Annotated in this window: 67 protein-coding genes; 62 read left to right on the top strand and 5 right to left on the bottom strand. The window is 34.0% G+C overall.

The annotated features are described in order from the left end of the window. The first annotated feature begins 91 nt into the window (after positions 1-91). From yneA to ACFYKX_RS25590, 6 genes are all read left to right on the top strand, one after another. Positions 92-385, top strand: coding sequence for a cell division suppressor protein YneA (gene yneA, locus ACFYKX_RS25615; RefSeq protein ID WP_389364915.1), 294 nt, complete (start codon positions 92-94; stop codon positions 383-385). A gap of 11 nt (positions 386-396) precedes the next feature. Then, entirely contained in the window at positions 397-822 is a 426-nt protein-coding gene (locus tag ACFYKX_RS25610) for a hypothetical protein (RefSeq protein ID WP_389364913.1), read from the top strand. Positions 823-1,802: 980 nt separating this feature from the next. Next, positions 1,803-2,003, top strand: a complete 201-nt coding sequence (locus ACFYKX_RS25605) for a hypothetical protein (protein ID WP_389364911.1) — start codon at positions 1,803-1,805, stop codon at positions 2,001-2,003. A gap of 59 nt (positions 2,004-2,062) precedes the next feature. Beyond that, positions 2,063-2,200 (top strand): hypothetical protein, encoded by a 138-nt coding sequence (locus ACFYKX_RS25600; RefSeq protein WP_389364909.1) that lies wholly within the window; start codon positions 2,063-2,065, stop codon positions 2,198-2,200. Positions 2,201-2,214: 14 nt separating this feature from the next. After that, a complete protein-coding gene (locus tag ACFYKX_RS25595; RefSeq protein WP_389364907.1) occupies positions 2,215-2,532 on the top strand; it encodes a hypothetical protein in 318 nt (105 codons plus the stop codon). 183 nt (positions 2,533-2,715) lie between these two features. Beyond that, on the top strand, positions 2,716-3,183 hold the full coding sequence (locus ACFYKX_RS25590; protein WP_389364905.1) for a hypothetical protein: 468 nt from the start codon (positions 2,716-2,718) through the stop codon (positions 3,181-3,183). A 108-nt stretch (positions 3,184-3,291) separates the two neighbouring features. Here ACFYKX_RS25590 and ACFYKX_RS25585 read toward each other — a convergent pair whose 3' ends face one another. Then, positions 3,292-3,429 (bottom strand): hypothetical protein, encoded by a 138-nt coding sequence (locus ACFYKX_RS25585; RefSeq protein WP_389364903.1) that lies wholly within the window; start codon positions 3,427-3,429, stop codon positions 3,292-3,294. Between the two features lie 188 nt (positions 3,430-3,617). Here ACFYKX_RS25585 and ACFYKX_RS25580 point away from each other — a divergent pair, with 188 nt between their 5' ends. The 4 genes from ACFYKX_RS25580 to ACFYKX_RS25565 all read left to right on the top strand — a co-directional run bounded on the left by ACFYKX_RS25580 (position 3,618) and on the right by ACFYKX_RS25565 (position 5,799). After that, positions 3,618-4,043 (top strand): hypothetical protein, encoded by a 426-nt coding sequence (locus ACFYKX_RS25580; RefSeq protein ID WP_389364902.1) that lies wholly within the window; start codon positions 3,618-3,620, stop codon positions 4,041-4,043. Further along, entirely contained in the window at positions 4,040-4,627 is a 588-nt protein-coding gene (locus tag ACFYKX_RS25575; RefSeq protein WP_389364900.1) for a hypothetical protein, read from the top strand. Before ACFYKX_RS25580 ends, ACFYKX_RS25575 begins: the two co-directional genes overlap by 4 nt. Positions 4,628-4,731: 104 nt before the next feature. Continuing rightward, the gene (locus tag ACFYKX_RS25570; RefSeq protein ID WP_389364899.1) at positions 4,732-4,926 is read left to right on the top strand and encodes a hypothetical protein; all 195 of its coding nucleotides are present in this window, start codon (positions 4,732-4,734) and stop codon (positions 4,924-4,926) included. Positions 4,927-5,355: 429 nt separating this feature from the next. Further along, positions 5,356-5,799, top strand: coding sequence for a hypothetical protein (locus ACFYKX_RS25565; protein WP_389364897.1), 444 nt, complete (start codon positions 5,356-5,358; stop codon positions 5,797-5,799). 54 nt (positions 5,800-5,853) lie between these two features. On the opposite strand, the gene ACFYKX_RS25560 is transcribed toward ACFYKX_RS25565, so the two are convergent. Continuing rightward, complete coding sequence (locus ACFYKX_RS25560; protein WP_389364943.1) at positions 5,854-6,684, bottom strand: ATP-dependent DNA ligase; 831 nt, start codon at positions 6,682-6,684, stop codon at positions 5,854-5,856. 249 nt (positions 6,685-6,933) lie between these two features. Between ACFYKX_RS25560 and ACFYKX_RS25555 the strand changes: the two genes are divergently transcribed. The 27 genes from ACFYKX_RS25555 to ACFYKX_RS25425 all read left to right on the top strand — a co-directional run bounded on the left by ACFYKX_RS25555 (position 6,934) and on the right by ACFYKX_RS25425 (position 33,976). Then, positions 6,934-7,104 (top strand): aspartyl-phosphate phosphatase Spo0E family protein, encoded by a 171-nt coding sequence (locus tag ACFYKX_RS25555; RefSeq protein ID WP_389364895.1) that lies wholly within the window; start codon positions 6,934-6,936, stop codon positions 7,102-7,104. 3 nt (positions 7,105-7,107) lie between these two features. Continuing rightward, a complete protein-coding gene (locus ACFYKX_RS25550) occupies positions 7,108-7,980 on the top strand; it encodes a DNA cytosine methyltransferase (protein WP_389364893.1) in 873 nt (290 codons plus the stop codon). 306 nt (positions 7,981-8,286) lie between these two features. Next, the gene (locus ACFYKX_RS25545; RefSeq protein ID WP_389364891.1) at positions 8,287-8,445 is read left to right on the top strand and encodes a hypothetical protein; all 159 of its coding nucleotides are present in this window, start codon (positions 8,287-8,289) and stop codon (positions 8,443-8,445) included. 536 nt (positions 8,446-8,981) lie between these two features. Further along, complete coding sequence (locus ACFYKX_RS25540; protein WP_389364889.1) at positions 8,982-9,386, top strand: hypothetical protein; 405 nt, start codon at positions 8,982-8,984, stop codon at positions 9,384-9,386. A gap of 3 nt (positions 9,387-9,389) precedes the next feature. Beyond that, positions 9,390-10,130 (top strand): plasmid recombination protein, encoded by a 741-nt coding sequence (locus ACFYKX_RS25535; RefSeq protein ID WP_389364887.1) that lies wholly within the window; start codon positions 9,390-9,392, stop codon positions 10,128-10,130. A 24-nt stretch (positions 10,131-10,154) separates the two neighbouring features. Continuing rightward, positions 10,155-10,718, top strand: a complete 564-nt coding sequence (locus ACFYKX_RS25530) for a hypothetical protein (protein ID WP_389364885.1) — start codon at positions 10,155-10,157, stop codon at positions 10,716-10,718. 115 nt (positions 10,719-10,833) lie between these two features. Beyond that, the gene (locus tag ACFYKX_RS25525; protein WP_389364883.1) at positions 10,834-13,020 is read left to right on the top strand and encodes a VirD4-like conjugal transfer protein, CD1115 family; all 2,187 of its coding nucleotides are present in this window, start codon (positions 10,834-10,836) and stop codon (positions 13,018-13,020) included. A gap of 239 nt (positions 13,021-13,259) precedes the next feature. Beyond that, positions 13,260-14,417 (top strand): hypothetical protein, encoded by a 1,158-nt coding sequence (locus ACFYKX_RS25520; RefSeq protein ID WP_389364881.1) that lies wholly within the window; start codon positions 13,260-13,262, stop codon positions 14,415-14,417. 120 nt (positions 14,418-14,537) lie between these two features. Beyond that, complete coding sequence (locus ACFYKX_RS25515) at positions 14,538-15,521, top strand: hypothetical protein (RefSeq protein WP_389364879.1); 984 nt, start codon at positions 14,538-14,540, stop codon at positions 15,519-15,521. 15 nt (positions 15,522-15,536) lie between these two features. Next, positions 15,537-16,778 carry an AAA family ATPase gene (locus tag ACFYKX_RS25510; protein ID WP_389364877.1) on the top strand — a complete coding sequence of 414 codons (1,242 nt, stop codon included), beginning with the start codon at positions 15,537-15,539 and terminating at the stop codon, positions 16,776-16,778. Positions 16,779-16,792: 14 nt separating this feature from the next. Beyond that, positions 16,793-18,280: an ATPase, T2SS/T4P/T4SS family gene (locus ACFYKX_RS25505; protein WP_389364875.1), complete on the top strand. Its 1,488-nt coding sequence runs from the start codon at positions 16,793-16,795 to the stop codon at positions 18,278-18,280. Positions 18,281-18,300: 20 nt separating this feature from the next. Further along, a complete protein-coding gene (locus ACFYKX_RS25500; RefSeq protein WP_389364873.1) occupies positions 18,301-19,299 on the top strand; it encodes a hypothetical protein in 999 nt (332 codons plus the stop codon). A gap of 12 nt (positions 19,300-19,311) precedes the next feature. Next, positions 19,312-20,226, top strand: coding sequence for a hypothetical protein (locus tag ACFYKX_RS25495; RefSeq protein ID WP_389364872.1), 915 nt, complete (start codon positions 19,312-19,314; stop codon positions 20,224-20,226). A 14-nt stretch (positions 20,227-20,240) separates the two neighbouring features. Further along, positions 20,241-20,369, top strand: a complete 129-nt coding sequence (locus ACFYKX_RS25490; RefSeq protein WP_389364870.1) for a hypothetical protein — start codon at positions 20,241-20,243, stop codon at positions 20,367-20,369. A gap of 170 nt (positions 20,370-20,539) precedes the next feature. Beyond that, positions 20,540-20,701, top strand: coding sequence for a hypothetical protein (locus ACFYKX_RS25485; protein ID WP_389364868.1), 162 nt, complete (start codon positions 20,540-20,542; stop codon positions 20,699-20,701). Positions 20,702-20,715: 14 nt separating this feature from the next. Further along, positions 20,716-20,865: a hypothetical protein gene (locus ACFYKX_RS25480; RefSeq protein WP_389364867.1), complete on the top strand. Its 150-nt coding sequence runs from the start codon at positions 20,716-20,718 to the stop codon at positions 20,863-20,865. A gap of 130 nt (positions 20,866-20,995) precedes the next feature. Beyond that, complete coding sequence (locus tag ACFYKX_RS25475; RefSeq protein WP_389364865.1) at positions 20,996-21,175, top strand: hypothetical protein; 180 nt, start codon at positions 20,996-20,998, stop codon at positions 21,173-21,175. A gap of 9 nt (positions 21,176-21,184) precedes the next feature. After that, entirely contained in the window at positions 21,185-21,565 is a 381-nt protein-coding gene (locus ACFYKX_RS25470) for a hypothetical protein (protein WP_389364863.1), read from the top strand. Positions 21,566-21,582: 17 nt separating this feature from the next. Then, on the top strand, positions 21,583-22,077 hold the full coding sequence (locus ACFYKX_RS25465; RefSeq protein WP_389364861.1) for a peptidase M23: 495 nt from the start codon (positions 21,583-21,585) through the stop codon (positions 22,075-22,077). A 257-nt stretch (positions 22,078-22,334) separates the two neighbouring features. Beyond that, positions 22,335-22,685, top strand: coding sequence for a hypothetical protein (locus tag ACFYKX_RS25460; protein WP_389364859.1), 351 nt, complete (start codon positions 22,335-22,337; stop codon positions 22,683-22,685). Positions 22,686-22,897: 212 nt separating this feature from the next. Then, the gene (locus tag ACFYKX_RS25455) at positions 22,898-23,734 is read left to right on the top strand and encodes a hypothetical protein (protein WP_389364857.1); all 837 of its coding nucleotides are present in this window, start codon (positions 22,898-22,900) and stop codon (positions 23,732-23,734) included. Continuing rightward, a complete protein-coding gene (locus ACFYKX_RS25450) occupies positions 23,727-31,013 on the top strand; it encodes an Ig-like domain-containing protein (RefSeq protein WP_389364856.1) in 7,287 nt (2,428 codons plus the stop codon). Before ACFYKX_RS25455 ends, ACFYKX_RS25450 begins: the two co-directional genes overlap by 8 nt. 186 nt (positions 31,014-31,199) lie before the next feature. Further along, positions 31,200-31,457, top strand: a complete 258-nt coding sequence (locus ACFYKX_RS25445) for a hypothetical protein (RefSeq protein ID WP_389364854.1) — start codon at positions 31,200-31,202, stop codon at positions 31,455-31,457. A 780-nt stretch (positions 31,458-32,237) separates the two neighbouring features. After that, complete coding sequence (locus tag ACFYKX_RS25440; RefSeq protein ID WP_389364852.1) at positions 32,238-32,693, top strand: JAB domain-containing protein; 456 nt, start codon at positions 32,238-32,240, stop codon at positions 32,691-32,693. A gap of 138 nt (positions 32,694-32,831) precedes the next feature. After that, complete coding sequence (locus tag ACFYKX_RS25435; protein WP_389364850.1) at positions 32,832-32,975, top strand: hypothetical protein; 144 nt, start codon at positions 32,832-32,834, stop codon at positions 32,973-32,975. Positions 32,976-33,308: 333 nt separating this feature from the next. Beyond that, positions 33,309-33,587, top strand: coding sequence for a hypothetical protein (locus tag ACFYKX_RS25430; RefSeq protein ID WP_389364848.1), 279 nt, complete (start codon positions 33,309-33,311; stop codon positions 33,585-33,587). A 32-nt stretch (positions 33,588-33,619) separates the two neighbouring features. Continuing rightward, complete coding sequence (locus ACFYKX_RS25425; protein ID WP_389364846.1) at positions 33,620-33,976, top strand: hypothetical protein; 357 nt, start codon at positions 33,620-33,622, stop codon at positions 33,974-33,976. A gap of 24 nt (positions 33,977-34,000) precedes the next feature. On the opposite strand, the gene ACFYKX_RS25420 is transcribed toward ACFYKX_RS25425, so the two are convergent. After that, positions 34,001-34,351 (bottom strand): YolD-like family protein, encoded by a 351-nt coding sequence (locus ACFYKX_RS25420; protein WP_389364844.1) that lies wholly within the window; start codon positions 34,349-34,351, stop codon positions 34,001-34,003. Positions 34,352-34,537: 186 nt separating this feature from the next. Here ACFYKX_RS25420 and ACFYKX_RS25415 point away from each other — a divergent pair, with 186 nt between their 5' ends. Both ACFYKX_RS25415 and ACFYKX_RS25410 read left to right on the top strand, forming a co-directional pair. Next, on the top strand, positions 34,538-34,981 hold the full coding sequence (locus ACFYKX_RS25415; protein WP_389364842.1) for a hypothetical protein: 444 nt from the start codon (positions 34,538-34,540) through the stop codon (positions 34,979-34,981). 120 nt (positions 34,982-35,101) lie between these two features. Then, complete coding sequence (locus ACFYKX_RS25410; RefSeq protein ID WP_389364840.1) at positions 35,102-35,410, top strand: hypothetical protein; 309 nt, start codon at positions 35,102-35,104, stop codon at positions 35,408-35,410. A 51-nt stretch (positions 35,411-35,461) separates the two neighbouring features. Here the strand turns inward: ACFYKX_RS25410 and ACFYKX_RS25405 are convergent, their stop codons facing one another. Then, the gene (locus ACFYKX_RS25405) at positions 35,462-36,019 is read right to left on the bottom strand and encodes a hypothetical protein (protein WP_389364838.1); all 558 of its coding nucleotides are present in this window, start codon (positions 36,017-36,019) and stop codon (positions 35,462-35,464) included. A gap of 218 nt (positions 36,020-36,237) precedes the next feature. On the opposite strand from ACFYKX_RS25405, the gene ACFYKX_RS25400 reads away from it, so the two are divergent. From ACFYKX_RS25400 to ACFYKX_RS25375, 6 genes are all read left to right on the top strand, one after another. Then, positions 36,238-36,858, top strand: a complete 621-nt coding sequence (locus ACFYKX_RS25400) for a recombinase family protein (RefSeq protein WP_389364837.1) — start codon at positions 36,238-36,240, stop codon at positions 36,856-36,858. 402 nt (positions 36,859-37,260) lie between these two features. Further along, entirely contained in the window at positions 37,261-37,791 is a 531-nt protein-coding gene (locus ACFYKX_RS25395) for a hypothetical protein (protein ID WP_389364835.1), read from the top strand. A gap of 303 nt (positions 37,792-38,094) precedes the next feature. Then, the gene (locus ACFYKX_RS25390; RefSeq protein ID WP_389364833.1) at positions 38,095-38,607 is read left to right on the top strand and encodes a hypothetical protein; all 513 of its coding nucleotides are present in this window, start codon (positions 38,095-38,097) and stop codon (positions 38,605-38,607) included. Further along, on the top strand, positions 38,607-38,933 hold the full coding sequence (locus ACFYKX_RS25385) for a hypothetical protein (protein ID WP_389364831.1): 327 nt from the start codon (positions 38,607-38,609) through the stop codon (positions 38,931-38,933). Before ACFYKX_RS25390 ends, ACFYKX_RS25385 begins: the two co-directional genes overlap by 1 nt. 75 nt (positions 38,934-39,008) lie before the next feature. Continuing rightward, positions 39,009-40,127, top strand: coding sequence for a CHC2 zinc finger domain-containing protein (locus ACFYKX_RS25380; RefSeq protein WP_389364829.1), 1,119 nt, complete (start codon positions 39,009-39,011; stop codon positions 40,125-40,127). A gap of 60 nt (positions 40,128-40,187) precedes the next feature. Further along, positions 40,188-40,400 (top strand): hypothetical protein, encoded by a 213-nt coding sequence (locus ACFYKX_RS25375; RefSeq protein WP_389364827.1) that lies wholly within the window; start codon positions 40,188-40,190, stop codon positions 40,398-40,400. Between the two features lie 46 nt (positions 40,401-40,446). On the opposite strand, the gene ACFYKX_RS25370 is transcribed toward ACFYKX_RS25375, so the two are convergent. Beyond that, positions 40,447-40,632 carry a hypothetical protein gene (locus ACFYKX_RS25370; RefSeq protein ID WP_389364825.1) on the bottom strand — a complete coding sequence of 62 codons (186 nt, stop codon included), beginning with the start codon at positions 40,630-40,632 and terminating at the stop codon, positions 40,447-40,449. Between the two features lie 82 nt (positions 40,633-40,714). Between ACFYKX_RS25370 and ACFYKX_RS25365 the strand changes: the two genes are divergently transcribed. The 17 genes from ACFYKX_RS25365 (at position 40,715) to ACFYKX_RS25280 (ending at position 57,128) form a co-directional block, all read left to right on the top strand. Then, positions 40,715-40,963 (top strand): hypothetical protein, encoded by a 249-nt coding sequence (locus ACFYKX_RS25365; RefSeq protein WP_389364823.1) that lies wholly within the window; start codon positions 40,715-40,717, stop codon positions 40,961-40,963. A gap of 205 nt (positions 40,964-41,168) precedes the next feature. Continuing rightward, a complete protein-coding gene (locus ACFYKX_RS25355) occupies positions 41,169-41,420 on the top strand; it encodes a hypothetical protein (RefSeq protein WP_389364819.1) in 252 nt (83 codons plus the stop codon). A gap of 80 nt (positions 41,421-41,500) precedes the next feature. Next, complete coding sequence (locus tag ACFYKX_RS25350; RefSeq protein WP_389364817.1) at positions 41,501-44,158, top strand: DNA topoisomerase; 2,658 nt, start codon at positions 41,501-41,503, stop codon at positions 44,156-44,158. A 460-nt stretch (positions 44,159-44,618) separates the two neighbouring features. Continuing rightward, positions 44,619-45,935, top strand: a complete 1,317-nt coding sequence (locus ACFYKX_RS25345) for a primase C-terminal domain-containing protein (protein ID WP_389364816.1) — start codon at positions 44,619-44,621, stop codon at positions 45,933-45,935. A 163-nt stretch (positions 45,936-46,098) separates the two neighbouring features. After that, positions 46,099-46,338: a hypothetical protein gene (locus ACFYKX_RS25340; RefSeq protein ID WP_389364815.1), complete on the top strand. Its 240-nt coding sequence runs from the start codon at positions 46,099-46,101 to the stop codon at positions 46,336-46,338. Between the two features lie 14 nt (positions 46,339-46,352). After that, a complete protein-coding gene (locus tag ACFYKX_RS25335) occupies positions 46,353-47,312 on the top strand; it encodes a conjugal transfer protein TrbL family protein (RefSeq protein ID WP_389364814.1) in 960 nt (319 codons plus the stop codon). A gap of 16 nt (positions 47,313-47,328) precedes the next feature. Next, positions 47,329-47,697 (top strand): hypothetical protein, encoded by a 369-nt coding sequence (locus ACFYKX_RS25330; RefSeq protein ID WP_389364813.1) that lies wholly within the window; start codon positions 47,329-47,331, stop codon positions 47,695-47,697. Further along, a complete protein-coding gene (locus ACFYKX_RS25325; RefSeq protein WP_389364812.1) occupies positions 47,621-49,969 on the top strand; it encodes a VirB4 family type IV secretion system protein in 2,349 nt (782 codons plus the stop codon). The genes ACFYKX_RS25330 and ACFYKX_RS25325 overlap by 77 nt, the downstream gene beginning before the upstream one ends. Before the next feature lie 9 nt (positions 49,970-49,978). Continuing rightward, positions 49,979-51,430 carry a lysozyme family protein gene (locus ACFYKX_RS25320; protein ID WP_389364811.1) on the top strand — a complete coding sequence of 484 codons (1,452 nt, stop codon included), beginning with the start codon at positions 49,979-49,981 and terminating at the stop codon, positions 51,428-51,430. A gap of 12 nt (positions 51,431-51,442) precedes the next feature. Further along, the gene (locus ACFYKX_RS25315; protein ID WP_389364810.1) at positions 51,443-51,979 is read left to right on the top strand and encodes a hypothetical protein; all 537 of its coding nucleotides are present in this window, start codon (positions 51,443-51,445) and stop codon (positions 51,977-51,979) included. 107 nt (positions 51,980-52,086) lie between these two features. Further along, positions 52,087-53,109 carry a hypothetical protein gene (locus ACFYKX_RS25310; protein ID WP_389364809.1) on the top strand — a complete coding sequence of 341 codons (1,023 nt, stop codon included), beginning with the start codon at positions 52,087-52,089 and terminating at the stop codon, positions 53,107-53,109. A 203-nt stretch (positions 53,110-53,312) separates the two neighbouring features. After that, positions 53,313-53,600 (top strand): hypothetical protein, encoded by a 288-nt coding sequence (locus ACFYKX_RS25305; RefSeq protein ID WP_389364808.1) that lies wholly within the window; start codon positions 53,313-53,315, stop codon positions 53,598-53,600. Positions 53,601-53,618: 18 nt separating this feature from the next. After that, positions 53,619-54,773: a ParM/StbA family protein gene (locus tag ACFYKX_RS25300; protein ID WP_389364807.1), complete on the top strand. Its 1,155-nt coding sequence runs from the start codon at positions 53,619-53,621 to the stop codon at positions 54,771-54,773. Continuing rightward, complete coding sequence (locus tag ACFYKX_RS25295) at positions 54,766-55,329, top strand: hypothetical protein (RefSeq protein WP_389364805.1); 564 nt, start codon at positions 54,766-54,768, stop codon at positions 55,327-55,329. The genes ACFYKX_RS25300 and ACFYKX_RS25295 overlap by 8 nt, the downstream gene beginning before the upstream one ends. A 104-nt stretch (positions 55,330-55,433) precedes the next feature. Continuing rightward, positions 55,434-56,213, top strand: coding sequence for a hypothetical protein (locus tag ACFYKX_RS25290; protein ID WP_389364803.1), 780 nt, complete (start codon positions 55,434-55,436; stop codon positions 56,211-56,213). Between the two features lie 53 nt (positions 56,214-56,266). Next, entirely contained in the window at positions 56,267-56,494 is a 228-nt protein-coding gene (locus ACFYKX_RS25285; RefSeq protein WP_389364801.1) for an antitoxin VbhA family protein, read from the top strand. Further along, entirely contained in the window at positions 56,487-57,128 is a 642-nt protein-coding gene (locus tag ACFYKX_RS25280) for a Fic/DOC family protein (protein WP_389364800.1), read from the top strand. The genes ACFYKX_RS25285 and ACFYKX_RS25280 overlap by 8 nt, the downstream gene beginning before the upstream one ends. Positions 57,129-57,554 lie beyond the last annotated feature (426 nt).

The following is a 57,554-nucleotide window of genomic DNA, read 5'->3' as shown; positions in this document are numbered from 1 at the left end:
CATCCTTGTCTAATTAAAAACGTACTGCCTGTCAGAAAAACTGACAGGTGGTATATCCAGAGGTTAAGAAAATAATTAGGAGGTTTTCCTTATGAAAATTAAAGATCATCTTTTTACTATACTATTCGTGTTGTCTCTTACGGTTTTTGTCACGACTCTTCAGAATCAATTATCAAAAGAAGAGCCTGAATATGTCCAGATAGAAGTAAAGCCTGGTGATACTATTTGGGATTATGCAGAGCAATTTAAAGACCACCATCGTTTAAGTAAAGCTGATTTTGTGGAGTGGGTAACAGAAAATAATTTCCTTTTTGATGGGAAGCTAAAAGCCGGAGAGACCATTATTTTACCTATTGAATCCCAAGCCGTTGCAATCGCTGAATGAGGTGACAAACTATGAACCAATTAGAAATGATAGAAGCTCCTATTCGTAGCAATCTCATTACACATGTGGCCCCTTATTTCACACAAGAGCTTATTTATCATTATTGCTATTCCATTGATGATAAAGAAGGGAAAGGATTGTGTACCAACGACTTAAAAAGAGACCTATTACGTATCATTTCTTTTAGTGTTGGTGAGGTTGTTACAGCAGACCAAAAGAACGCCATTACTTATATAAGCGAATGCATTACTACATATGACGAGAAGCTTGAACGTTTATGGAAAGAACTACATGATTTTGTGCTAGAAGAAAAAGAACAGGAGGTCATTGAAAAAGATTTTTATTTTTGGAAAAAAGGTACGTCTAAATATGAGATCTGGGGCTGGTTTGATCATCACCATTCTAAAGGTGTTTCGTACCTGATTTATCTACAATAGCAGGATCTAATTTTTAAAGGTTGTCCCTGTTGTTTAAGGACAACCTTTTCGAATTTTAAAAAGCATTTTTTGCTTTCCAACTAAAGTTAGTACTATACGAAACATCCTTCCTCTCTTTAAATACCTCTAGATTGAGCATCTTTCCAATTACTTTCACTGGATGGGGAAGGGCAAAAAACGGACATTTAAACATTTTAGGGGCACAGCCATGTTGAGCCTGTAAGGTCCTTGATCGTTCTCGAACGAACAGGACCAAACAGGCTCATACCTGTTCGCTTCCCTCTAAAATCCAAGCGACCAACAGGGCTGTAAGGCTGCACAGTACGCAACCTAACATCCTGTTTGTTCCATTGCATTTCTTAACGAGTGAACGAGTGCCAAGAGCATAACCCCTTTCTAAAGGAAGCCAGGCTAACGCCTGCCACGGGATATGAACCGAACGGAGAAGTCAAGGGTGTTCTCGAATTATGGCCAACGGGCTTCTAGGCTAAGTGTCGTTTATTTTTGCTTTGTCGTAGGGGACAAGAAAGCGTAAGTTGCTTGTGGGGATGGATGACAACCTAACGCTTTCTAAGTCCCCTACTTCCTAGCAAAACCAACTCCACTAAAGCCAGAATCCGTAGGGCAAATTCTGCGCTGCATCCCTTGACTACTCCTAACCCCCCCTCTCATACGCTTTGCGAAGGCACATCCAACCTAAACTCAAAAGCGAATAAGGAGATATGCCTTCCACTGACTAGTATGAGGGGGGCATACGGTTCAATCCCGATTAAGAACGCGAAGGGCCTCAAGCCAAGCCTACCTCAAAAGCGAATAAAACCGAAAAACCAACCCCTTTTTAACCTTCTTTTAGTGATTGTTTCAAAGTAAGAAAACCCTTGATATAACTGGTTATTTTGTTCAAAAACCTTGACATGTATACATGTATACATTATAATTATAAATGTAGAGAGGTTAAGAAAATCATTGGAGGTTTTAACATGTTAACAGTCAATCAGGCTAAGAGAAAATTGAAACGTAAATTAAATCAAAAGTATTCCAAGCAGGAGCAACAAGAACTCTTATTTTATCCAGATCGTTCCACCTTAGAATTTTACTCCTGGATCTTTGAGGATAAAGTCCAAAAACTTGAGTGGACATGTTGTTTAAGAACCGGAGTTATTTTAACCATCGGAAACTAATTTTAAATGGTTAGGGCTTAATTGCCCTAACCACCAGATAAAAAAGAGAGGTGTTAATCTTGATAGTGAAGAAAATAGGTGCTTTTAAGATTGTTAAGGACGGAACTACTTACTACCGTGTGTTTAAGGGAAGAAAACGAGTAGCATCTTTCTTGTTTTTATATCAAGCTGAGAATTTCGTTGAAAATAACTCTTAATGGAGGTTTTCCTAGTGGAACATGTAGCTAATATTATTCTAAATCAAATTCGTATTACTGATAGATGGGCCTTGCTTGCCTGGGGAGCTAAAAATTATCTTTCAATGGAAAAGGGAGTGATCTTCAGTATCAGTACCCCGTTATATAAAAGTGGTGTAAAAGTCGAGATCACATTGTCCCCTCTAGATACTTATAATATTACTGTGTTTAGAGAAACAGATGGACAAAGACAGGTGTTAGAAACCTTATCCGATGTATATTGTGATACCCTCGTAGAAGCTCTAGATAGCTTAATAGAGAAAGATAAAAAAAAGGAAATGTTTGTGTTGTAGATCCATTATTAAATCTACTGCGTGATTCCATAAGACTCTTGAATCTGAGAGTCTTTTTTTGTTACAGAACAATGAAACATAAGAAAAAAGCTAAAAAGTTGATGTTTTCCTTGACATGTATACATGTATACATTATAATTATAAATGTAGAGAGGTTAAGAAATTACTTAGGGGGTTTTACTAATGGCTAAATGTCCACATTGCGGATCAAACGTAAAAAAGGTAACAGAACAGCAACATTACTGTTCATTTTGTGAAATGCTAGTGATGATTGACACTAAACAAGCTCCTGTTATTATACGTGGATCTGTAGATCATGTGGATGCTGCCAAATCGACAAAAGACCTTATGGGTTATCATACCTTTGATTTATTAATGTTACTTCGTTTCTGTCGTCAAGAAAGACGTACTACTTATGATTTAATGCAAACGATCAATAAAGTAAAACATTTAAGTAAAGATTTTGCTGAGGGATTCCAGGAAGCCTACCAACAGTATGACTACTGGACTAAAAAAACACGTATTGCAGAAAGTTTAGTTAAAGGGCGTATTGGTACTATTCCTAAAGCTGTAACTAATGATTTATTAGAACAATTTTATATTTCATTTCAAGAAGCTACGTTGGCTGCGCCAACTAAAAAGTATGCTTAAGAGGTATAACTAACTACTTTTTCTTTATTACTTGTTCATCATTTTGAATCACCTTTAATCACTTTTACTCACTTTTATTATCATTTCATAAAGTTTATGAAACTTTAATTATTCATATTGTTCTTTATTAACTCTTTTAATACTAGTCTTTGAACCCATTTTCTTAGCAAGTCTAGCTAAATCCTTAGCTTGCTTATCTGTAAGCCCAGACCGGCCTATTTTACTTTTTTTCTTTTTCATAAACATACGATACACTCCTGTCCATTTGTAAATATTCGTCTATTTATCTAGTAATATTTTGGACAAGATTTCTTTTTCTTATACCTGGTCTACTCCCCCCTTCCCTTTCATATCTTATACCAGATGACCTTGTTACCTAGTTACCCAAACCTTTTTGGTAAAAACGGTCCCGAAAAAGTAAAAAGGGGGAGCTTATGAATAGAACCTCAGACAATTTGAATCCAATGTTTAACCGAAAAAAACCACGCAAACCTTCTCTTCCTAATCCTAATAATGTTCGGAAAGAACACAAAACACATTCTAATAAGAAGTTCGATATTAAGATCCCAATGACAGACCGTCAAATCAGAATCTTCAGGGCTCTTGCCTATAAAAATGGTATGACGGACACAGCTTATGGAGCTTATCTGGTTGTAAAAGGCATGGACTACAACTTAGACTTTGAAGAGGTTGATTATAAAAACCTTCCTGTTACGGTCCATGCTAAATTAACAAAGGAAGAGCACGAGAGATTGTTTCAGTATGCTCTTCAGTGGCAGACTAGAAGTATTCGTAAGACAGCTCATAGAGTGCTAATTGGAATGTTAGATTTTCTAAGTGGTGAGGTGCGTATTAAATGACACAATACAGTCAATATGACCTGATTGGAAAGGAGCTCATAAAGCTCAACGAAATGAACCAGCCCAAATCATTGCTTGAGAGATTCGAAGACTTTTTCTTTGATAAGTTATTAGATTCCTATACTTTTAGTTTGAAGATCCCTAATTACTTGTATTTTCGTGGGAAGATTCTTTGTGAAGATGTAACGGAATTGTCAGGTTATCCTTTTAGCATGGAAGACCTGGTTTATTTGTTATATAGACGGTTTCTTACATCAGTTAAAGAAATAGATGACCCTTTGCATGTATATAACTTACTTTTGGTACGTGTACCTGATAAAGCGCAGCTAAAAAAAAGAGGAAGTCTAATAGATGCTTTGTATAAGGACGAGGGGACGATCCAGTACCTTAATCTAAAATTAAAGAAAAGCTATGTACTCCGTGGCGAGGTCTTGCTACGTGATTTAGAAAATATGATACCAGAACATAACCTTACCGTTGAAAAGCTTTTAGAAACAACCATTATAGACTTTCTTAAAGAATACCAAAATGGTAATAACTCAAGGGTGATCAATTCCCTTATTCAACAATTAGAAGAAGAATAACCCTTCTTCCTTTTTTTAATTGACAATGTATACATGTATACATTAAACTAAATTTATAAACATATTTAACATTTATATAATTATTTTGAAGGAGGTAAGATACCTTGATGACTGTAACGATAGTGGATAGCCGTCCAAAATGGATGAAAACAGAAGATGAACGAGCTGCTTGTTTTATAAATTGTAGTATGTATAGTCAATGTCAATCCAGGTTTGGTTGCAAATGTAGTCGCTTAGGTGGGAGTGAAATACCTAAGTTTCAAGTTCAAAAGCGAAATAGTAAGCGTTTCAGCCACTAACCCACTGATAGGTTTAATACATGAAATAGATTCTTTACACTAGTTCAGGGGTTTGAGCTGGTTAAGATCATAAGTGTATAATGCGAGCTACCTTTTCAGACATACCCCTATTATGTAGTATTACTTATTCACTTTTAACCCTTTTTATTAAATTTTATTAATCTTTATTAAGTTTTAATAATCTTTAATAAACTTTCATAAAGTTTATTAACTTTTTTGTTTTTGAGTTTATTAGAGATCATGAGCTAGTCCATGTGAGCTTTAGGTATTAACTGAACGTTTATGGAGGAACAGATGGATAGTGACAAACAGTTGGATAAGGAGCAAACAGATGAATAACAACCAAACAGTTAAGTTCAAAAAAAGATAAAAACGGCATTATATAGGGTGAGGAAAAAATATGTGTACTAATAGGAGGAAAAATTCATTATGATAACACACTTTGAGGATCTAAGTCTTCAGAATTTGTTTGTAAAAAATGAATTGTTAAGACTAGAAAGATTTTTCTATCTTCAAAACACAGGAGATAAAGAGGGGAGTTTTCACGTTTATCAAAATAATGGTGATAGGGCCCGCAAAAATACCCCGTTTCTTCATGTGAGTGTAAAGTCAGGAGAAATTTACGTTTCTAGTTCTATTGTTGCTAATGGTGATACGAAAGCCTTTGACAAATCTTTAATAAGAAAGATTTACGATGTTCACTTAGCTAAAGAAAAAGAATATGCTCTTGATCCGATTAGAAATCGTAAAAGAATTACCGAAGAAAACGTTTCTTTAATTGTAGAAGAGCTTTTAAACGCTAAAACACCTGATAAAAAAGCACTGGAACGATTAAATAATTTAATCCAAGATGATATCTTTATTAAAGATTAATGGCAAGAAATGCTGAGGTCAAAGGATCTCAGCATTCTTTATTAAGCCTCTTTCTTAATGAACTTGCGTTATTATAGGTGTTCTTAAATATCCGGCCCTTGTTTTCCCTCTAGTTTTTACTGTACATGGGATCGCGTGTTTATAATATTCGTTTAGATTATCTTCTCTATCAACCACTCCTTTTTGATATACTTCTACTCTTTGCTCTTTTGTTGCGAATTCAATAACTCCTGCTGGCTTTAAACCTGAATTTGTTACATATGAGCATAAGAAACCGAATTCCTTTTTTCTTTTTCCAGTAATAACTACTTGGTAATGTTCATATCTAATAATTTTTTTCCAGTCATCCGAACGTTTAGAAGGGTAATAAAGGCTGTTTTTCCTTTTGGCCACACATCCCTCTAAAGAAAGTTCCTTAATGGATTCAAAGAAGTTTTCTCCGTATGTATCGAGGTACATCACTTGTTGTACATATTCAGACGGGCTAACTACTTGTTCTAATATATGTTTTCTATCCATTAACGGAAGGTTCATTAAAGGTTTTTTATAATAGAGGATATCAAACACAACGTAGGTACAAGGAAGCTCTGTAGCAGCTATAGCTATTTTTTCAGATGACGTTAGTTTAAAACGTTTCATTACTAATTCCAGGTCTTCTTTTTTTAGTTCTGGATCGTAACAAATTAATTCACCGTCTAATATAAGATCTTCATCAAATTTAAGGTCTTGTAGTTCAATAAACTGCTTAGTACAGTTTGTTTTATGCCTTGTGTAGCATGAGATTCCCTTTGTTTTCTCATGTATTAATTCCATTCTGATTCCATCACTCTTCCATTCGAAAATGAAGTCAGGTGAGGAAAATGGATCAGACTTTGAAAGCAACATAGGGTACAGAAACATTAGTCAGCTCTACTTTCTTTATAATTTACTCTTATTGTTTATGTTCTTAAGGGTTCTATTCTATTTTCTTATCTTTTCTTCATAAATCTAAATGACCCTAGTTGCCTTTTGTTTGGTACAGAACAAGACAAACTATAGAATTTTTCGAAATAAACACCTTTCCCCTTTACATGTATACATGTATACATTATAATTAATATATAGAGGTTAAGAAACTTATGGGAGGTTAATATTATGCATTTTGTTGGTACGCCATGCCTTAAAGAAGAGATCGAATTAAAAAGACAACAGATGTTAGAACTTGCTAAAAGTTATGGTTTTCTTCACCCGAATGTTATAAAAATCAGTCAGGATTTAGACTTACTTATAAATAGGATGCAAAACAATATAAAAAGGGAGGATTAATTTATGATAACTGCCAAAAGTTATTTTAGTGGAGCTGGTGGTATGGATCTAGGAATGTTAGAGGCAGGGATTGATATTCTTGAATCCTTTGAGATTGATAAAACAGCCTGTGAAACTTTAAGGATGAATTTCAACCATAAAGTCAATGAAAGCGACATAACAAAAATAACTGTGTTAGACCAACAAGATGCAGATGTATACATAGGGACATTTCCTTGTACTAAATATAGTCGTATTGCAGATATTCACGGAACTAGAACAGGGGATGACTTATTTTTACACTTCTTCCGACATGTAGCTTTAGCTCAACCAGAAGTTTATATAGTTGAAAACGTTCCTGGGATGAAGAAATTTCAAGTGGTGATGGAATGTTTAACTCGATTACCAAACTATTATGTACGTGTTGAATGCCCTGTAAATGCAAATATGTGGCTTCCCCAAGAGAGAAAACGTTTGATCGTAATAGGAACAAAAAAACCTTTTAATCACTTACGCTATCCCGAATGCAAGCCTGTTAGGATGAAAGATATCATCGATGTAGGGATAGAAGTCTATGCTCCTGATTATGTTCAAAGACGGTTAAATGGTGCATATCGAGATAAGCCTATTATAACTGAATTGGATGGGATTGCTCCTACGTGTGTCGCTCATTACTCTAAAGACCGATCAACACGATTAATAAATGATGGTAAATCTATTCGGCCATATTCCGTTTTAGAGTACGGCCGGTTACAGGGGTTTCCAAAATGGTTTAGGTTTGCTGGTACAGATAACGATGCATACAAGCAAATCGGGAATGCTGTGCCGGTAGATATGGGCATTTGGATAGGAAAGGAAATTCGAAGATATTTTAATCATTATACAAAAACTGCCTAACTGCCCCCTTCTTTTAGTGATAATTACCTTAAGTTCATTCAGTTTTACAAACTTTAATAAACTTTCATAAACTTTAATAAAGTTTATTAAATTATTAATTTATCAGTTGATATAACAATGTTTTTTCTATTTTTTTATTAAACTTTCCTAAAAGTTATGCAATTTTAATAATTATTATTAAATTTGCTAAATAAACACCATTTTTAATTCTTGTGAGGATGTTGTTGAGCGATATTTGAAACGTGTATTATCGAAAATACTGTTTAATTTAATGGGTTGCAGCCCAAAATGCGTAGGAGGTTTTATGTGCGTAAAGAAACTAAGATCGGTAAGAGGAAAAAGAGGAAGAAAGCATTAGCTAAAATGGCTTGGTATAGCGAATACTCTTTTCATTATTATAAAGCCAAAAAGATGTATGATAGTACGTTCAAACAATATTACCCATATACGACAAGTAATTTTTAACGCAACATCCGAGAATTAACCACATTAATATCATATAAATAAATAAGCATTTAAACGACTTTTTACGTAAAAAGATCTGACTTTAGGGGCCTTAGTTTAATCTAAGGCCATTTTGTTTTTTCTAGCTGTATCTATTAATTTACCCCTATACTTCACTTGTTATTCCGTTTGTTTTTGGGTGGAGTGGTTTTGCTTTTTTTAGTGATTCACACCCCCGATTTCCGAACGTTTCTTTTTGCCGGCTGGGGTTGGGGGACGGAAATTAAGAGGGGAGATCCTGCCCTGGATTTCAGGGCCAATTTTCCGCCTGGGGCGAAAAATCTGAAGGAGCTAAGAGCGACGAAAGCTCCCCCGAAAATTCTATTTTCCTTGCCCTTTAGGGGCTGGAAAATGAATTTATCGGGAGGGCGTAGATAAAAGTGGATTCCATCCACTTGAAAACCTTGCTGCGCAAGGTTTGTACTAGATTCCGAATGTAGTGGATTTAGATTCTAATAGGTGTTATTATTGGTATATAGAGGAAAGGAAGGATTCTTATGGCAAAAGAGAAGACTACTATTACATTTGATAGTTCTGTTCTGAAAGAATTAAAAAAGGAAGCAGATAATCGTAATTTACCAGTCTATGAGGTTGTAAATGACGCTTGTAAATACTATCTACAGATGAAAAATTCCAAGGATGTAGACAAGGTGTATGCTCCAATTATCGAACAAACGCTAGACACTACCTTTAAAACGTTCGAAAATCGTCTAGCCTCCTTAATGGCTAAAAATGCTCTTGATTCAGCAACTACTATGTTTATGGTATTACAGCATATAGCTATTTCTGACAATAAGAACCCTGAAGAACTGTACCAACGAAATAGAAAGATGGGCGTTAAGCATGTTCAAAACCGTGATGAGCTTCTCAAACTGTTAGAAAGTAATATAAAAGGATCTTAATAAATGGCTACTAAACCTATTAATCAAAGTTTTATTGGACGAGCTTTTGTAAAAGTCTCATATTCTAGAGATGAAGGAATGCATCAACCAGAGACTAATGCTGATGGAAGTAAAAATCCGAAAGCTAGTAGACGGGTTCTGAGTCACCTAGAATATATTGGTTTCCGATCTCGTGAATTAGACCATGATACGGACACATATGGAATATTTAATAAGAGAGAGGACCATGCATCCATAAAAGAGTTTTATGACTTGATCACTAACGATAAAGCTCTTAGACATTCAAACACAGTTAAAATGCATAAGCTTGTAATTGGATTTCAAAGAGAATGGTTTGAGCGTTATGGTGTAAATTACAAGGATCTTGTACGTCATTTGATGGAACGTTTAGAGGAAAGGAAAGGTATGCAATTGGATTGGGTTGCAGCTGAACATTTAAAAGAAAAAAGCCCACATTCCCATGTTGCAATTAAATCAACTGGTAATGATGAAAATGGAGATACTAAACGTCTTAAAATTACTAAAGAGGATATCCAATGGATTCAAAAGGAGATTGATAGATATACAGGAAGAGAACAGTATTTATCTAGGGATAAAGAATTAGGGCGTGATGACCTAGTAGTTGACCTAATTAAAGAAATTTCTAAAGAGGTAGAAAAACAAGTAAGAGAAGGCGAAAGAAATAATCAACAGGCTAAAGCTAAAGCTCAAAGGGTAAGAGAAAAAGAAGATAGAGAAAGATAATATAACACTGAGGTGAACACTTTCGTGGAATTTTATTGTGCGGATTTAATTAATAGTTATACGTTTCGATGCTCCTATAGTTATAATTACACTTCATATAGTGCTGTGTTTTTAAGACCTTTGTTTAAGGGCGATGATACCTGGTACTTAATCCCTGATGGTGAGGAAACACTTTCTGACGAACATTATAAGGAATTAAAAGACCATGCTATGTACTATATCAATAGTGAATTTCATAGAAAACAACCAAGGATAATTATTAGAGAGGGAATAATACAAGTTGATGAAGCTGAATGGAGTCCTATGTTTAGGAGAATTAATTATGAACTAGACATTTTTGAAGAATATATGGTTAGTTTTTGTTTGTTGTATTTAACGAAGGAGATAAGTACTGAAGTGCCATGTTGTATCAAGTTTGATAAAAAAATTGCGTCGGTGGTGTTTGAAATTCCCTACCTTGCGTTTGCTCCTTCAATTCATATAAATGCTATTCTCTATAATTGGGATAAAGCAGATATCTTCGTTAAGGATACAATAAATTCGTTGAAGAATCTTTTACCTTCAAAGAATAAAAACCTGTTTAAATAACAGAAATGTGAAAAATTTAATTATATGTTCTCTTTTATATTTTATATTGTGCACACGTATACTTATCTAGTATAATTTCCATATTATACAACTTTAAAAAATTGGAGGGTATTTCTTGAAGGTTGGACGTACGGGTTTTGCGTTGAAGAGTCTTATTGTTATTTTTCTAGGTTTCATGGTTAATTATCTATCTGGTTATCTTATAGCCTACTCGCAGTATTTAACTTTTTACAAAATAAAGGGATTGGAGTTAATTAATGATGAATTTATAAAGAAGCCATTGGTAGCTTTTGATGTATTAGTTCTTGGAGGAAATTCTTCTAAAGAAGTGTTTATAGAGATAAACCGAATATATAGTGAACCAATGTTTCATGTAATTTTTCTTTGTTTCTATGGTTATTTCGTTTTTTCTTATTTCTCTAAATCTAAGAGCATGGAAAAGAAAGATGCTTCTGATTATGGAAGTCATGGTAGTTCCAGATGGGCTACCAAAAAAGAAATTAAACCTCTAATGAACGAAGATGAAGGTTTTATTTTAGGTGAGTTAAATGGAAGTACGGTAGTTCATCCAAAAGGTAAAGATACAAAAGGAAATGACAAGACAAAGCTTAATCAGAATGTTGCTACGTTTGGTGGAGCAGGTACAGGTAAAACGGCTGGATATGCAATACCGAATATTTTAAACAATGCAGACAATGTAGGGGAGTCTATGATAATCACGGACCCGAAAGGAGAACTCTATAACAAAACTTCTGGTTATTTAAGACTTAAAGGATATGATATATTGTGTTTTAACTTACTCGATATGACAAGATCTTTACGTTACAATCCGTTAGATTATGTTACTAATACCGAAGAAGCTCTATCCCTAGCCAATATGATTATTTCCAATACGGAAGGAAAAAATAATTCTGGGGATTCTATGTGGAAAAATGCAGAAATGGCTTACTTTGCTGCATTAATGATGTATCTGAAAGAAACAATGCCTAAAGAGCTTCAGACCGTTAAGAGTGTTCTTCAGTTAGGAACACGAATAGGGGCTGATGAAGAAACCTTAGATGATATGTTTTCTGGCCTTCCAGATGATTCTGAAGCTTTGGAAATGTATAATATTTTCCGATTAGCTCAAGACAAAACAAGAGCTGGTATCTTAATTGGTTTCGGTGTTCGCCTGAAGTTGTGGGTTTCTAAAAATGTAGCTAATTTGACTGCTGCTAGTGATTTTAATTTGAATCAATTAGGTGAAAGAAAAACGGCTCTTTACTTACTTATTCCAGATAGTAATTCGACTTTCGATTTAATACCAGCTCTAATGATTGATCAGGCTTTTAATGAGCTTTATAAGCAGGCTGGAAGAAATGATACCGAAAGATTAACAGTAGATGTAAGATGTTTTCTGGATGAGTTGGCAAATATAGCTGCAATTAATGATTTTGAACGAAAAGTATCTACAATGCGTTCTAGGGGGATTTCTGTTGTACCAATCTTTCAGAGTGTTACACAATTTAAAAACAGATATGACCAAGATAGATGGAGTGAAATATTAGCTTCTAGTGATACGATAGTGTTTTTAGGAACACAAGATAAGTTAACAGCTAAATACTTCTCAGAGAAACTAGGTAATACAACTTTATTAATTAATAGTTTGTCTGAAAGTTCGAATGACAGAGGTAATTCAGAAAGCAAAAGTCATAATGTGATTGGGAGAACTTTAATGACTCCTGATGAATTAGAGAGAATGGGCGAAGACAAAGTAATCATATTTCAACGTGGTAGATACCCAATGTTATTAGATAAGCATTTCTATTTTAAGCAAAGCCAATGGGCTAATATACCGAAAGTAAATTGGTACTCCGAAATTGAGCCAAGAAGGGACCCTAAATTACACGTTATTAATCCGTTAGCGATGAAAGTAGTTGCTGCTGGTGAAGAAATAGATGTAGAAGAACAAGCACCAGAAGATAGCGGTGGTTATATATCCGAATTATTAAATGATGAAAAGCCTGTTGAAACAGTTTTAGATAGTCATATTCAAACTTCTACAATTGTAACTGCAAGTATTAATCCAGAATTAGATAATATAGAACATCCAAATCCAATAGAGACTAATAAGCCTGTTATTTCAAATCAAGACTATGAAGAAACTGAACCTTCTTTTAGTGATGGTTTTGATATAGAAACCTCGGAGATTCAATATGAAGAAATAGATATTAACGTAGAACCGAACACTGAAGAAGATAGTCCTTATGATGATAACGACTATTTATCTTCTTTAATGGAAGAGGACGAATATAAACATTAATTACCTGGTTATTTTTAACCAGGTTTTTTTATTTTTTACTTGTAAACATGTATACAAGGATGTTATAATTCCAATATACTACAAAATATTACAAATTAATGAAGAAATGGGTGTTAAATGTGCGAATAGTCGTGATCATGAAGTCACGGTTTTCTTATTCTCATTTGAAAGCTTCACTAGAAAAAAAGAATTATATCATTCATAAACATATTGAAGGTATACAAGACATTCAGGAGTGCTTGACATATTGGCGACCCGACTTGGCCATTCTTGATAGTAAATTCGAGTTTTATGAAGAAACAAGGGACCTATTTTTTCGTTTTAACAAAGATGTAATTGAGTTTACTAGTGATTTTGAAAGTGTATTAGATGAAGTTGCTACTTATTCTGCTTTTTATGAATCAGAAGTTGAAGAAGAGGAACAGGAACAGACAATTGAGAAAGAAGTACCTGATTTTACAGAGTACAAAAACAAACTAAAAGAATTTCCTCCTATGGAAAGAGAGGTAGTCGTAGAAGTTAGAAAGGAGATTATAGAAAAGGAAGTCGAAAGGATCTCCTATACTAATGTTCCCTCTAAATTAATTGTAGTGGCATCGTTGTGGTCTGGCGCAGGTTCAACTTTCATTGGTACTAACTTAGCTAGAGCTGTTTCTAATCGTGGTGTACAAGTCTCATATATTGAATATCCAACTATGACCCCGTACATGTTTGATTATATAAATATCACACTTAGGGAAGAAATAGATAAATTTCAGTACATCGACTTAGCGAAAGCCATTACTACTAAGGGAATTATCCCTAGAGGTAGAGCCTGGATTGACAAGGGTGTTCAATGGGTACTGAATGATCCTCGAACCCCTAGAGTGTCAGAGTGGAACTTTGAGAAAATGTTGAAGCTTATCTATTCTCTTAGTAGTCCTATTGTGATCGTAGATATTTCAACTATTTGGGAAGAAGAACATGTTAAAGGATTACTTCATCAAGCCGATCATATTTTTCTATGTATAGAGCCAGATGTAGCAAAGATAAATTGTCTAGCTGACAAAAGGAAGGAATCTAAATTCTTTGAATACCTACAAAATGTAAAGGAAGAAGAGAATATTCCTTTTGATCTTATTGTTACTAAAATGAACGATGGGGTGAAGCGAAGTGAATGGTGTAGTGCACTACCTATAAAGCCCATTGCTGAATTCGAATATATACCTTATTCGACACTCTGTAAATCTTTATGGAAAAGTGAGTTTTTATATGATGATGAAGGTTTTATAGATGAATTTGAGACCAATTATTCACCTATTCTAAAAGTCCTTCTCCCACCTAAGTTTCACCATTTAGAAAGTAAACCCAAAAAAGGAATTGGATTATCTGCAATTATAAACCGTTTTAAAAAATAGTGATTAATAGTTCAGCAGTACAAACGGGTTTGCGGTTGTTTGGTTACTAATCAATTTTTATAGGGAAGAAAAAATCATTCCCCGTGTAAGGACTATCAATAAAAAGAATGGAGAAAGAACATGAAACCTTGGGTTAAGATCACTTTGGGAGTTCTGTTATCTGTCCTTATAATCGTTTTTATTATTGTGTGGGACACGATAATTAAAGACCGAATAGACAGTGTTGAAGTCGTTATAGTTCGTCCTGGAGTAGTTATAGAAAAACACGAACAAATAACAAATGACAAGATTATGGTAGAAAAGCGTAACCGATCTACTCTTGTAGAGGGAGTAGTTTTTGGAAAAGAGATCAATGACGTAGTGGGCTATGAAGCTAAACAGCAATTGTATGGAAATTCAATTATTTCAAAAAGAAGTATTGAATTTGTATCCTTTTCACCCAACGCACAAGAAGGAGAATCTATCCGACCAATACCAAATGAATGGATATATGCAAGCCCTTCTACACTTCGTAGAAAAGATAAAATTGATTTTTATCTTTTTGCACCCAATCTTATAGATGATAGGAAATCGGTCATGCAGTACCAGGGATTATCACCCGAACAACAGGCTAAATTGGAAAAGTTAAATGATGAATTAGAAAAAGAAAATCAGGAATATGAAAAAGAACGTAATGAAATCGCTACTGATAAAGATGTTGAAGTGAAAGAAGAAGAAACAATTCTTGAAGACGTTAATAAATCGATGGAGAAAGTTGACCAACTCACTGAGGCTGCTGCAACAACAATTAAGGGAGAAAAAATTAAAGGCTCTCACCAAGATGCTGTTAGAAAAAGAGTTATGGAAAACTTAGGTTTAACTGATGCTGAATGGACCTCCTTAACCGAAAATGGGGACATTCCAGTACTAGTAGATATTCCAATTATTTACGTTAAAGACGGGAGTGGTAACGAGATTCTAAATGGTGAAAACAGCTCAGAAGAAAACAGACTTAACTCCACTGGTTTAGTAACTGATTTAGAAGTCATCTTAAATGAAGATGAATATCGACTAATTAAAAAGTATATGGAAAAAGGATATAAGCTATATATTACTTACAATTAAAGGAGGGATGTAATTGTGGCTAAGACTCTATTTGACCAACAAGGTAATAATTTTGAAATCTATCTACTTTCTACTAATCACGCTTTAAAAGAGAAGTTGCAATCTATAGAAAATATTACCTTTGTTGTACACCAACAGAAGTTAGAACAGAATATTTCATGTAAAGCAATGGTTATTGATGGAAATTTAATCCCTTACTCTGACTTAAAAAATATTAGAAGAGATTATCCGAACGTCCCTATATTTTACCAACTTCACCCAGTTACTAGTTCTCAACAAACAAAAAACATAAAATCTTTATGTGATGCACACCAAATAGTGGCTTTATCTGAATATCTATCACCTCAGCAATTGGGCGAAGAGGTAGAAAAACACCTTTTTCAAAGGGAGCATCCTTATAAGAACCGTGTCATTTCTTTCTTTGGCACTCATAGCGGTGCTGGAGTTTCAACTACAGTATTGAATGTTGCTGATTTGTTAGCACGAAGGATTAATGAAAAGGTTTTAGTTTTGTCTTTAAACCCTTGGGACCCTTCCGATTACTTTTTACATTACGAAGGAAAGTATCTGAGCGACCTAAAGATAGAGCTAAAAACAAATGGTCTCAACGCAGAAAAATTAATGGAAGCTGTTTATAAATATCCTTCTTCTTTCTATCATCTGGCTGGAAATCGAGATATAAAACTACAAAGATACTATAAAACTATAGAGATTGAACAATTGATTGAAATCTCTAAAGAAGTATTTGACGTTATTTTAATTGATGCTGGTACTCACTTTGATAATGCAGCCTTCGCACAAAGTTATAAACAATCTGATTTGAAGTTTTTAGTCACTACTCAAGAACCTAAAGGTTTTAGAGGATATTGGCCACATATTTTTCATCAACTCTTGGAACCTATTGGTGGGAAAACTGACGAGTTTTTATTAATTCTGAACCAGTATACAACGGGCTTTTCTCTTGTTTCGGAAAAAAGTTTATCGGACGAGCTAGATATTAGTTTGTTAGCAACGATACCAAATGAAACTGTCTATGGACATACGGCTATTGCCCAAAAGAAATTACTCCATAATGTCACCAACAACAAAGAATATGCGTTTTCGGTAGAAACTATTGTAAACTCGATTATCTCAAGAGCTAACTTAACTAAGAAGATAGATGGTACTCACACACATAGGAGTAAAGGAATATTAGGAAGATGGTTTGGTAAAAAAGACGAAACCCTTGAAGAAGATGAGTTTGAGAGTATCAAATAAAGGAGCTGCGCCTAATGAATGAAATATTAGAAAAGAATCAAGCTGAACAAAAGGATAAACCGTTTGACGTTGCTCAATGGTTAGCTGATGAATCTGCGGATAGAGGAGTTAACAAACAGCTAGTATCTGACTATTCCTATAAAAAGAAAAAACAATTTAAAGATATCTGTAAGATTGTAAAAAACGATCTAGACTCAGTTATAGATGTAGATTCTGAGAAGACTACCAAAAACTCTGAATGGTTAGAAAGACAGCATCAAGCGATTATCGGAGACCCAACAGCAATCAGTTACTTCTTAGCAGAAATTGAAAAAGTTCTTAGGACGAAAAATATAACATCAAATGATTACCCGAACTATTTTAATTCATTAGCTGAAGCTATTTTCCATGAAGTTTGGGGGCTTAGTGTTTTAGCAAAATGGGATAAGTACCCCGAATCAGAGGCTTGTTGTATACGTGGTACGCAATTATGGATTGATCTGGAAGGTGTATTCGTTTGTCAAAAGGAGCAGTTTGAGAGTTCATCGGTGGTAGAACGGATAAAACGGGCATTTGTGATTAGAAAAGAAGATTCCGTGATTAATAGAGAATCTCCCGAGTTAGAAGTTGAGAAAGAGGATGGGAGTCGAATCACTATGATCCAACCTCCCCGTTCGAGAGAGAACTATATTATGCTACGTCGTTTTACCGTCAACAAGTATACCTTATATGACCAAGCTGAGAGAGGAACGATTCCATTTGACGATGTTCCCATTTATAGAGCTATATCTAGAACAATGCCAAATATGATAGTTGCAGGGCGAGTTCGCTCCGCCAAATCTACATTCATGACTACTCTAATTGGTGAGAGACAAGAAAAATATGTAGGAGCTGTGTTAGAGAAACACTTTGAGGTGAATTTAACGAAACATTTCCCAGATCGCTTGTTTTTTGAATTACAAGCAAAGGAGGGAGATTTGCATAAAGCAATTCCCCGTTTGCTACGTATGGAACATGATTATGTAGTAGTTGGAGAGATTCGTTCTCTTGAAATTGAAGCGTATTTGATTTCCACCGAGCGCGGGGAAAGAGGCGCGCTTTCTACTTACCATTTAACGGACGTGGAACAGGTTGTTGACCAGCTTGCTAGACATGCGCTAGATGAGTTTCCTTCACGTCGCTTTGAAGTTGAAGTGGAGCGTATTGCTAGAAACCTTGACATTATCATCACGATGGCTTCAGATCGTGACCGTAGACGAAAAAGAGTACTAGGTGTTACAGAGGTAGTGTGGGATAACGAGCGAAAAAGCCATTATACTCATGACCTTATCCGTTACTCCAAATTACATGACCGTTACTTTTATTCATCTAAAATCACACCAAGATTATTAACCCTCATGGCTGAAGAAAACTTAGAGGAAACCAAAAACCTAATCCGATTACTTCGTGAACGTGAAAAAACTTCGCCAATGAAGTTGCTAGATAATTCATCTTATTTAGAAGAGGTAATTCTTGGGGATTAAAACCGTAAAGGATGTTCGGCATGAAAGCCTTTTTTGCAAGTGGTAAATACTTTATTCTAATTGATTATCTTTTATATGTAGCTCTAATCATCATTACTGGATGGACTGTTTATCAACTAGTAAATGCTCCCGTTAAAGAGCGACTTACACAGATGCGTTATCGAATCAAACTTAAAAGGTCTAGAATTACTAAAAAAGAAGTCCCACTATCTAAACGTTCATCTTTATATAGAAATATTTATTTCTTATTACAATCAATAAAGGTTTCTTCCAACAAGCATGAGCCTGGAAGTGTAAGTGTATATGGGTTTATTACATTTAGTATATGTCTTGGCTTATTAACTTTTGTACTACTACTAGTCAAATTTCAAGATGCGGTTGTGGGATTATTAGTTTCATCCATTGTTTTAGTTATTCCTTATACAGTCTTACTCGTTAGATTGCGAGGAACTCGTAACACCATAGGGAATTCGTTAATTAGTGTACTTGAGATTTTAGTACATGCTTATAATGCTTCCTCCAATGATATGTATCAAGCCTTAAAACTTACTCATGCATCAATTAAAGAACCAGAGTTAAGGAGGTTGTTCATCAAATTAATTAGTGATTTACAGACTTCTAGTAATGAAGAAGAGTTAAGAGAGACAATAGACTTATTCATCTATACCTGCGGAAACCTTTGGGCTATGAGACTAGGTAATATTATTCTGAAATCGTACTTACACCAAGAGAATGTTCTTAATGCATTACTACAATTACAAAATCAAATGATTAATAATGCAAAAATGTTAGAAGAAGAAAAGGCAGAGTCGTTTGATGCATTTACTAATTCACTTCTAGCTCTTGTGTTATTTCCAGTTTCCTTAGTGGGTGGATACTTTGTCGTACGCCCTAGAGATTGGCTTCATTTTCAGTTCGGGGAAAAAACAACCTTATTTGTTTTTATCCTAACTAGCGTTATGGTGGTTGTTGCTTTTCTAGTTGGGTTAATTATTCGTAAACCTAAGAATGATCTATAAGTTGGGGGGGTGATGACAATTTCGGATTCCATATTTTTATTTAAAATTCTTCCAGCATTAGTAAAGGTGTTTGCGGTATTAGGTGCCATATTTGCAGGCTACCTAGTGTATTCGGGACTCTCTAGTCGAATCGAGAAACAACATATACGTCTGCGCCTCAAGGGAGCTTTACAAGAAAAGAATTTACAATATCGAGATAAGGTAGCTAAAGGGAATGTCGAAATACTCTTTAAGGAAGCAGGAAATCCTTTAGGGATTAACGGGATTAGGTGGGAAATTTTTAAATGGGCTTTAATGATCTTAGTATCTTCCAACTACATATTTATTCCCTATTTAATGAAAGGTGATTTTTCTTCTTTCTATATTTTGATCATTCTAGGAGGAATGATATTACTTAGTCCAACCTTTCCTTATTCTCTTACTCGATTTATTTTAAACCGTGTTATTGAGTATAGAAAAGCCAAGAGAAATTCTGAGTTGTTTTCACTGTATGACATGCTCATATCAGAACTTCAAATGATGAACTCCACGAGGGTTAATGCTTATTCTTTACTAAGAACCTTAAAACCCTATTTTAAAGAGTTGGATGGTCCTCTTACACGATTATTAGCAAACTGGACAAAAGATGAAGGGCCAGAAATAGCCTTAGAACTCTTTGCTGACGAAATTGGAACAGGTGAGGCGAAAAGTTTATCCAATGTTCTGAAAAAATTTGATGAAAACACAAAAGATACCATCCTAAAGTCCTTAAAAGGAATGGAAGAGATGTTTATTACCAGTCAAATTGAAAATTACCGAAGAAAAAGGAAACTTTATGTAGATTTAGCTGGGCTTCCTATTCGAGCTGCACATGGACTTATTCTATTAAACTTCGTTCTAGTGATCATTGCGATGGTTGCATTCATCTTACAGGATGCTCGTTTGTAAAGGAGGTTTGAGATATGAAAGAAAGCTTAGTAACTTTTATGAAGTTAGCTGCGGTTGCTATTGTTATCTCTGCACTCCTATGGGGCAAACTGATGGGAGTCATGCATGACATAGCTGATAAAATTGCCGTTATTATGTCCTAATGAAGTTGATTTGAAATAACTTGGTTAAGGAGGTTCCTTATGGATGAACCCTTAGTACCTTTTATAAAAATTGCTAGTTGTGTGATTGTTGTTTCTGATTTCATTTTCCATGTTGTATCTATGTCCTAATGAAGTTGAAATTTAAAATAACTTAATTAAGGAGGTACCTTATGAGAGAATCCTTAGCAACTTTTATGAAAATTGCTAGTTGTGTGATTGCTGTTTCTGCTTTCATTTTCTATGTTAGTTATAAGCTTTTAGAAGATGAGAGCGATAAATACATTACACATTTAGAAGACTCCGAAACGGAAATCCTAAGAAACTTGCCATAGAAGGAGTGAGTTAATTGTCAGAAACACTTGCTACCTATATGAAAATAGCTATGACAATGGTAGTGTTATCTGCATTTGTCATAGGAATGTGCTACCAAGCTCTTAAAACAACCAATGAGGAACACCACGATAAAGTAGACAAATATCAAATACAAACAAAATAGGGGGGAACTGAATAATGGTATGGATGATACAAGCTAGAGGGATTCCTTAGTAAATAAACCGTTTCTTAACATGAATCCATTTAGAAACTATAAAACTACCATTTTTTCAAATTGAGAGGGGAAAAAATCTATGAATAAGAGTTTAGCTACTTTTATGGGAATTGCTGCTACTGTAATTGTTATTTCTGCACTTGTTTTCTATGTGGCCTACGATATGGTGGACAAAGAAGTTACTGGTACAGGGGGTTATAAAACAACGATAGAAGGTGTAACCGTACCAACTACATCAGCACCACGTACTACAAGGTAATCTAAGAAGATGAGTACGGTTCTAGCAAAATGGATGACTCTCTTCTTATCTCTTACTATTATGTTTACCCCTATGTTTGTTTACTTAGATTCTCTACATAGGGAAGCTTTAGATCTTGTTTTACACCAAGGATTAAAAGAAGCGAGCATTCAAGGTTACTTTACACCAACTATCTTAAACGAGATGAAAGATACACTTAAAAATGATTACAAGTTTGATGAAACGTTAATAACCATTAATACAACGGACTCGACCCCTCAAGTTAGGGGTCAGTACATTGAAATTGAAATAAGTGTTCCTAGGGGACCGATCTTTATCTTTAATATATTTAATCAAGGACCATCTACTATTACAAGAAAAGCACAAATCATGAGTGAATATATCCTCTAAGGAAAGGGGGAAGTAAAATGGGTACAACACTTCGAGCATTTTTTTTATGTTTGGTGTGGGCAGGAATTCTTACTATGCAATTAAATTTTGATGCTGACTCAACAGCGACAAGAAGATTGAAGGATGCCCTGGAATTAGCTACGCATGACGCTGCATTGTATCTCAAAACTGATGAATTAGCAAATGGTAGGATCGTATTCGACCAAACTCTTGCCACGCAAACTCTAAAAAAAAGTTTGGAAATGAACTTGTCTCTCGATACTTCCCTAACACCTTTGAGTACATCTTTTTTTAAAGATGAAGGACAAATTAAGTTGTTGCTTGTGGAATTTGTAGATGATTCTAATACGTTAGCTTATCCGACTAATTATTTTAATTCAACTTATGAAATCATAGATACAATTGAAGGACCTGCCATTGTTGCAGTTTTAGAAACTACTGGACCTCGTTGGTTTGGTGGTACGAAAAAAACAATTAGACAGGCAGTAGTCTATGAGTATAAGCATTATTAATCCCACTTTCATTTTATATTCAATTATTTCATTCACTTGGTATTCAAGAGGTCTGTAGAGTTTATCTAGGGTCTCAAGGTAATCCCATCCGTTTTGTTATCCTCAATCAAATGCAACGTATTACGAGAAATCCAATTCAATTCAGCTAGTTAATTAGTGATAATAAAGTCATATAAAAACGATTTTATAAACCCTTGTTTTTTCATTGTTAAGATGCGTTTCTCAAAAATAAAGTTGTTTAAAAGGAGATAAGATAAATGTTTGTTAATTATAAATTAGAAGATATAAAACGTGGAAAGGTGAACTTAAATAAAGAAGTTCCACAAGAAGATGTAATTTTAATTGTTCAGTCGTTCGAAAGTGAATGTATTGATATTAGTAATTGGCATTTGATTGAAATTGCGAGAACTACAACGCACCGAGTATATGGCTTTGATAGTAAAGATAAAGAGTTGTTTTATATGCATATATCTAGTGCTGGGGAAGTCTTACCATGTTACTTTAAAAATCATGATGTAAATGGTTATAGTGCATTTGTGGCTAGTTCAATTAATGAATCAATAAAATTACATGAAAAATCATATGAACCTAAATTACTAACGCTATAGACTTTAATATACTTTTTAAACAACTATTTTATTTTTAAACAACTTTATTATTTCTACACACTAGTTTTGTTGATTTATATTTTTTAGATGTTTGAGTTCTTTAGCCTTTCAATTATCTACATTTAAATCTTGACTTGTATACATGTATACATTATAATAAAATTGTGCTATATAGTACATAAACTAAAGTAATTCTTTGGGAGGAATATAAAATGAAAAAGAGTTTAATCAGTATTAGTTTAGCATTTACTATTCTTGGGACTTCGTTTCTGCAACCACAAATGAAAGTTTCAGCATCCGCAACTACGCCTCTACCTGAAATTTTAGAGACAGAACCTGTTCGTGGAGGCCCAGGCGTTACAGGATTTTTGGTTGATGTAGGGGCAAGAAAAGGGACCTTAGTATTTAAAATTGAAAACGGTAGTCACGAGAATAAACAATGGGCAAATCATCTAATGGAAGAATATGCATTAGATTTTTATATAACCAAAGGTCCTGAAGAACCGGGGGCTGAAAAACAAATTGGGTCATTTAATAATTTCTTTAATGATGATACTCTTTTCTCTTTCGGAAAAGCCCCCACTGGAAAAGGAGATAACTATTTCATTGGTGGAGTGAATTATTTAGATAAAGTTTATGACGTTGATGGAGAATATTTTTTTTACTTAACTAATGCACAACCAGGTTACTTTAAATTAAAAGCCTATTTCTATCCTAATGTAAACGTGAAAGACAAAGTAATTAAAGAACTAGAACGCTATTTCCCATTGCTTGATATGATCCGTTGGGATAAAGCAGAATTAAAAGCTGGACAAATTGGAAGATTAACTATCCTTGAAAAAACAACCTTATGGAAAGAACAAGATGGGCAAGTAGTGAAGGTGCGTAATTTAAATCCAAAAGAGCAATACCGAATTTATAGCTACAGTTCTAAACATGGTGGTGAATACGGTGTAGGTGCAGGTCACTTTATTACAAAAGATCCAAAAGTGAAGTATGAATCGCCAAATAAATACAAAATGGAGTTGCTACGACATATTTATGAGTAGAAAAAAACGGAAAATTATAAGTTTTCTTCTCGTTTTAATTATTTCATTGCTAGCATTAATACCAACAAGCAGTACTCAAGCTGCACCTATGTCTTACTTGGGAGGTCCTGAATCAGCATTACATCCTCATGTAGACGGAGCTGATATCCTATGGGCAGGTCAATTAGATGGAGGAGTTTATCTTTTAAAGTCTGTTAATGATAATAGAGCAAATTGGCATTCGGCAAGAACGGCTAATCAACAGATTGCCGTGGGTTACGATAGTCCAACCGGTTTTACACCACCTTCAGGTTATCAAATTCATTCCATTTTAAGATATCCTGTATACGTACCAAGGCATTATCCAGTATCTATTGAAGATTGTCGGCTTGCAGACGGAGAAGGTCGTGCGGGTGCAGGTGAATGTCACCCTCATACTTTCCAAGATGAATTAGATGAAAATAAATGGGCACAACAAATAGCATTTGAAGATTGGAAATACCACAAGACTGAACAGTCTTGGTTAGGGCAAGAGGGTCCCTTTTATATCTTTAGAGCTGCACAAGTGAGACGTACTGGTGGGGACAACCTAGGGGGTCCTGGATCAACTATTGCTTATAAATACGATTTTAAGTACGAACCAATAAATACTCCCTCTTTACGAATTGATCCAACTACAGCTTCTATTAACGTAGGGGAAGAATATAGTTTCAAAGCTTACTATAAAGAAAATGGAGTAGAAACTGAGATTACAGGATCAACTTATTCTACTTGGACTGTATCTGATACATTAATTGGTAGTGTCGTAACAAAAGGAAGGATTAAAGGGAAAGCCAAAGGCTCAACTAAGGTTACAGTAACTTATAAAGGGTTATCAGCTGAGGCTACGTTATATGTTGGAGAAATACCACCACCCGAACCAGAGCCGGAACCTGAACCCGACCCAAACTTACCTCCTACAGTTACAATTAATGCACCAAGTGAGGTAAAGGCCGGAGATCCATTTTGTATTTCGGCAGCTGCAAGTGACCCTGATGGAACAATTGATGCTTATTATTGGTCAACGACTTTAGAGGGGACACTTACAGGCCCAAGTTCATGTGGAATGTACTCGTTAGAAGAGGGTACTGAATCCGTAGATGTTAGTGTAACAGACGATAAAGGAGCCTCAGCAAGTGATAGCAAGACTATACGTATTCTTCCACCTACACCAAGTGCAGACCTCTCAATAGGAGGAACATTAAAGGAAAATCGGGAAGTTACGCTTGCATCTACTAGCACTAGCCCTCAATATTTTCCTATCGTATGGGAGAAGGTATATTACATTATTGAACCATTAGAAGGGCAAATGATAGATCTGGTAAAGTCACAAGCTACTAATGTAACTGTTACTGGTAATCAATATAAGGTTACAGGAACTACAAACTTTAAATCTCTATTTAAAGTTAAAGGTCAATATAAAGTCACACATTATGTTGAAAATACAGCTGGATTATCTGATACCTACACCCGGACTATTACTATACAAGAAGATTTAAATCCAAATGCAGATTTTTCCACTGTTACAACTATCTATCGTGATAATACCGAGAACGAAAGAGCGATAGCGACTATTAAAGTTACAGATCAATCAACATCTTCAGATGATGTGATTGCTAAACGTTTATGGACCTATAGATATGATAGTGATAATGACGAAAGTTTTGATGATGAAACATTTAGTTCGATTGATAGCAATAATCTAACAGAGGTTTCATTTGATACTACTAAAGTAGGAAAGTATAAAATTGAACTTCTTGTCATTGAAGAATTTGGTCAACCAACTATTGATGAGTTTGTTACTGCTGATGACCGAAGACGAGACGATACTAACGATAAGGTGATAGCAGAGAAAGTTGTAGAGGTTAAGAATCTTGCACCTATAGCTGGGTTTGAGGTAGGCAAAAAGAAAACAGTAGATTTAAAGATAGCACTTGAAGATACAACATTGGATGTAAATACCGTTACTACCAAGATTAATAGTATATTAAAAGAAAAACTAAATTTAGAAAATATAGAATTGAAATTGAATGTTAGTAAGATTTCTTCAATTAAAGAGGAATTAATCGGTTATCCAGAAACATTTACTAAATATGGTTCTGATATTTACTTTAAAAATGGTGGGACATTACAAAAAATAACGTCGAGTAATCAAATAGTAAATGTATCATCATTTACCGGTGCATTTTTCCAATTTGCTCAAAATAAAATTTTTTATAGAGATCAATGGGATTCAAATGGTAACTATGGTTTATTTTCAATGCCGATAACAGGTGGAACGATAAGCAGATTAACAGGTATTGGCTATCTGACCAACGGTCCAATGCGGTATATTTCAGACGATCGTTACATGTTCTTTGACCAGAGAGCCTTCGATGAACATAATCTTTATATTTATGATGCCCAATATAATAATTTTACTGTCCCAAATAACTATCAATATAAAATGGCCACAAATACATATTTTTCAGTAAATGGGTATTTGTTCTATGGGGTTGGTGATAGTAGTGTTGGTTATCCTGATTTTAGAAGGGTTTCTATACAAAATTTTATCAACGGAAGCATGAATTTAAGCGAGACTGTTAGGACTAGTTTTTCTGTATCTGGTCATGATTATGTAAGAGGTAATCTATATCTTTACGGTAGAGGGAACAGCGAATCAGGACTATATAAATATGATTTCGTTTCAAACACCCTATCAAAATTACCTTTTGAATTAGTAACCAATTACGCAACTGTCTTTGGTAGTGGTAACGGAAAGTACTTATTTGTAAATGACAATTCTAATAAGAAACTCTATCGCTATGAAATTAGTACAAATAAGACCGATTTATTAATAGCAGATAGTACCAACATTAGACAGTGGCATCCCTCGTATGATGGGAATAGCATTTATTATCAAGATACTCTATTAGGCAAATTTATAAAACACGATTTTCCATCTGATACGCTTTCTAAAATAACAGGTTCATTTGGCGATGCTGATTTTAATGTTTTATCCGTAATTTCCAATTCAGCTATAAAAGAAATTGAGCAAAATGCTTCCAACCTTTTAAGTCAGATGAAAGATAGTTCAGTAAATTTTGCAGGATTAGGTACAGCTACAAATAAGCAACAAATAGATAGCTTTGTCATTCAAAATAATGGTAGTGGTCTATACCTCGATAACACGAATATTGATCTAGCTATTCAAAAACTTGCAGATCACATAATCGCTGAAGTGACTAAGAGAAAAACCATAGACCTTCAAGTAGCATTAGGAAATACTACTTATACAAAAGACCAAGTGGAAGCCAAACTAAATGAGCTGTTAAAACCTAAGCTACAAAACGAAAAAATTAAGTATAACTTAAATATTAAACCTGTAAACACGTTGGAATCATCATCGAACTGGACTAGATTTGCATCCAATTTCGGATTTCGCTATAACTCTGGTGTTAAAACTGGTATGAACGTTTGGTCAAACGATGGTGTTAATATTTTTCAGTCGAATTATTGGGAGAGTCAACAGATTCCATCTTTAGACTTTAATACTTATAGGTATAGGATTAGTTTTGGAGGTACCTTTAAAGAGATAAGTTCTATGGCTGGATATAACCATTATAGTTATATAGAACAATCAGGAATGCTGGATGTAGATTACTACAGAAAGCCGAAAGATGATTATCAAAATTGGGAAAATGTTAAAACCTTTCTAATTGATGATACAGCTACCAATCCTGTAAAAGTAAACTTTGATACAAGTAAATATGACTATAGGATGTATATACAATATGCATCGAGCATATATACATCTGTCAAAGAAATACACATGATGTATTCAACGAATGGTACCTCTTTCCAAAACTTATTTACTTTATACGGAGAATCGCCTTATATTAATGACCGGAATTCCTATCGCAATATCAACCTTAGTGGAGATATCTATTTTAAATATGGTTCAAAAATAGGCGGAGGAAACCCTATAATCTACATTGATAGACAACTTAAAGTTAAAGAGCCTAATTATGATGTACAATCTTCAGCAAACCCAAATTTCTATGTTTTAATCAACAATAGTATATTTGATGGACAGGATAAGCTAATTACTCAATTAACTAATGCTGAAGCAAGTTTAATCGGGATGGGGACACCTAGTAATGAAAGTCAATTCAATCAAGTAATTACTGGTGCTAATGGTGGTAAATATTTTGATAACAACAACCTAGATCTTGCAGTTCAACAAATGGCAGATTACATCATAGCTGAGACAAAGACTTCTAAACCACTGGTTGATTTACAGTTAATGGTAGGGAAAAGTAGTTCTTCTTTGGAGGAAGTTCAAGCGAACGTAAATAACATACTAAAGCCATTACTTAACGATAATCAAATAGATGCAACTATATCAGTGAAGCAAGCCTTAGAGCCTTATACAACAAATAGTGAGGTTTTAAAACAAAAATCTGTAGTGGCTACATTAGATGATGGAAGTATTTTAGTAAAAGACCATACAGGTTATAACGATGATCGCTCTCTATATTTTGGAATGAGGAAACCTGATGGAACTTATCAACTTGGTGCAAGAAGTCCAGTACTATTGAAAACGATGTACCCATCCTACACTTATTCTAAAATGTTGTATACAACTGATACTGGATATTCAACTTCTGCTCATTTCATTAATTTAAAGTCACTTACCGATGTAAATTTAGGAACGCGAATTACAGCTGCTAACGGTGAATATTTCTTTAAAAGTAGCAAAATGTCGTCTGACGGAAAACATTTTTATGCTATAGATGAAAGTTTAAGTAATTTGTGGAAAGTTGATGTTCAAACAGGAAACACTATTCAAGTCGCTAATACTCAGATGGTTAACTATTACACACTTTCACAAATATTACTTGTAACCCCAAACCGAGTTTATTTCGATGCTGTTTCATACTCAGGGACAAGAGTTGTTTATTCAATGGCTCACAATGGTTCAGGATTACGTGTAGAAAGTAATTTTCCTACTTTCCCGATTGCAAACATATCATATGATGGAAAATATATTTTAGCCAATTCACTATTCAATCCAAGTACTATTCATAGCATTAATGAGAGTGGTAGCCAATTGACAATAGGATTAGTCGCTACACTACAACATGCTGTAGATATTAGTAAAAACAATCCCAAGGATAATTACTTATATTATACAAATTGGACCAACGGAGGTACCTGGGGTGGGCCAACCAATGAAACAAAAGCAAGTCTATATCGAGTTAATTGGGATGGTACTGGATTAACTAGATTACTAGGACAAGGAACTCCATATATGGACTTCGACCTAAATGGAAGTACTATTGTTTATGGTACTAATGGTTATAACGGAACTCTCTATATGCAAAGTAGTGGTACACGGTTAAAAACAGATATTACTCCAAATTCAAAAAGAACTGTTTTTGCTTCACTTATTACGAATGAATCTATTACTAGTAGTGAACAAACAAATTTAATTAAGAGCTTACTTTTAACAGATGGATATTTTGCAGGATTAGGGACAGCTGTTGCAAAAACCTCTATAGATAATGTAATAGCGCAAAACATGAGTAGAGGAACCTTTATTGACAATACCAATTTAGCTACCTCGATGAATCAGTTAGGCACTTACATTATTAATACCATGAAAGAAAATCAAGGTAAGAATGAGATTTATTTAACACTGGAAGATGAAGCTCAATATTTTACTTACTATGAAGATGCAGAAAACGATCCTAAGTTTGCAGAACGTTGGAGATATAATCACAATCCAAGCGTATTTGAAAATAACATGGGACTAGCTTCCTTTAATCTTCAAAATTTGGGAACACCAGTAACAAAGTTTAGCAATGTAGGACGTTACCAAACGATTCATGCTGCTAGAGATAATCCTGTATGGTGGGATGATAATAAATTTGACCCTTACCGATTATGGTCTAAAGAAGTGGATAATTGGTACATCTATATTCACCGCAAACCAATTGCTGATTTTGGATTTACGATCAATGCTAGTACTGGTCAATATACGATTACTAACAAGGCTTATGATCTTGACAAGAGAAGTATTGATATTGGTTACGGTGGGGGAATAAAAGCTATGTCCTACCAGTGGAGAGAACAAGGTACGTTTACCTGGACAAATGGGTTACCTCCTAATCCACTCGCAAGAAAAGTATACGAGGTAAAACAAGAGGTAGAGGACTTCCAGAAGAAGAAAGCTTCGGTCATTAAATTATTGGATGCTACAGGGGTAAACAAACCACCAATTGCAGACTTTGACCCAATTCCGACTACAATCATTGCTGGTGAGACTGTTACCTTACAAAACAAATCTTATGATCCAAATGGAGATCCATTGAAATACAATTGGTATATCTCTACGGATAACAAGGCAACATGGACTGAGTTTTCACAACTAGAACATCCTACTAGACAGCTAAATGCTGTTGGGGATGTGTGGTTTAAGGTAAAAGCTACGGATCAACCATTTGGATTATCTGATGAATCAGAACCTAAATTGGTTAAAGTGCTGCCTGATAATCAGCCACCTACTGCTGGTTTTGAGGTAGACTCACCTAAATACATTGGTGATATCATTGAAATACGTTCAACTGCTACAGACCCTGATGGTGATACCTTGTCTTATGAATATAAACTAACAAAAGACGGAAGAACCTTAAATTATAAGACCGGAGACAGCCAAGTTGATACTAACGGGAATGTTCGACTACGATTTACGGACATACAGGATATTGGGGAATGGACGATAGTTCAAACTGTTTCAGATGGAAATACCACTGATACCTCCCCATCTAAAACGTTAGTTATCCAAGACCTTAGTATTACAGGAAACGTAGGGCATACTGCTAATTGGGAGGATATTCACCGAAACTTAGGAAACGCACCAAATGACTTCTACTCAGGGGAAACGTTTAAACTTTCCGCCGTAGTAGATCCGGTTCCGGTTGAACAAGTAAAAGTTACTTTCCAAGCGTTGTTAAAGGATGGGACAACATTAAATGAGTCTGTTTTACTAGCTAGTAACCCAACGACTCCTACACTTTATGAAGGAGATTACTTGAATCCTATTTTAATAGAACCAACAACTGCTATGGTAAATGGAGAGGTAATCTTCCATTTTGAGGTAACTTACTCAAATGGAGTCGTTAGTACAAGTGATATTAGAATTAAAAGAACAGATGATGTATCTATTAACATTATTGGAACAGTCTTAGAAGCTATGAAACTACACCAAAGATATTAAATAGTATTGATTTCTTATTCACTCTTCATAAGAGGCTTAAGGAACTTTCACACAGCTGAAAAGATTTTAATATGGTTATTGATGAGAACGCATATGACTCTCTAATTTCCATAGAAATTACTAAATAGAAGCAAGGTCTCCTTGCTTCTTTCTTATAATCACGCTTACTTGAAAGGAGTTAATCATTTGATATCACACCACTGTCCTATTTGTTACACAGGGGTTATGGAATTTATTGGGGAACAAGAATCCTTTGGTTCGGAATTAATTCTTGCTCACCGGATTGATGAAAAAGATATTGAAACCAAATCGGAACCTTCCATTTTGGTTCATCGATGTAGCCGTTGTAAAAATCTTTCCTTCACCTTAAATCAAGCATTTGAAGAGTCTCTTAAACATCATAAAAATTGTTATCATAAGGAAAAGCTTAAAATGTTAACATAAAAACCTTGAGGAATGGACTGTAGTTCGTTCCTTTTTGTTTTAAAATCCTTTTATTAGGGGCACAGCCATGTTGACACAGCTCATACCTGTCGCTTCCCTCTAAAATCCAAGCGATCAACAGAGCTGTAAGGCTGCACAAAACGCAACCTAACATCTTGTTTGTTCCATTGCATTTCTTAACGAGTGAACGAGTGCAAATTTCTATTAACCTTTAAACCTCTTAGAATAGATTGGAAGTAATAATAATACATAAATAATATGGAAGCCAGGCTAACCCCTGCCACGGGATATAAACCGAACGGGGAAGTCAAGGGTGTTCTCGAATTATGGCCAACGGGCTTCTAGGCTAAGTGTCGTTTATTTTTGTTTCGTCGTAAAGAAACACTCCTTACAAAACCAACTCCACTATAGCCAGAGTCCGTAGGGCAAATTCTGCGCTGCATTCCTTGACTACCCCTAATCCCCCCTCTTATACGCTTTGCGAAGGCACATCCAACCTAAACTCAAAAGCGAATAAGGAGATATGCCTTCCACTAACTAGTATGAGGGGGGAATACGGTTCAATCCCGATTAAGAACGCGAAGAGCCTCAAGCCAAGCCTACCTCAAAAGCGAATAAAACCGAAATACCAACACTTTTCCCCTTCTTTTAGTGATTGTTTCAAAGAAACTTTTTTTAAATAAAACTAGAGTATTTTACTAGAATCACTTGACTTGTATACATGTATACATTATAATTATAGTTGTAGAGAGGTTAAGAAAATTCTAGGAGGTCTTCAAAATGACATTAGAAAAAATTTATGAAATCACAGCTATTAAACAGGAAAAAAGAAAGACTACAAAAGGTTTTGACCCAGAGCGATTAGTGATACGTAGCCCAGAAGATGCTTACCATATTGCTAATAAATTCATCGGGGATTATGCAAGAGAGGTATTCTTAGTCTTATTACTAAATACTAAGAATAAAGTGATTGCAGCGCATATCGCACATATTGGCTCTTTAAATGCTAGTATCGTTTCTCCAAGAGAGGTTTTCCAATGCGCCATATTAAACAACGCTGCTTCAATTATCGTCTCACATCAGCATCCTTCAGGAGACCCCTTAGAATCGAGAGAAGACCTAGAAGTGACAAAGAGACTCGTTAAGAGTGGTGAGATATTAGGAATTCACGTTTTAGACCATATCATATGTGGGGATAATCGTTTTGTTTCTTTAAAGGAGAAGGGCCATATTTAAGGCCTTTTCTCACCTCCCAGCTTCCTTAATCGTCAGCTGGGAGAGTTTTTCTTGAAGATCCTTTCTAGTAGCTAAATATACTTGCATTCCCTTTAGTATACATGTATACTAAAGATATTAATTACGGAGGTGCTCACTATGTCTAATTTTTCAAAAGGGTACAATACAGAACAGTTAATAATGGAAAAAGAGATTATTCAGGCTCTTAGAAATTATGAAGCTGAGTATGGTACTGATGCCCTAAATGAGCTTATTGAAAAATCAAAAAATGAACAAGCATAAACTTCGAGCGTAAAGAGTATTAGATGTTTATTCTTTTTTAACTAATTAGTAGAGGGTGGCGTGGTATTAATAAAAAGTATTTGGTGGGATCATTGCTTTTTGTGGTTGTGTTTGCGTATTTCTATTTAAACGGCCATACAACTATTTATAAGGTTTTATTTTATCCCTTTATGTTTGGGATGAATATAGCCATATTCAGTAAGGTCTTAGAGTTAGAGAAATTTACACCAAGATGGACACTGGCTTGTTATTCAATGGTTTTCTTTACAGTTGCGCTTGTCTATAATTTTATGAAAGATTTTGTGTATTAAATTATTTACATGGGAGGTAGTTATGAACGAAAAACACATTGTTTTCTCAGAAAATAATGATAGAGCATATGGGAAAGAGAAGGATTTTAATAATGCAGATGAATTTGAAAAAACAGTCCAAGAGCAACATCCTGAGGAATTTTGTCTTATAGAGAATATTAGAATTGAAGCTTGTATTAGTACATTAGAAGGCATTAGTTCCGAAACTCTTATTCCTCTTTCTAATACGGATATCCAGATAGAGAATTATTTTGTCGCAGAAATTAGTGAAATCGGGATTGCCGGAGTTGAAAAACTGTAATTTCCATATGCGTTAAAGAAAGGGCGTTGGTTATGTTTTCTTTTTTAAAGAGAAAGAAAGAAGAGAGTTTTGATAAAGTAAGAATGCCTATTAAGCATGAAGAATTAATGGCGTATCTGGGCTTACCTGAAGATGAATTAATTATGCAATCTCCTGTATTGGAAGTTTTTCTGGACGATCAAGACCTGGTTTCCCCGTTGTATGCTGGAAAAACGAAAACGTTCTTCTTTATTGCAAGGGGAGAAAAAATGTATAAACACGTTAAAGAAAAGGGGTTTGCTCCCCATAATGGCCATGCTGCTTATATGCTTCATTACTTCAATAAGCAGGACCTAGACAAGAAAATTCAGTATCTATTGAAAAATGACCATTCTATGCCTAAAGTATAGAAGTAAAGAGGTGTTAGGGATTTCCTAAACCTCTTCTTCGTATACAAGAAAAACATCTACAACTTCTTCAATAGGAATATCAAAGTAATCACTGAATCTATTTACTATACGAATAGTCCGACTTGACTCTTTAAATAAATGAATTTTTCCGATTGCTAAATTATTTCTGTTATTTTCAAAATAGACAACTTTAACTTCAAGCCCATGTTCCATACTTTCACAAATGATTTGATTAATATGTTCTAATTGTTGTTCATCCAGGCTAGGTTTTGTTTGATAATTCTGTTCTACCTCAATTTGCTTTAACATTGACCTAAGTTCAGGGGGAAGTAGAGCTGGCATAAATTTTATAATTCCTCTATCTCTTATAGACACTTTTTTAACCTCTTTCATAAGAACGTTTGTTCTTATTATATACTTATCCTAAACATGCTTAAAGAAACAATTTGAATGTTTACGTGTATACTATATACGATAAAAAGCAACTTAATCACTAAAAGGGTGTTTTTAAGTGCATTTAACCTTTTAAATAACCTTTACTATAGGAAAAGGAGTATGAAAATGTTTGCTAAATTAAATATGTCTATAGTGAATAATTCGAGGGTATCTAAAGCTTCTGATCAGTTTTTGATTGAAATTGATAATTTTAAAAAGATGCAAGAACGCTCTGAACTAGACTTTAAATATTTTCACAACAAACTAATGAAAAAGTCTGAAACTGAGCTAACTTCTATTGCGAACAAGGTACTACATGAAACTCTAGTAACAATTAGAAGAATAGGGGAAACCACCCCATCGCACTTTAACAACCTAATCATATCAACACTAGCAGACTTAACACATAATATACCGGAACCTATTAACGATAAAAATCTACTATGCTGGGACTTAGCTGTATTCCTTTGTTTTAAACAAAACTTAAATAAAAATCCTGCTTTGTATGACAATAAACATCCATTATTTAACCTGCTGTTCTTAGCAAAATTAGATTTAGACCTTGAATAATAAAAATAGTTGAACTTACTTTTTATTTGAAAAAAAGATGTACAGACTAACGTAAGTTTATGTGCACGCCTTGTGAAATTAATTTTGTACAATGTCGTCCAGGAAAGTGAGGAGTTACTAATGAAAGATGAATCTATTGATCCTATAGAGGGCTTTCTTAATTCTGCTGTAATTTACGGAATGCAAATGACCAAACCAGATACTTATAGTGTGTTAAATAAAAGCGAGCAAGCCTTTGTTCATCATCTATTAGGTTTTTTTAGTGAATACAATGATAATCAGATGGCAGATATGCTGAATAATTTGCTCAAGAGTTCTAGAGATATGATTCTAGATAAGTATGCAAGACGTAAACCAATTACAGAACAAGACGTAACTTTTGCAAACAATCTTGAGACTTTATTAACTAAACTTAAAGAGAATACTTGATAAAGTGATAGAAAAGCATGTTTAAATAAAACATGCTTTTTTACTTTCTATTTATATTTTGTAAGGTGTTTTCACAATCCATTGATCGTTTTTATATTTCTCCTTCAAGTCCTCAATACTAACTCGTAAACGAAGATCCGAACAAGCTCTTTTTACTAAAAACCACACTCCATGACGTAAAGGTGCAGCTGACATGTAATGAGAGAATCCTTTTTTTAATATCAACTTTGTGGGTTCGTCTGGGAGAGTGTGATTTTGGGTTCCGTATATTATATTCTCTATTTTCGCTAAATTATCTAAGAAGTAATCTCCAAAGACAGGGGCTGATACTTTTCTGTTTTCTAAACCCAACGAAATAGCTGAGTCATAAATTTTCCCATCCAACTCAACCCAGGAATGATCAAATCGAAGTGAACCTATTTCTACCTCACCTAAACAGAGTGTTGCTTCATATCCTAATTCTTTAAGAATTATATATAGGATAGATGAAGATAAATGACACGCACCAGGATTGTCCTTGTTTTGTCTGAAGACTGTAAAGTACGCATCTATCAATTTGTTATCATCAGTTACCTTAAAAGCATGTTCTCTATACTGAGAAATATCCATGTTATCACCTCAAATTAAATTATAAAGGTTTTTGTAAGAAAGAAACATTTTGATTTTTTTAGTGTACATAAAGGTACTCCTTTAGAGACGTGGAGAATATAAGTGAAAAACCTGTCTATTTATTTGTTTTTTAGACCTTTTTGAACGTCTCTAAAATATTACACCTTTTTGCACGTATAGTGTATAGTAAAGCTACAATAAGATGAAGGAGTGGCTTTATGGCATCCATAAGTTTTGGTTATATTCGTGTATCAACAAAAGAACAAAAACTAGACAGGCAGTATGAAGCACTTTTACCTTATGTGACAGACGAAAAGTTCATATATAGTGACAAAGCTAGTGGAAAAGACATGGAGAGGGAAGGGTTTCAAAACTTACTTAAAGCAATGAGGGAGGGAGATACACTTTATATTAAGTCTATTGATCGTTTAGGACGGAATAAAGAACAGATCAAAGCATATCTTGAGTATCTTAAAAAAGAAGGGATTCGGTTAAAAATCATTGATATGCCTACAACTATGCAAAATAGACCCCCAGAAGAAGATTGGATTCTAGATATGGTCAATAATATTCTTATTGAGGTTTATACTACTTTGGCCCAGCAGGAAAGAGACCTTATTAAACAACGTCAAAAGGAAGGGATTAAGTCCGCAAAGGGAAAGGGAAAACATCTTGGTAGACCGATACTCGAACTTCCTAAACATTGGGAAAGTCTTTATAAACAATGGAAAGAAGGTAGTATTATGTCCATAGAGTTCATGGCTATGGTGGATATGAAGAAGGCGACTTTTTATAAAAAAGTAAAAGAGTATGAAGCAACATTAAAAAATCTTAACTAGGTATTTTGTCCTAGTGCGAATAGTCTTATTTTTAATTCGTGTACCGAATCATTTTAATAATAAAGTCTCTTTATGTAATATCTATTCTGGTTTAGAGTTAATACTATCCGCATAATAGAAACCCCTTTTTTACATATCTTTCAAGCGAATACCAATTATGTGTTTTCTATCTGGATAATAGTGAATATAAGTTTCCTAAAAAAGTAAAACTGATTAAGAAGGACTTTTAAATGCAAAAATTGAAATATTCTGTAAAGATAAGTTCGAGGATGTGGTGAATTATACTTTTTTATTACTTTTTATAATTTTTTCCCTTCTTGATGTAAACATGTACACAAATTTATGGTAAACTAAATAAGATACGTAAGGGGTGTCTGAGATTAAAAGAGAGGTTGTTAAATCATGAAAAAAGAGAGAGACAATATGGAGATAAACGAAACTAAGAGAAGTCATTTTCAACCTAAAGCATATAGAATTGATGTTATGTATGATATTGCATTTGAAGCGTGTGCAAATATATATGGAAAAGAGAAGACAGAACTTTTATTAACTATAATACAATCTGGAAAACAAGTGGATATAGAGAAGTTAAAAGATCTTCCAGAATACAATAAAAATATTCTTGCTGAAAAGATGTTAGATCACTTAAAAGATAAAAGTATACCTATTCAAGATTTGCGTATGACATTTAATGATCCCAGGATTCAGACTTTAACTAATATAATATCTGAAAAATATAAAACTCTAGAGAATACAAGACCCATAAAACCCTTAAGGATCTTACCTTCCTATCAACAATTTGTGAAAGATTATTCAAAAGAACGTTTAGGGGAAACACTTGAATTGGCTATAGCTTTATTTATTGTTGAAAGTAGCCAATTTGAATATGAATTAATCAGAACTGTTTTTGAGACATTAGTAGAAAAATTATAATAATTAAGTAATGAAAAAAGCTACACCCTTGGTCAGAAGGATGCAGCCTTAATAGAACTAGCTACGAGCATAGCCTAATCAATATTTTATGTCGTTTTCACTTACAAATCAACCTTTTCTCTTTCTCTGTATCAACCCAATAATTTCATAATCATTTTATTCGAAAAGAATGAGGGTGTTTATACACGTAAAGTTTTTTCCTAGATCCCACGCATTCTTTTTTATTATACTTGACATGTATACATGTATACTATATAATTTAGTTAGAGGTTAAGTTAAATTTTTTTTGGAGGTTGTATATCTATGAATATGAAATTGGTTACTCAAAATGAAGTGTTAGGAAATGCAATAAATATAAAATCTTCTATTTTGGATAATCTTGTTAAAATGAAAACGTATATGGATCAACAGTTTGAACAGGATGTAGTTGAATTATTAAAGATATTTTATAACGCAGCACCTTTTGATATTGGTAAAATTAATAAGAAAGCTTCAGCCGTTTTATTTGTATTGGATTTCTTTAATCAAAAAGAGACATTGATCCACCGTGTAATTAAGAGTCTTGAACTAGGGTATGTTCACCATGTTCAACATATCACTACAGGGGAAATGGCTCTAGAATTAGGAATATCTCCGCAAGCTATCCATGCTCATATTTATGATATTAATGACCCAGTAGATGTTGAAAAGGTCAAGAATAGCACTAAGAAAAAGTATATACCTGTAAAAAAATATCCTAAGCTTATATTAGCTGAAAAACAAGACTTTGATGTGTTCAAGGAGTGGTTCTTAGATAAGAAGAAAGGAAGTGAATAATGATGTGGAAAGTTGGGAAAGTTCTAATCTTTGCCTATTTAGGCTTCACACTTTTACCCTATTTTTTTATCTTTTTAATGTATCTGTTCATGAAAAAAATGGCCAAACCAGGTAGTGAGATAGAGGCAAAAGTACATGAGTTGGAAAACGAGTTGATCTCTTTAGGGATTAATCTCCTTCATATGGTAGATCCAAATTTTATCTTAATGAATATCTCTGGATTACTATTGTTTGTTTGTATTGTGTATTTTTTGAGAAAGTACAAATTTATGATTCCGAGAAATAGCGTAAAAAATAAAAAAGCCGACACTAGGCCGACTTTGTAGAGGTTAAGAAAATCTCTTAGAGATCTCTTGCTTTTATTATAGATTATACTCAACAGAGTGTAAAGTGAGGTTACTATGGCGAATTATTACCCACCTAAGTTAATTGATGAATTAATGCAAAAAATACCGTTTGAAACTGTATTAACTTTCTATGGATTTCCAGTAAAAGGCTTTGGTAAAAGCAGAGGATCTAACTGCCCTAAATGCGGAAAAGATCAAGAACATTTTAAAATTAATACTCACAGAAATGTAGCAAGATGTTTTGTGTGTGACTGGTCAGGTAATCCGATCCAATTTATTCAATTGCTTGATAATGTACCATTCTTAGAAGCTGTTAGTAAATTTGCACAAATAGGTAAAGTAGAGCTTCCACAAGGGCAATCTAAGGAAATATCACGCAAAGAAAAGATGCTTTATCATGCAGCGAAATATTATTCTCAGTTCGAATCTAACTATCTAGTTAATCGTGGTATTTCTGAAAGTGTAATTAAAGAAAATATGATAGGTTTTGCAAAAGGTGGAAAAGGATTAAAACACCATTTAAACGACCTTTCTTTTAGTGATGAAGAACTCCTTGAAGTCGGTCTTATTCGAAAGCGTAAAAACAATAACTTAATGGATTATTTTTTTGATTGTGTTATCATTCCTATTTTTCATAATGGGCGTGTAATAGATCTGTATGGTAGATATGTAAAAGATGGCAAGCTTAAGCATTTGTATTTATTTGGAGATTTCTTTATTTACAATTTGGATAATTGCAAACCTAGCTCACCACTTTTAATTGTAGAATCAAAGATTAACGCTCTTACAATATTGACCCATAATAATAAAAACGTTGTTGCTATCGGTGGAACTGAAAAATTTTCTCTTCGACATGCAAGAGTTTTAAAATCTAAGGGCTATAAGAAGATTTATATTGGGTACGATACAGGCGACTTATCGGAAGGTGGACAAAAAGGAGCAATTCATACTGGATATTTATTAGAAGAAGTAGGGATTGAGGCGTATATATTACAAATGCCTACATCTACTGATATAAATGATTTGTACTGTCATCATGATAATTCTCATGAAGAAATGAAGAAAATTGTTCGTGAAGCTAAACCCTTTAAAGAGTACGAGGCGTGTTTTATTTTGGATTCAATGAGCATTTCCTGGATTCAAAATTATGTATACGAAAGACTCTCTCGGTAGTCTTATTGCTAGTATAGAAACTAAGGCAAATAAACCATAACTTTATATTGAGGTGTAAATATGAGTGTTTTCAACGTTAGGTATGAGTCTTTGGAAGGAAGAATACTCCTTGAATTTGATACAAACGATGTTACAGGTATATTAGCAGCATCTAACGAAGTTCTTGAATTTCAAGATTCAGGTACGTGGAAATATGTAAAACATCTTTTATCGTTTTACTATGAACGGGGAATCTTAAAACAGCGTTTAACAATTTATTTAATACCGTCTTAACGATAATAGTTCTACAATTAGAAAAGAAGAAGCTTAATACTCCTTCTTATAAAAATTCTTTCTTGATACTTATTAATTCTAAGACTTTTTTAAATAATTCTTCATCCTCTGATTGGAGTTTGAAAATTTCATTAGGATTACCTAATATGTAAAAAGCCAAGGCTCTTAATTCGATATCCTCAATAGTATTCAAATCTACCAAAGGAGTAACTGTAATTTTACTTCCAGCCAATTATAGTCACCTCTTTTTGATTTAAATTATAACAAAACACAGCATTTTGAGAAGATTGTAAGAAGGAGAATGGAAAAAGAAAATGAAAGCAATGTTATTTGAATTTCTTATAACCGATTTTGATGAAGTTTACGTAGTTATTGATGATGAAAAACAACGATTACATATATCCCCTGTTAATTACAGTTTTAACATTACATTAGATTTAACTAAGGATTTATACGAACAAATTGAAAAAAATACACGTTTTGGAGAAGTTGGTTTTCATAAAAAGGTGCGCCAGGTTGTAGAGACGATTATTAAGGAACTGAAAGGAACTAATGTCATATAAGACACATTTATGCAATAACACCAATAGTCTGAAAGGAACTTTGAATTTATGAAAAATTATGTTGTTAGAAAAGGTGATTCTCTATATAGCATATCGAAAAGATACTACAATATAGGATTTCTGTGGAGGTTTTTGGTACTGATTAATTTAAAATGGAAAAATCCTCACGAATTAAATGAGGGGGAAGAATTAAGAGTGCCATTTATTGGATTATTTCGTAATTGACGTATTAAACGACGTAGAGAAGGGAATGGGTGAATTGAACAAAATTCAAGCTACTATGGCTATCGGTTCTGTTCTATATGATCTAAGGGAATTAGAAATTAAATTAAAAAATCAATTTGAAGAGGAAAAAAAGTATTTTGAAAGTGGAGCAACTGAAAATAAGGAAAGGACAACATATTTTCAAGAACAATGGATAAAGGTTAGAAAGGCGATTTACGAATTGGAAAATTAAGTCGCATTTTTGATTGATATGACGCGTTCAAACTATAATCACTTCGTAAGAGGTGTTTTTTTTACAGGAGGTAAACAATATTGGGGAAAATCCTTTTTATTTCCGAAAAGCCAAAAGTTACTAGAGAGTTGTTAAAATCGCCTAGATTCAAAAATAGCAAAAAGAATGAAGGTAATGAACCCTTTATAGGATATTACGAGAATGAGAAATATGTTCATACATGGGCTGTAGGACATTTGTTAGAGCTCTTTAATCCTGAAGACCATGATCCAGATAGAAAAGACTTTTCTTTTGACGTTCTACCAAATATATTTCCATTGCGCTATAAGCCTAAGCATGAATTACAAGCACAACTTGATACCATTGTTCGCCTGTTGAACCGTAGTGATATAGAAGTGGTGGTTAACGCTTGTGACATTGATAAAGAAGGTGAAATAATATTCCGAGAAATTTATGAGTATTCTGGGTGTACCAAACCAATCCTTAGACTGTTGCTATCTAACTATGAGTCTAGTGAAGTTGAAGCATCACTGAATAAGTTGGAAAAAGGAGAAGATTTTGACACGTTAGCAGCTGCGGGCAAATTAAGACAATACCTGGATCACTTACTAGGAGATACAATTACTCGTGCATCTACTGTTAAACTAGCAAATAAACAGTTTTTATTGTCTGGTGGAAGGATTCAACTATGTTTACTGAACGAGATTCGAAGAAGAGAATTATCAGTAGAACAATATAGACCTCAAACGCTATATACATTGATGGTAGATACAGGCTTCTTGACTAGTTATAAGACAGAAGGCCAGGTTTTAGATCCTCGCCCATTAAAATCCTTAATGGAAAGGTTAAAGGACTCTTCTTTAACTGTTACGTCCTTCGGTAATAAAGAATCCAAAAAACACGCACCGAATTTATATAATTTAACAGACCTTTATCAAGATTGTATCAAAAAGCTAAATGTTCCTTCTCCAAAAGCGAAAAAAGCCATTCAAACGCTGTATGAAGAAGGATATATCTCTTACCCAAGAACAGATTCCAGACACTTGCCTTCTTCAATGGTAGAGTCTGTTCAAACTGTTATACAAGCATTAAAGGAAACATCCACTTTTTCTAATATAGCCAATGCCCTTGAAATGCAAAACGTAACCAAGAATCACCGTTCCTTTAATGATGAATTGGTTACAGCGCACTATGCAATTATTCCTACTAAAAAACCTTTACCACAAGACAAACCCGATATTGAAGTAGCTATATATAATTTAATTGTAGAACGCTTTATTGCAAATTGGATGAAACCGGCTATTTATTCCGTCAGAGAAGTAGTCTTGGTTGATGCTGAAGAAAATGAATTTATCAGTAAGGAAAACGTATTAAAAGAAAAAGGATTCTTATCTGTCTTATCTAACGAAGAAATAGAGGAAGGTAAAAAAGATTCTTTCTCCATTCCTGAACTACATGAAGGACAGATTCTGCCTATCAATAGGATCTTTCTAAAAGAAGGAGAAACTACAAAGCCATCTTACCATACAGAGGGTAGTATTCTTAAATTCATGGAATCTGCTGGAAGAAATCTAATTGAGGACCAGGAATTAAAGGAGTTAATGAAGGGAAAACGTATAGGAACCCCTGCAACTGTAGAAACTTTTATTCCTAAGCTTCTTCAAAGAGGTTACATTATCCTTGAAAAAAGAAATATAAAAACTACGTCATTGGGTGCAACATTTATAGACTCTTTCCCTGTAAACGAAATTAAAGATCCTTCCTTTACAGCTGAAATGGAATATAACATACAGCAAATTCAAAATGGCCAAAAAACCTTTGAAGAAATGACCGAATTAACAAATCGCTTTGCATGTTCAATAGTTGAGCAAATGAGAGCTATTCCAGAAACAACGATGAATCAAATCATTGTGTCTCGTAATAAGGACCTTCATATAGCTACATGTACTTGTGGAGGCACGATCATTGATAAGAAGGCTTTTTATGGTTGTGACCAATTTCCAACCTGTAATGTTACCTTTCCTAAGTCTATCAAGGGAAAACATATACCAGGAAAGCAAATTCAGAGATTACTAAAAGAAGGCAGTACGGAACTGATTAAGGATTTTAAAACAGAGGAAGGAAAAACCTTTGATGCATTTATTGTCTATCACGAAGGGAAACTCCAATTTAGGTTTTTAACATTAGAGGAACAAGCAATAGGTCAATGTCCTAAGTGTAAAGAAGGGTATGTGATAAAGAACAAGCTATCTTTTTATGGGTGTTCTCGGTACAAAGATGGTTGTGAGTTTACGTTACCTGTAAAGATAAAAGGGAAGTCTTTACCTACATCACAGATAAAGAAGCTTTTATCTCAAAAACAAACGGATTTTATATCTGGTTTTGAAGGGGAAAAGGGAGAGTTTACAGCTGCAATTATTCTGAAAGAAGACTATTCATTGGCTTTTCAATTTCCGTCTAAGGAAGATCGTTATATTGGAAAATGTCCGATCTGCAAAGCAAATGTCTTAATCGGAAAATCCTATTATCTGTGTGAGAATTATAAGAAGACATGTGACTTTTTACTAAATCCTATTTTTTGTGAAAAGAAGATCCCTGTTCAACAAATTAAGAAATTACTCGATAAAAATGTAACTGATAAGTTAGATGGTTTTATGTCACAAAAGACAGGTAAAACGTTTCCTGCAAAGCTAACCTATAATAGTAAGGAAAAACGCCTATCTTTTATATTTAAATAGAATTAAATAGAATAATATGATAGTCTTTACTACAACGACATTTTTTTCAAATCTTCATTGCAATTCGACAAAAAATAGAGTATCCTTGTATACAGGTAAAATATTACTAGGAATAAAATAGCAGAAATATAGAAAAGTGTTTTTCACAAACAACAATTTAATATAATTGATTCTTTTAATCATAAAAAAAGAATTATCCGGTGCTTGCAACACCGGATAATTCGAGAGTAGCGACAAAGCCTGGACAGCACCTCGCTACAAGATAACAAAAATTAAATTACTATGTATATAATACAATCTTTTTTAAGATGTGTAAAGGGTTTTTTCTCATTATATACGATAATCTTTTCGTTTTTATTTGTTATCTTGTGTCTTTAATAGCTGTTTCTATGCTAGGTGTTGTTCGTTACTCAAATAACGAGCAACGCCTTTTTTGTTGCTCTAAAAAGGAGGAACATGCATGGAAGCTTATAGAGATTTATTTCAAGAACAACTATCTGATAAGCCTAAAAAAATGCTTCAAAAAACTCATGAAGGTTATGACTCAGAACGTGGATGGGTATTCGTCACGAATGACTTCATTACTCAAAAAGCTGTTCGTACTTATCAAACGCTATTTTCCGTTAAAGATAAATTTACATATTTTACGCCAAACACATTTTACCGAAATGATAAGCGAAATTCAGGCACATTACGATGGCTAAATGCTGTAGTCATTGATATAGATATGAAGAATGGGACATATGAACGTATCTATCTTCCTGACCTTCTGGAAAGGATTGAAGATGCAGGTCTACCTATGCCTTCTTTAGTTGTGAAGACACCTTCAGGGGGGTATCATGTTTATTTTTATTTTAATACGCCTAAACGCGCCCTACCTAAAGTGGTAAACCTATTTGAAAGAATTCAGCAAGAAATAGCTAAAGAAATTGGTGGAGATCCGCAAGCTATTGGAGCTGAACGCTGGTTTCGTATTCCAAATGAAGCCAACATCGTATACCGTACTGATACTCGAACTTCTTTTAGTGATTTATCTGACTGGCTTTACATTCAAACAGAATATGAAGTTGAAGAACGCAAACGACTTTCTGTACAATCAAACTCTTTACTTTTCCATCCGGCAATTATTCAACTTGAGAAAGGTGTTAGCAAAGGTCAAAGAGATCAAACTTGTTATACTCTTGCACTTGCCTATAAAGCTAGTGGATTAACTCAAGGTGAAGCCGAACAACGCTTACATATGGCTAATGCTAATAATGAACCACCTTTACCTCAAATAGATATTAAGCGCAAAATCCGAAGTGCTTTTAAACTTAGATCTCCTAATGGGCCAAGTGCATACTGGATTAGACAATTATCTGGAATGCCTTTTACCTATCGTCCATTTGTGGGAGCAAAACCGAGAAGTGAACGGAAATACAGCCATTTAGAAGAATGGAAGAGTGATATTCTATCTTTCCTTAAAAAGTCAAAAGGGGAAATTACTGGTTCCCAGAGAGAACTAGCTAAATCATTAAACATTCCTTACTCTTCATTTAAAGAGGTTATCCAACTATTAGAAAGTGAACACCTTATTTCAAAAGAAGTAGTAGGCAAGGGAAGAGCTGCGAAAACAACAATCAAACTAACTAATATCGTACCTTTACGTCCGAGAAAGCCCCTTAACTTAAATGGGCCAAATCCGTATACATTTAGGGATACGGTGGTGGGTGGGCTAGCAGGGTTTTCCTCTTCTATGCTTTTATCAGAGATTTCCACTTCTCTTGATACAAGTTAATAGTTTTAAAGAGTTTGACTATCAGGGGATCATTTAGTGTTTCTTTCTATCTAGGATTTTTTGTATTTTTTTATATTTATTGTCGAATATGGAATATTATTCTTGATTTGTTTACATGTATACACTATACTATTAATAGATTACGAGAGAGGGGGGATTTTAGATGCCTACTTTTATTACAGGACTGGATAGTGTATTAGACCAACTTTCTACATGGATGCTTTATTTGGTTCCAGGTCTAATTATTTTAACGTTTGTTATTGGTGGATTAATGTTAACAAAAACAGATGATGCAATGGATGTAAAGAAAATAAAAGATAAGATGAAGTTATCTATAGTTGGTGCTGCAATAGCTGGAAGTGCTACGTGGATTGGTAACTGGCTTTGGGGAATTTTTTATTAATTGAAGGTGAACTTATGGTCTTTATTAGAAAAAGAGGTAAGATGATTCTTACTCTTCTAGGATTCATTTTTTTAATTAATTTATTGTTTTTTTCACCTTCTACATATGCAGCTGGTTGGTTGGATTCTATATTAGATCCTGTAGCTAATTTTAAAAAGGGTTTAAGGGAGTGGTTTAGTGAACTGACCACTTCCTTTGCTACTGCTGCATTTGAATATATGGGAGAATTTATAATAGCTCAGACTAATCTATCTAAGGTTCCTAATTTGAATACGTTTGTTAATTGGGCACAATGGGCTGGTGGTTCTTTAGCTATATTCTTCTTCATTAAGCGTGTGGTGGAAGGGATTAAGGACAATATTACAGGGGAAAATGAACCTAACTTTGCTGAAATGATAGGCTCTTTAGCTATATCAATGGCGTTAATATTTGCTACACCTAAAATTGTATATATGTTTATTAGTATTAATAATCAGGTTGTTAAATCTATTACTGATTTGGGGATTAATGTTAATTTAGGTGGGAATGAGATTTTAGATAAATATACAGCTAATGGAGATCTGGCATTAGTACAATTGCACTTGTTATTTATGACATTAGTATGGGCAATATCGTTTTTAGTATTTGCTATTGTGGGGGCATTACGCTATATAGAGCTTGCTATTGTTCTGATAATGGGACCGATAGTTTCAACGACATATGTGAATCGTTCAGGTGTGCTTCAAACGTACTGGACGGAGGTGGTAGCTATTGTATTTACTCAAGTAGCTCATGTTCTTTTAGCTTACTGGATTGTGCAATGGAGTAGTGCTGGTACGACATGGGGATTAGTTAGTTCTATTGCTTCAGCATTCATTTCACTAAGAGGTCCACAAATATTAAGGCAATTTATTTATAGCTCTGGTGCTGGTGGTGCTGTTTCAGGTGCGTCTCGTTTTGCAGTATATAAAGCTATGATGCCACGTATGCGTTAGAAAAGGAGGAAAATTCATGAAATATAGAGTTCCTCGTAATGTTAAATCAACTATGTCTTTTATGGGATTAGAACTTAAGGGTTGGCTTTTATATTTGCCAACTGTGAGTATATTAGTAGCCTTTTTTCTATTGATAATACCTAAGACTGAAGTGAAATTATTAGGTAGTATTTTTTCAGCTGCAATTGGCCATGTGATGTTTCAAACCGATGAAAAAACGGGTGTATTAAATATTTCTCTTTTCTTAGAAAGAATTAAATGGATCTATTTTAGCGAGAAAATTATTTACCCGACATGGAGTGAGGAAAGTGAAAGGACTTCTGGACTTAAAATTACCGTTCAAAAAGAAAGAACAAGAGATACCGAAACAAGAGATTCCTATTAAGGATATAACGGACATAATTGAGACTAAAGACGGTAAGTATAAAATAATTTTAAAAGTTACAGACCCGATCAATTCGGAATTATTGTCTGATGAAGATATTCAAACAGCTATCCAAGCAATTCAAGATTGTTGTAACGCCTTAGATCATAAAGCACAGATATTAGTATCTTCAGAAAGAATCGATGTTACTAAGTATCTTATGTATTTAAAAGACAAGGCTTCTTCAGCTAAAGATAGTTACACGTTAGATCGTATTGAAGAGAAGATGAAATTTTTAGAAATGCGGTCTAGTACATCTAGAACAGTACATAATTTTTATTTTGTTGTTGAAAGTAAATTTAAGAAATTAAATGATGCTTACGATGAATTAACTGATTTAGGGCAAATGTTTGTTGAGTATTTAGAGTTTGGAGAAATGGGAACAAGACAATTATCTCCTGATGAAATTAAAAAGGTGTTATATGAAAAACTTAACCCTCAAACTTCTTTAACCCAGCCGTACTCAAAAGATATTAATATACAAAGTATTTCTCCGAATGTAATTAAAGACCAAGGTTCTTACTTAATTATGGATGATTGGTATTACAGTTTTTATTCTTTTAGCTATTTCCCTGATGAAGTTCAACCAACTTGGTTGAAAAGGGTTTTAAATACAAGGGCGAACTTAGATTTTTCATTAACAATTTTACCAACAGACAAAACCGAAATTATGAAGTCTACATCTAGAAAAATTACTGCCTTAGAGGAAAAGTTATCCGGCAAAATCCCTCCAATGTTTAAGAAAAAGTATGAAAAAGAATTATCTTCATTAGAAGAACTTTTGGAGGAATTGCAAAATGATAGTGAAAATCTATTTGAATCCATCTTTTTAATAGCTCTTAGAGAATCCTCAAAAGAAGAGTTAGAATCAGCCGAAAAACGATTAGAAACAGCTATAAGCTCTTCTAAACTTCGTTCTAAGAAAATCGTTTTTAAGGGTACTCAATTGATGTGGTATACATTACCTATTTGTTATTCTAATTATGAATTTGAAAGACAGATTTCTTGGCCGATGCAGTCATCTACATTAGCTTCTATACTACCTTTTGATTCTTCTGAATTACAAAATAATGCAGGAATATTAAAAGGATTTCACGCTAAAAAAGATTCTCCTATCATTTATGACCGATACGATAATAATGTGTTTAATAACCCAAATGAAGTTGTATTTGGGGAGTCTGGATCAGGTAAGAGTTTTTATTTGAAACTTGACATGTTACGCGAAAGTACTTCTGGTAAAGCTATGCGTATCTTCGCAATAGACCCTGAAAGAGAGTATTTCTATCCTAATGCAACCAGGATTGTTTTTAAGCTTGGTAGTGAATTTACAACAAATCCGTTTCATATTCGTTCGACCATTATTGACTCTGACGATGAACATGAAGATGGTAAAAATGACGTAGGAAGTTATTTGCGTTTAAAAATTGGGGAGTTAATGTCCTTTTTCAAGTGGATTATTCCTGACATTACGCCTAGAGAAAAGGCTGATTTGCTAAAAGCCATAGTACAGATTTATAAGGATGTTTCAAATCTTACTTATGAATCTACTGTTTTACCTAAAGAGTTCCCAACTTTATCAGACCTTTACAAGAATTTGCAGACAAACTTTAAAGGAACTATGGATAATGTAATCTCTACTTTAAATCCTTATGTAAGTGCAGAAGATGGGGTATATGCTTCAATGTTCGATGGACAAACAAATTGGGACTTAAATAGTAAAATAAACGTTCTCGATATTCATGAACTTAGTGAAGATATTCAAAAGCCGATGTATGACCTTCTTTTAAAGGAAATTTGGGAAGAGATTAAAATTGACCGTGATGAACCTAAAGGCTTTATTGTAGATGAGGCTCATATTTTAGCAGATGAAGATAATTTACAAACTATGAAATTCTTATTCCAGCTGTATAAACGTATTCGTAAATATGGTGGTTTTGCAACTGTAGCTACCCAAAACGTTGCCGACTATTTAAGTATTGGTAAGTACGGTTCGGCTATTTTAAACAATGCAACGATCAAAACCTTTATGCGAATGTCTGAAAAAGATATAGATGAATTAAAGAAGTTTATGAGTTTTTCAGAGAAAGAATTGAAAATCTTAGGAATGAAAAAATCAAAAGGACGTTGTATTCATATTGCTAGTGGTAAGCGCATTGAAATGCAAACCAAATCATCTTTAGATGAACTTAAAATAATCGATCCAAAACAAGCAGCAAAGTTAGAAGTTATTTAGGAGGGAATTATGGCAAATAATCAAAAAGGTTCAAACGGGCCAAAGATCCCTCTTGCTGTTCTATTTAAAAAGAAGGTAATGCTCTATGTATTACCTTTTTTATTAATCTTTTTACTGCCAATGTGTAGTATGATGTCTGATCCAACTGTTCCACCTTACTCTTCAGATAACATTAATCTTTTCATGGAAGTCTCTACTGAGTCAGGTGTTCCGGTAGTAGACCTGATGGTATATCACTTTATTAAACAAGAAGATGAAGTTAATTCTTCAACGGTACGCAAGATAGCCAATAGATTTACTTATACAAGCTCTTACGAGGCTTGTACAAAGGATAAAAAGGGAAAAGAAAAATGTACAACTGTAACGTATACGAGTATTTATTCATTAATGGAACGATTAGAACTTGATGGACTTGATTCTAATACTATTAATTCAGCTTTAGAGTTACAACAAGTATGGTCTATACGCCTTGGTGGAGGTTCTACAATTGGATTAATTCCAGGTGCATGTGTGGGTGAATTGTCACCTAATGGAAAGGCTAAGGTTAATAATCAAGTAGAAAGTTATCATGAAACCATCACAAAGTATGCTAAACAATTTGGCATGGAGCCATATGTTGAAATTATGAAAGCAATGATGATGCAGGAGTCTAAAGGGCAAGGATTAGATCCTATGCAATCCTCTGAATCGTCTGATTTTAATAAAAAATATCCTACACAACCTGGGGGAATTACGGACCCTGAATACTCTATTTTTGTTGGTGTTCAAACATTTCGTAAGGCTCTTGAAATATCAAACTATGACATTTTAACAGCTATTCAAACTTATAATTTTGGTCCTTACTTTGCTACCTGGGTTAAAGCGAATGGGGGAACTTATACGCTAGAATTAGCAGAGAAATATTCGTCTGAATACTTACTTCCGACTTTTGGAATTACCGGAAACCCTCAACATGCCTTAAAGGTATCTGCCTATTATGATGATCCTGGATGTGAAGGTGGGGGGAACTATTCACCTAGTGTAATAGGAGCTCACGGTTGGGCTTGGCCAACACAATCTACTAGGATTACTGATACATTCATATCTACAGCTGCATTTCGTTTTGGTCAAGTGCATGGGGCAGTTGATATAGGAGCAATCAAACCAGGAGTAAAAGGGGACCCTGTTTGGGCAATGGCTGATGGTGTAGTGTCTTATACTGGATTAATAACCGGTGGGGGAAATAGTGTTTTTGTGGATCATGGAAAGGGTGTTGTATCAAGATATATTCATTTGCATTCGATTACAGCTAAAAACGGGCAAATTGTAAAGAAGGGGCAAATGATAGGAACAATGGGTGGATCAGGAGGGACTAGAACTCATTTAGACCCTAACGCATATGCCGTTCATTTAGACTTTCAAATTAAATTGAACGGAAACCCTGTAGATCCTTTAAGATTCTTTACTAATATACGTCCCTAGATGGAGGGTACTTTGAATAAAAAAACTCTTACACTACTGTTTTCTATATTATGTTTATTATTTATCGGTTTCTCCTTTTTTGAAATAAAGCCCCTGGAAACATCAAGAAAAGAAAAACCAGAAGAAGCTGCACAAATTGAAACTATTTCACCGAATGAGCAAGATGACTTGACAGTTTCTATGTTTATTCAAGAATTATTGGGAAGTGACTATACCTTTCTTTTATACTTATTTGAACCAAGCAAACTTACAAAAGATCTTGATGAACTTTCTAGTACTGATACGACTAGTGAAAATTCTCATGATATATCAGAAGCAGCTATATATAACTATGCCCAAGAAGTAGGTAAAAGTATAAAACAGGGAAAAACTTTTGTCCAAGGGAAGATATCTAATAAGACACAACAGAACAATATTTCTGTATATACTTTATTACTAACCTTTAGTGATGGAAGTCAAAAACAATTAAGATTAGAGGTTCAAGAAGGTGTGATAATTACACCATTGGAAAACATCATGGAACTTTCCTTTACAGGTCAAAATGAGTAAGGTACTAGCCAAGCTAGTGCCTTTTTTTATATTGAGGATCTTCACCTGTTTTGAAGACTATAAATATTGGAAATAATGATTCTAAATACTTTATAGGGTGTGAAAAAATGGATGTAAAGACTTTATTAATTCCTCCTAAGATACCAAAAAGGCTATTGAAATACCATTTCATTCAAACATCTAAAGCTAATCTATCTTCAAATAGGGAGAAGGTTTTGTTAAATGGTGTATTAAAAGAGGGTTCATTAGTATCTTTTATGTTTAATAATAAGCGAATTCGAGGATTGTGTGTAAGGGTTTATGACAAAGGGACTATAAATGTGAAGAATAAGTACTTACGCAAAAATAAACGTAAAGATACGTTGGGTAAAAAAGTCACAAATATATTTTATACGAACGAAGTAATATCACCCTGTACAGTTAAAGAACTGTTTGCTATCAAAAGAATTAAAGAAAACGATAATGAGGTCTTGACTGAATTCTTTCTTGTTGAAAGGAAGGATATCATAGAACACTTTTTATTTAATAACGAGTATTTCGCATTCTACTTAACAAGAATTATTAACGAGTGGTCTTATTCAGAGATAAAGTTGGAAATGGTATTTTCAGAGATGACGACTAATGAAACTTTAACCTTTTCTGCTGGATATAATCCTGAAGAGAACAAAATAATATTATGTTTACCAAGTTTATATCAACATTGTCATGAACAGTATATTTATAATGGCCTATATCCAATAGAAGCCTTATCAATTGTTATAGCCCATGAATTAGGCCATTCTGAAATACAGTATACTGAATCCTTTTTTAAACTTAAAAATAGATTAAAGAGATTAAATAATCAACATTCTAATTTAGTAAAAGAAATCAATCATATTTCTCCTTTATTACCTGGTAAAGAAATATTGAAACTTCAGGAATTACAAAACAAAATCAAGAAATTAAACACTCATTACTTTTTTTTCTTATTAGAATATGAGTTAGAAGCTTTTGAGAAGGGGCGTAAATACATACCGGACTATTATATGACTTACTATGAAATAGATAACTATCGTAACTTTTACTCCTATATAAAAGCACTAAAGCACAATATAGATGGTAGTAATATTCCATTGATATACAATCTCTAAATCTAGAATCTGTTCTAGATTTTCTTTTTGTGAGTACCTTTTCATAATTTTTCATAAACTTTAATAAATGACTTGCAAATACATTAGTATACATGTATACTAAAAATAGTTAAAGATTTCATTTTTTTACTTAAATAGTGTTACATTATGTTTGTTAATGTATTACTATTGAGGAAAGGATTGATCGATGGGAGGAAATTTAAGTGGAAGGTGTTTCTTTAGTCGCCATATCCAAACGTTTAAACACATTTAGTTGGCAACTTCTAGAGATTTTAAACGATCAACCTAAACTTGCAAAAAAAGACCTCTATGAAAAATTAGGTGAAAAATCTCGAAGGAAATTCGAAATTGAATACGCTAAATTGTATGGAGCTTCCCTTATAGAAGAGAAACAAAACGATTCAGATGCTAGAAGTTTCTTTGTCTATTTAACAAACGAAGGGAAATCAATTCTTACAATTAGAGAAAAATTTGAGAATACTATTTCTTAACATTAGGAGGAATTTTTTATGGCTAAAAAAGCTGGTGCAGATGGTGGGAATAACGCTTTAAAATTATGGGCTCAGGGACATAAACCAATGATGATCCCTTCTGTTTATTCGGAGTATCTAGGGGATTCGGTAGACACTTTAGATGCAAATGATATTCCAGTTGATAAGTTAGAAGACCATATAGATATCACGATTACGTCAAAAGCTTTAACTTTCTCAGGTGTACGTTACATAGTCGGGAATAAAGTCTCTGAAGACCGTCTTGAACCACTTGAAATGGAAAAGAAATCCGATAAATCTAAAGATGAAATTCCTGTTATCGTAACACTTGCAGGACTAGCAATAACTGCGATGAAAGAGAATCCAGAATCAGACCGAATTAGTGTTTCTTATGATTTATCTGTAGCTCTTCCAATTGCTTTTATTAATAAAGAGAATGCTACTAAAAATGAGCAACGTTACATGGGCACTCACACAGTAACATTCCACCATCCTTCAGGGCGAAATGTAGAAGTTGAAATTAAGATTGAATTCTGTAAGTGCCTACCTGAAGGTGCAGCAGCCGTATGGGGTGTTGTATTTGATGAAGATGGAAACCAAATTGAACGTTTAATCGAAGATGAAGATGGGGTAAGAAAGAACGTTTCTTTCTTAGATACTACTAATCTTTCTTTTGATATCGGAGCCGGTACTACTGAAATTGTTGTGACAGAAGGTTTAAATTTCAAACCAACTCTAAGTAAAGGCTTAAATTACGGAACAAAAGAAACCATCCTAAAATTCATTGAAACATGGAACAAAGAGTTTCCTCGTAAGGGGATTGATAGTTTAGCAGAATTTAATGAAATTCTTTTCGATTCAGAACATCCTAGACATGCTGATGTATCTGTGAAATTCAAAGCCCACCAACGTCAATTAGCTGTGAAATTAAGTAAAGAAATCATGAATAAGATTGATGATATGAAAGATGATCCGTATGTGTTTATTTATGGTGGAGGGGCTACTGTTGTTAAAGATGAACTACAACAAATCTTGAAACAACGTGGGCGTGACAAAAACCTTTTCTTCTTAAAGGACCCAATGTACGTAAATGCAAAAGGATTACTTGTTTACACTTGCTCACCTCGTTTTGAAGAGTTAAAAGCAATGGCACAAGGTGTTCATAATGGCTAAAAAAGTACGTAAAATCTATAGAGAAGGAGACCGCACTACTTTTTATTTGAAAAAGGGGTTTCCTGAAGAAATGTTGGACTGGATTAATGGCCAGTCCGACATTCAACTATTATTCGAATATGCGTTGGATCATTTATTTCAAGAGGCTGGTCCTGTTGATATAGCTTCCATTTTGCCGAGGACATATGAAATCGGTCAACAAACGAAATCAATCGGTAGTGGAAAGGTCATAGAGACACAAGAAGTAACCAAGAAAGAAACGCTTCCACTGAAAGAGGAACAATCCAATACGGTTAGTCCTGAACCTTCTTTTAGTGATGAACAAAGCAAAACGCTTTCTGAAGTGGCCACAACAATTGAACAAGAAGAACATTCTTCCACTCCTTTAGAAGAAGAACTAGAAGAAACGGTAGAAGAGATAATCACTGAAGAAGAGAATCAACATGAAGAATCTGAGAGCATTCCCCCTAAACAACCAAACGCTGATAATGAAACTAGTAAACCTAAGAAGGGTTGGGGAGGATTATCTAGCTTTGATGATTCCGGTTATATGTAGCTCCTTATCTAAACAGTGATAAGGAGTTCTTTTTGGTTGCTTTGTATACCTGTATACGTTATAATAAGTAAGAGAGCATTTATTTTTTACAAGGGTTGTGATCGGTGATGTTTACTATCAAGAATAAAAGATTTTTGAAAATCATTAGAGAGATTTGTTATTTTATACCTGCGTTAATCTTATTGGGAAGTATCATGTTTTTTTCATCTTTATTTTTAATTTTAAATAGCTTTTCTCCAATAAACGCGCTTATATTTTCTGTGAACCTTTTAGTGTTTTTACTATTAATGGTTCCCTTTGGGAATGTCTTGTTTGTAGAAATCAAAGAAAAATTTTCAGGTGTTTTGAGTGACTTTCTCCCTATCAACAAGCAGGAATATTTAGAACGAAATTTGATTCATTATACGTCATACCTGACTGAAAAGGATTTAGAATTATATAAAACTTCTGGAAGAATTACATTGAAAGCTAATCCAGGAACGAAAGGAAATAAAAATCTTCCGTTTCAAGATAGAAGCAAGAAGTTTGTTTGGTTTCACCTTTCAAAACTGGATCATGGCTATGAACCAAATTTAAAAAGTTTCTTTCAAACACATTACAATGAAACGAATCCGAGGAAATTCAAAGTTGTAGTTGCTATTAAAGATCTTAATGAGCTTCAATTATATAAACACCAAACTGAAGATTATATTCTAATTGAAAACGATATAGAAGTTAAAGCAGAACTCTTTGAGCAGTTCAATTGGTACAATGATAGACTTTATTTATCTTATACGTTCACATCGTTAAAGAACTTGTTTAATCACGTATACTTATGGAAAAATAGCAAGTTAAGAAATTCTATAAAACAAACAATTCTTTCTTTAACGAAGGAAAAACTCTAAATTCAGGTATATTTTAAAAAATCTCGATTATCATTTTAAGGAGGCTGTCCTAAATGGCTACTTTACCTAATAAATTCAATAATAGATCTATCACTAAAAAAAGGGAGAAACGAATGAAATCGGAACAAGTGGAAAAATCGTTACGAAGTGCAAAAGCTTCTCTTGCTGTTGAAGGTTTGCATGTGACAGAAAACGAGGAAGCTTTGGTGAAAGCGCGCTTGAACGGGGAAATTACTGAATCTGAATTTAAACAAAAGGTTATGGACCTTATCAATGAGTAAATATCAACAACATCACTCTAAATATTGTTATCCAGGAACAGAAGTATTAATTAATAAACTCAACATCCAGGATCTATCTAAGTTAGAAAAAGCTGAACGCATTTTCACACTTAAACGCCTCGCAGAACTTCATCATAAGCCCATACCTGGTGATTTTAATTTAAAGCACCTTAAAGAGATCCACAAACATCTTTTCCAAGATATTTATCCCTTTAATGGCCAAATACGGAATGAACAAATTAGTAAAGGGGCAACGACTTTTGCTTCTCCTTTGCATATTGAAAGTTACTCAAAAGAATTATTTAAAGAGCTTAAATCTGAAAAACAGCTAAAACATTTAGATGTAGAACAATTTTCTGAACGGGCTGCTCACTACATGTCGGAAATCAATATATTACATCCTTTTCGGGAAGGAAATGGAAGAACTCAACGAGAATTTATACGAACCTTAGCTATGAAAAACGGTTATGAACTGGATTGGTCTAGAGTTGATACCAAAACATTACTAGATGCCTCTATTAAGTCTGTAAGAGATCCTAAAGACCTTGGTGAAGTCATAAAAGATTCCATTGTGAACCAACAACCCGAAAGAGTAATTATTGAGATCTTTGAAGAACGAACACTAAGTAGGTAATACCCTTAAAATCTATGTTAGGGACACAGCCATTTTGAGCCTGTAAGGCCCTTAATCGTACCGAACAGGTCCCAACAGGCTCATACATGTTCGCTTCCCTCTAAAATCCAAGCGACCAACAGGGCTGTAAGGCTGCACAAAACGCAACCTAACATCCTGTTTGTTCCATTGCATTTCTTTACGAGTGAACGAGTGTAAAAGATGAAAAGATTAATAGAAACATGGATAACCGGCTTAGGCCGGTTTTTTATTTTGTTCCTTTTCCCCTTTTGCCTTCCGCATCGTAGCATGTACGCAAAGTTTCTAACTTTTCAATCGATGGGACCCCGAACCCTTTCGATTGAAAACTAAGAAACGAGCTAGAGGTTCAAGGGGCAAAAAACTTTTTCTTCCAGGTGAAGCATTTGAAAGAAAAACTTTTTCGCT

The sequence above is a fragment of the Cytobacillus spartinae genome, assembly GCF_042865285.1.
GTDB lineage: Bacteria > Bacillota > Bacilli > Bacillales > Cytobacillaceae > Robertmurraya_A > Robertmurraya_A spartinae.
This window is presented reverse-complemented; position numbering and strand designations above follow the sequence as displayed.

What these genes read in the sequence shown, in the direction of transcription:
- ACFYKX_RS25535 (WP_389364887.1), top strand. Translation starts at nt 9,390, where the DNA reads ATGGCTACTAAACCTATTAATCAAAGTTTTATTGGACGAGCTTTTGTA.
- ACFYKX_RS25550 (WP_389364893.1), top strand. Translation starts at nt 7,108, where the DNA reads ATGATAACTGCCAAAAGTTATTTTAGTGGAGCTGGTGGTATGGATCTA.
- ACFYKX_RS25435 (WP_389364850.1), top strand. Translation starts at nt 32,832, where the DNA reads ATGTCTAATTTTTCAAAAGGGTACAATACAGAACAGTTAATAATGGAA.
- ACFYKX_RS25400 (WP_389364837.1), top strand. Translation starts at nt 36,238, where the DNA reads ATGGCATCCATAAGTTTTGGTTATATTCGTGTATCAACAAAAGAACAA.
- ACFYKX_RS25375 (WP_389364827.1), top strand. Translation starts at nt 40,188, where the DNA reads ATGAGTGTTTTCAACGTTAGGTATGAGTCTTTGGAAGGAAGAATACTC.
- ACFYKX_RS25460 (WP_389364859.1), top strand. Translation starts at nt 22,335, where the DNA reads ATGTTTGTTAATTATAAATTAGAAGATATAAAACGTGGAAAGGTGAAC.
- ACFYKX_RS25490 (WP_389364870.1), top strand. Translation starts at nt 20,241, where the DNA reads ATGAAAGAAAGCTTAGTAACTTTTATGAAGTTAGCTGCGGTTGCTATT.
- yneA (WP_389364915.1), top strand. Translation starts at nt 92, where the DNA reads ATGAAAATTAAAGATCATCTTTTTACTATACTATTCGTGTTGTCTCTT.
- ACFYKX_RS25605 (WP_389364911.1), top strand. Translation starts at nt 1,803, where the DNA reads ATGTTAACAGTCAATCAGGCTAAGAGAAAATTGAAACGTAAATTAAAT.
- ACFYKX_RS25470 (WP_389364863.1), top strand. Translation starts at nt 21,185, where the DNA reads ATGAGTACGGTTCTAGCAAAATGGATGACTCTCTTCTTATCTCTTACT.
- ACFYKX_RS25455 (WP_389364857.1), top strand. Translation starts at nt 22,898, where the DNA reads ATGAAAAAGAGTTTAATCAGTATTAGTTTAGCATTTACTATTCTTGGG.
- ACFYKX_RS25405 (WP_389364838.1), bottom strand. Translation starts at nt 36,019, where the DNA reads ATGGATATTTCTCAGTATAGAGAACATGCTTTTAAGGTAACTGATGAT.
- ACFYKX_RS25390 (WP_389364833.1), top strand. Translation starts at nt 38,095, where the DNA reads ATGAATATGAAATTGGTTACTCAAAATGAAGTGTTAGGAAATGCAATA.
- ACFYKX_RS25485 (WP_389364868.1), top strand. Translation starts at nt 20,540, where the DNA reads ATGAGAGAATCCTTAGCAACTTTTATGAAAATTGCTAGTTGTGTGATT.
- ACFYKX_RS25340 (WP_389364815.1), top strand. Translation starts at nt 46,099, where the DNA reads ATGCCTACTTTTATTACAGGACTGGATAGTGTATTAGACCAACTTTCT.
- ACFYKX_RS25465 (WP_389364861.1), top strand. Translation starts at nt 21,583, where the DNA reads ATGGGTACAACACTTCGAGCATTTTTTTTATGTTTGGTGTGGGCAGGA.
- ACFYKX_RS25320 (WP_389364811.1), top strand. Translation starts at nt 49,979, where the DNA reads ATGGCAAATAATCAAAAAGGTTCAAACGGGCCAAAGATCCCTCTTGCT.
- ACFYKX_RS25410 (WP_389364840.1), top strand. Translation starts at nt 35,102, where the DNA reads ATGAAAGATGAATCTATTGATCCTATAGAGGGCTTTCTTAATTCTGCT.
- ACFYKX_RS25385 (WP_389364831.1), top strand. Translation starts at nt 38,607, where the DNA reads ATGATGTGGAAAGTTGGGAAAGTTCTAATCTTTGCCTATTTAGGCTTC.
- ACFYKX_RS25575 (WP_389364900.1), top strand. Translation starts at nt 4,040, where the DNA reads ATGACACAATACAGTCAATATGACCTGATTGGAAAGGAGCTCATAAAG.
- ACFYKX_RS25475 (WP_389364865.1), top strand. Translation starts at nt 20,996, where the DNA reads ATGAATAAGAGTTTAGCTACTTTTATGGGAATTGCTGCTACTGTAATT.
- ACFYKX_RS25500 (WP_389364873.1), top strand. Translation starts at nt 18,301, where the DNA reads ATGAAAGCCTTTTTTGCAAGTGGTAAATACTTTATTCTAATTGATTAT.
- ACFYKX_RS25425 (WP_389364846.1), top strand. Translation starts at nt 33,620, where the DNA reads ATGTTTTCTTTTTTAAAGAGAAAGAAAGAAGAGAGTTTTGATAAAGTA.
- ACFYKX_RS25280 (WP_389364800.1), top strand. Translation starts at nt 56,487, where the DNA reads ATGAGTAAATATCAACAACATCACTCTAAATATTGTTATCCAGGAACA.
- ACFYKX_RS25380 (WP_389364829.1), top strand. Translation starts at nt 39,009, where the DNA reads ATGGCGAATTATTACCCACCTAAGTTAATTGATGAATTAATGCAAAAA.
- ACFYKX_RS25430 (WP_389364848.1), top strand. Translation starts at nt 33,309, where the DNA reads ATGAACGAAAAACACATTGTTTTCTCAGAAAATAATGATAGAGCATAT.
- ACFYKX_RS25580 (WP_389364902.1), top strand. Translation starts at nt 3,618, where the DNA reads ATGAATAGAACCTCAGACAATTTGAATCCAATGTTTAACCGAAAAAAA.
- ACFYKX_RS25300 (WP_389364807.1), top strand. Translation starts at nt 53,619, where the DNA reads ATGGCTAAAAAAGCTGGTGCAGATGGTGGGAATAACGCTTTAAAATTA.
- ACFYKX_RS25505 (WP_389364875.1), top strand. Translation starts at nt 16,793, where the DNA reads ATGAATGAAATATTAGAAAAGAATCAAGCTGAACAAAAGGATAAACCG.
- ACFYKX_RS25285 (WP_389364801.1), top strand. Translation starts at nt 56,267, where the DNA reads ATGGCTACTTTACCTAATAAATTCAATAATAGATCTATCACTAAAAAA.
- ACFYKX_RS25560 (WP_389364943.1), bottom strand. Translation starts at nt 6,684, where the DNA reads ATGTTGCTTTCAAAGTCTGATCCATTTTCCTCACCTGACTTCATTTTC.
- ACFYKX_RS25590 (WP_389364905.1), top strand. Translation starts at nt 2,716, where the DNA reads ATGGCTAAATGTCCACATTGCGGATCAAACGTAAAAAAGGTAACAGAA.
- ACFYKX_RS25330 (WP_389364813.1), top strand. Translation starts at nt 47,329, where the DNA reads ATGAAATATAGAGTTCCTCGTAATGTTAAATCAACTATGTCTTTTATG.
- ACFYKX_RS25310 (WP_389364809.1), top strand. Translation starts at nt 52,087, where the DNA reads ATGGATGTAAAGACTTTATTAATTCCTCCTAAGATACCAAAAAGGCTA.
- ACFYKX_RS25555 (WP_389364895.1), top strand. Translation starts at nt 6,934, where the DNA reads ATGCATTTTGTTGGTACGCCATGCCTTAAAGAAGAGATCGAATTAAAA.
- ACFYKX_RS25440 (WP_389364852.1), top strand. Translation starts at nt 32,238, where the DNA reads ATGACATTAGAAAAAATTTATGAAATCACAGCTATTAAACAGGAAAAA.
- ACFYKX_RS25515 (WP_389364879.1), top strand. Translation starts at nt 14,538, where the DNA reads ATGAAACCTTGGGTTAAGATCACTTTGGGAGTTCTGTTATCTGTCCTT.
- ACFYKX_RS25450 (WP_389364856.1), top strand. Translation starts at nt 23,727, where the DNA reads ATGAGTAGAAAAAAACGGAAAATTATAAGTTTTCTTCTCGTTTTAATT.
- ACFYKX_RS25415 (WP_389364842.1), top strand. Translation starts at nt 34,538, where the DNA reads ATGTTTGCTAAATTAAATATGTCTATAGTGAATAATTCGAGGGTATCT.
- ACFYKX_RS25495 (WP_389364872.1), top strand. Translation starts at nt 19,312, where the DNA reads ATGACAATTTCGGATTCCATATTTTTATTTAAAATTCTTCCAGCATTA.
- ACFYKX_RS25565 (WP_389364897.1), top strand. Translation starts at nt 5,356, where the DNA reads ATGATAACACACTTTGAGGATCTAAGTCTTCAGAATTTGTTTGTAAAA.
- ACFYKX_RS25365 (WP_389364823.1), top strand. Translation starts at nt 40,715, where the DNA reads ATGAAAGCAATGTTATTTGAATTTCTTATAACCGATTTTGATGAAGTT.
- ACFYKX_RS25585 (WP_389364903.1), bottom strand. Translation starts at nt 3,429, where the DNA reads ATGTTTATGAAAAAGAAAAAAAGTAAAATAGGCCGGTCTGGGCTTACA.
- ACFYKX_RS25335 (WP_389364814.1), top strand. Translation starts at nt 46,353, where the DNA reads ATGGTCTTTATTAGAAAAAGAGGTAAGATGATTCTTACTCTTCTAGGA.
- ACFYKX_RS25345 (WP_389364816.1), top strand. Translation starts at nt 44,619, where the DNA reads ATGGAAGCTTATAGAGATTTATTTCAAGAACAACTATCTGATAAGCCT.
- ACFYKX_RS25295 (WP_389364805.1), top strand. Translation starts at nt 54,766, where the DNA reads ATGGCTAAAAAAGTACGTAAAATCTATAGAGAAGGAGACCGCACTACT.
- ACFYKX_RS25395 (WP_389364835.1), top strand. Translation starts at nt 37,261, where the DNA reads ATGAAAAAAGAGAGAGACAATATGGAGATAAACGAAACTAAGAGAAGT.
- ACFYKX_RS25610 (WP_389364913.1), top strand. Translation starts at nt 397, where the DNA reads ATGAACCAATTAGAAATGATAGAAGCTCCTATTCGTAGCAATCTCATT.
- ACFYKX_RS25540 (WP_389364889.1), top strand. Translation starts at nt 8,982, where the DNA reads ATGGCAAAAGAGAAGACTACTATTACATTTGATAGTTCTGTTCTGAAA.